Annotated in this window: 47 protein-coding genes and 1 tRNA gene; 36 read left to right on the forward strand and 12 right to left on the reverse strand. The window is 59.7% G+C overall.

The genetic code is table 11. The annotated features are described in order from the left end of the window. Window positions 1-827, reverse strand: an 827-nt coding sequence (locus GOQ25_RS15760) for a thiamine pyrophosphate-binding protein (protein ID WP_255448251.1), incomplete at its 3' end; no start/stop codon positions are given. Window positions 828-998: 171 nt separating this feature from the next. On the opposite strand from GOQ25_RS15760, the gene GOQ25_RS15765 reads away from it, so the two are divergent. From GOQ25_RS15765 to GOQ25_RS15780, 4 genes are all read left to right on the forward strand, one after another. Continuing rightward, a complete protein-coding gene (locus GOQ25_RS15765; RefSeq protein ID WP_160351434.1) occupies window positions 999-1,874 on the forward strand; it encodes a LysR substrate-binding domain-containing protein in 876 nt (291 codons plus the stop codon). Between the two features lie 3 nt (window positions 1,875-1,877). Beyond that, window positions 1,878-2,825, forward strand: coding sequence for a site-specific tyrosine recombinase XerD (gene xerD, locus GOQ25_RS15770; protein WP_160351435.1), 948 nt, complete (start codon window positions 1,878-1,880; stop codon window positions 2,823-2,825). A 20-nt stretch (window positions 2,826-2,845) separates the two neighbouring features. Beyond that, complete coding sequence (ybaK, locus tag GOQ25_RS15775; protein ID WP_160351436.1) at window positions 2,846-3,334, forward strand: Cys-tRNA(Pro) deacylase; 489 nt, start codon at window positions 2,846-2,848, stop codon at window positions 3,332-3,334. Between the two features lie 107 nt (window positions 3,335-3,441). Next, window positions 3,442-4,020, forward strand: coding sequence for a DJ-1/PfpI family protein (locus GOQ25_RS15780; RefSeq protein WP_160351437.1), 579 nt, complete (start codon window positions 3,442-3,444; stop codon window positions 4,018-4,020). A gap of 79 nt (window positions 4,021-4,099) precedes the next feature. Here GOQ25_RS15780 and pbpG read toward each other — a convergent pair whose 3' ends face one another. Further along, window positions 4,100-5,224, reverse strand: a complete 1,125-nt coding sequence (gene pbpG, locus GOQ25_RS15785) for a D-alanyl-D-alanine endopeptidase (RefSeq protein WP_160351438.1) — start codon at window positions 5,222-5,224, stop codon at window positions 4,100-4,102. A 347-nt stretch (window positions 5,225-5,571) separates the two neighbouring features. Here pbpG and GOQ25_RS15790 point away from each other — a divergent pair. After that, window positions 5,572-5,646, forward strand: a tRNA-Arg gene (locus GOQ25_RS15790). Window positions 5,647-5,919: 273 nt separating this feature from the next. Here GOQ25_RS15790 and GOQ25_RS15800 read toward each other — a convergent pair. The 3 genes from GOQ25_RS15800 to GOQ25_RS15810 form a co-directional block, all read right to left on the reverse strand. Next, complete coding sequence (locus tag GOQ25_RS15800) at window positions 5,920-8,409, reverse strand: ankyrin repeat domain-containing protein (protein WP_160351440.1); 2,490 nt, start codon at window positions 8,407-8,409, stop codon at window positions 5,920-5,922. 341 nt (window positions 8,410-8,750) lie between these two features. Next, window positions 8,751-9,980, reverse strand: coding sequence for a chromate efflux transporter (gene chrA / locus GOQ25_RS15805; RefSeq protein ID WP_160351441.1), 1,230 nt, complete (start codon window positions 9,978-9,980; stop codon window positions 8,751-8,753). A 54-nt stretch (window positions 9,981-10,034) separates the two neighbouring features. After that, window positions 10,035-10,583 (reverse strand): GNAT family N-acetyltransferase, encoded by a 549-nt coding sequence (locus GOQ25_RS15810; RefSeq protein ID WP_160351442.1) that lies wholly within the window; start codon window positions 10,581-10,583, stop codon window positions 10,035-10,037. Window positions 10,584-10,648: 65 nt separating this feature from the next. Here GOQ25_RS15810 and GOQ25_RS15815 point away from each other — a divergent pair, with 65 nt between their 5' ends. Continuing rightward, complete coding sequence (locus tag GOQ25_RS15815; protein ID WP_160351443.1) at window positions 10,649-11,638, forward strand: 2-dehydropantoate 2-reductase; 990 nt, start codon at window positions 10,649-10,651, stop codon at window positions 11,636-11,638. 24 nt (window positions 11,639-11,662) lie between these two features. Here GOQ25_RS15815 and GOQ25_RS15820 read toward each other — a convergent pair whose 3' ends face one another. Further along, window positions 11,663-12,889: an MFS transporter gene (locus GOQ25_RS15820; RefSeq protein ID WP_160351444.1), complete on the reverse strand. Its 1,227-nt coding sequence runs from the start codon at window positions 12,887-12,889 to the stop codon at window positions 11,663-11,665. Window positions 12,890-13,756: 867 nt separating this feature from the next. Between GOQ25_RS15820 and GOQ25_RS15825 the strand changes: the two genes are divergently transcribed. The 3 genes from GOQ25_RS15825 to GOQ25_RS19690 all read left to right on the forward strand — a co-directional run bounded on the left by GOQ25_RS15825 (window position 13,757) and on the right by GOQ25_RS19690 (window position 17,433). Next, window positions 13,757-15,934 carry an ankyrin repeat domain-containing protein gene (locus tag GOQ25_RS15825; RefSeq protein WP_160351445.1) on the forward strand — a complete coding sequence of 726 codons (2,178 nt, stop codon included), beginning with the start codon at window positions 13,757-13,759 and terminating at the stop codon, window positions 15,932-15,934. Between the two features lie 154 nt (window positions 15,935-16,088). After that, window positions 16,089-17,297: an MFS transporter gene (locus GOQ25_RS15830; protein ID WP_160351446.1), complete on the forward strand. Its 1,209-nt coding sequence runs from the start codon at window positions 16,089-16,091 to the stop codon at window positions 17,295-17,297. 1 nt (window position 17,298) lies between these two features. Next, window positions 17,299-17,433 carry a hypothetical protein gene (locus tag GOQ25_RS19690; protein WP_255448252.1) on the forward strand — a complete coding sequence of 45 codons (135 nt, stop codon included), beginning with the start codon at window positions 17,299-17,301 and terminating at the stop codon, window positions 17,431-17,433. Window positions 17,434-17,582: 149 nt separating this feature from the next. On the opposite strand, the gene GOQ25_RS15835 is transcribed toward GOQ25_RS19690, so the two are convergent. After that, window positions 17,583-18,977, reverse strand: coding sequence for an APC family permease (locus tag GOQ25_RS15835; RefSeq protein WP_160351447.1), 1,395 nt, complete (start codon window positions 18,975-18,977; stop codon window positions 17,583-17,585). Between the two features lie 348 nt (window positions 18,978-19,325). Here GOQ25_RS15835 and GOQ25_RS15840 point away from each other — a divergent pair, with 348 nt between their 5' ends. Next, window positions 19,326-19,670, forward strand: a complete 345-nt coding sequence (locus GOQ25_RS15840; RefSeq protein WP_160351448.1) for a hypothetical protein — start codon at window positions 19,326-19,328, stop codon at window positions 19,668-19,670. A 132-nt stretch (window positions 19,671-19,802) separates the two neighbouring features. On the opposite strand, the gene GOQ25_RS15845 is transcribed toward GOQ25_RS15840, so the two are convergent. Further along, window positions 19,803-20,939, reverse strand: coding sequence for an MFS transporter (locus GOQ25_RS15845; RefSeq protein ID WP_202109506.1), 1,137 nt, complete (start codon window positions 20,937-20,939; stop codon window positions 19,803-19,805). Between the two features lie 146 nt (window positions 20,940-21,085). On the opposite strand from GOQ25_RS15845, the gene GOQ25_RS15850 reads away from it, so the two are divergent. The 19 genes from GOQ25_RS15850 to GOQ25_RS15940 all read left to right on the forward strand — a co-directional run bounded on the left by GOQ25_RS15850 (window position 21,086) and on the right by GOQ25_RS15940 (window position 40,368). Further along, complete coding sequence (locus tag GOQ25_RS15850; RefSeq protein WP_160351450.1) at window positions 21,086-22,039, forward strand: diacylglycerol kinase family protein; 954 nt, start codon at window positions 21,086-21,088, stop codon at window positions 22,037-22,039. 15 nt (window positions 22,040-22,054) lie between these two features. Then, a complete protein-coding gene (locus GOQ25_RS15855; protein WP_160351451.1) occupies window positions 22,055-22,942 on the forward strand; it encodes a metallophosphoesterase in 888 nt (295 codons plus the stop codon). A 28-nt stretch (window positions 22,943-22,970) separates the two neighbouring features. Further along, window positions 22,971-23,783 (forward strand): phosphatase PAP2 family protein, encoded by an 813-nt coding sequence (locus GOQ25_RS15860; protein ID WP_236844616.1) that lies wholly within the window; start codon window positions 22,971-22,973, stop codon window positions 23,781-23,783. 209 nt (window positions 23,784-23,992) lie between these two features. Then, complete coding sequence (locus GOQ25_RS15865; protein WP_160351452.1) at window positions 23,993-25,108, forward strand: porin; 1,116 nt, start codon at window positions 23,993-23,995, stop codon at window positions 25,106-25,108. A 211-nt stretch (window positions 25,109-25,319) separates the two neighbouring features. Continuing rightward, window positions 25,320-25,679 carry an NADH-quinone oxidoreductase subunit A gene (locus GOQ25_RS15870; RefSeq protein ID WP_160351453.1) on the forward strand — a complete coding sequence of 120 codons (360 nt, stop codon included), beginning with the start codon at window positions 25,320-25,322 and terminating at the stop codon, window positions 25,677-25,679. A gap of 33 nt (window positions 25,680-25,712) precedes the next feature. After that, window positions 25,713-26,189: an NADH-quinone oxidoreductase subunit B family protein gene (locus GOQ25_RS15875; RefSeq protein ID WP_006217960.1), complete on the forward strand. Its 477-nt coding sequence runs from the start codon at window positions 25,713-25,715 to the stop codon at window positions 26,187-26,189. Between the two features lie 62 nt (window positions 26,190-26,251). After that, window positions 26,252-26,881, forward strand: a complete 630-nt coding sequence (locus tag GOQ25_RS15880) for an NADH-quinone oxidoreductase subunit C (RefSeq protein ID WP_160351454.1) — start codon at window positions 26,252-26,254, stop codon at window positions 26,879-26,881. A gap of 3 nt (window positions 26,882-26,884) precedes the next feature. Beyond that, on the forward strand, window positions 26,885-28,141 hold the full coding sequence (locus tag GOQ25_RS15885) for an NADH-quinone oxidoreductase subunit D (RefSeq protein ID WP_160351455.1): 1,257 nt from the start codon (window positions 26,885-26,887) through the stop codon (window positions 28,139-28,141). 40 nt (window positions 28,142-28,181) lie between these two features. Continuing rightward, window positions 28,182-28,685, forward strand: a complete 504-nt coding sequence (gene nuoE / locus GOQ25_RS15890; RefSeq protein ID WP_160351456.1) for an NADH-quinone oxidoreductase subunit NuoE — start codon at window positions 28,182-28,184, stop codon at window positions 28,683-28,685. Beyond that, window positions 28,682-30,049, forward strand: coding sequence for an NADH-quinone oxidoreductase subunit NuoF (gene nuoF / locus GOQ25_RS15895; protein WP_160351457.1), 1,368 nt, complete (start codon window positions 28,682-28,684; stop codon window positions 30,047-30,049). Before nuoE ends, nuoF begins: the two co-directional genes overlap by 4 nt. A 15-nt stretch (window positions 30,050-30,064) precedes the next feature. Then, on the forward strand, window positions 30,065-32,392 hold the full coding sequence (gene nuoG / locus GOQ25_RS15900; protein WP_160351458.1) for an NADH-quinone oxidoreductase subunit NuoG: 2,328 nt from the start codon (window positions 30,065-30,067) through the stop codon (window positions 32,390-32,392). Window positions 32,393-32,394: 2 nt separating this feature from the next. Next, window positions 32,395-33,468 (forward strand): NADH-quinone oxidoreductase subunit NuoH, encoded by a 1,074-nt coding sequence (gene nuoH / locus GOQ25_RS15905; RefSeq protein ID WP_160351459.1) that lies wholly within the window; start codon window positions 32,395-32,397, stop codon window positions 33,466-33,468. A 21-nt stretch (window positions 33,469-33,489) separates the two neighbouring features. Then, window positions 33,490-33,978, forward strand: a complete 489-nt coding sequence (gene nuoI, locus GOQ25_RS15910; protein WP_160351460.1) for an NADH-quinone oxidoreductase subunit NuoI — start codon at window positions 33,490-33,492, stop codon at window positions 33,976-33,978. Between the two features lie 17 nt (window positions 33,979-33,995). Next, window positions 33,996-34,643, forward strand: coding sequence for an NADH-quinone oxidoreductase subunit J (locus tag GOQ25_RS15915; RefSeq protein WP_160351461.1), 648 nt, complete (start codon window positions 33,996-33,998; stop codon window positions 34,641-34,643). Continuing rightward, window positions 34,640-34,948, forward strand: a complete 309-nt coding sequence (gene nuoK, locus GOQ25_RS15920) for an NADH-quinone oxidoreductase subunit NuoK (protein ID WP_160351462.1) — start codon at window positions 34,640-34,642, stop codon at window positions 34,946-34,948. Before GOQ25_RS15915 ends, nuoK begins: the two co-directional genes overlap by 4 nt. 17 nt (window positions 34,949-34,965) lie before the next feature. Beyond that, window positions 34,966-36,996 (forward strand): NADH-quinone oxidoreductase subunit L, encoded by a 2,031-nt coding sequence (nuoL, locus tag GOQ25_RS15925; protein WP_160351463.1) that lies wholly within the window; start codon window positions 34,966-34,968, stop codon window positions 36,994-36,996. Then, window positions 36,993-38,495, forward strand: coding sequence for an NADH-quinone oxidoreductase subunit M (locus tag GOQ25_RS15930; RefSeq protein WP_160351464.1), 1,503 nt, complete (start codon window positions 36,993-36,995; stop codon window positions 38,493-38,495). Before nuoL ends, GOQ25_RS15930 begins: the two co-directional genes overlap by 4 nt. A 9-nt stretch (window positions 38,496-38,504) precedes the next feature. Next, entirely contained in the window at window positions 38,505-39,989 is a 1,485-nt protein-coding gene (gene nuoN / locus GOQ25_RS15935; protein ID WP_160351465.1) for an NADH-quinone oxidoreductase subunit NuoN, read from the forward strand. Between the two features lie 58 nt (window positions 39,990-40,047). After that, complete coding sequence (locus GOQ25_RS15940) at window positions 40,048-40,368, forward strand: DUF2818 family protein (protein ID WP_160351466.1); 321 nt, start codon at window positions 40,048-40,050, stop codon at window positions 40,366-40,368. 77 nt (window positions 40,369-40,445) lie between these two features. Here the strand turns inward: GOQ25_RS15940 and GOQ25_RS15945 are convergent, their stop codons facing one another. Further along, entirely contained in the window at window positions 40,446-41,417 is a 972-nt protein-coding gene (locus GOQ25_RS15945; protein WP_160351467.1) for a LysR family transcriptional regulator, read from the reverse strand. 146 nt (window positions 41,418-41,563) lie between these two features. On the opposite strand from GOQ25_RS15945, the gene GOQ25_RS15950 reads away from it, so the two are divergent. From GOQ25_RS15950 to GOQ25_RS15965, 4 genes are read left to right on the forward strand one after another with little or no spacing between them, the layout of a single operon-like run. Next, window positions 41,564-42,562 (forward strand): tripartite tricarboxylate transporter substrate binding protein, encoded by a 999-nt coding sequence (locus GOQ25_RS15950; RefSeq protein WP_160351468.1) that lies wholly within the window; start codon window positions 41,564-41,566, stop codon window positions 42,560-42,562. Window positions 42,563-42,572: 10 nt separating this feature from the next. Next, the gene (locus GOQ25_RS15955) at window positions 42,573-43,946 is read left to right on the forward strand and encodes an acyclic terpene utilization AtuA family protein (RefSeq protein ID WP_160351469.1); all 1,374 of its coding nucleotides are present in this window, start codon (window positions 42,573-42,575) and stop codon (window positions 43,944-43,946) included. After that, window positions 43,943-44,263, forward strand: a complete 321-nt coding sequence (locus GOQ25_RS15960) for a DUF4387 domain-containing protein (RefSeq protein WP_160351470.1) — start codon at window positions 43,943-43,945, stop codon at window positions 44,261-44,263. Before GOQ25_RS15955 ends, GOQ25_RS15960 begins: the two co-directional genes overlap by 4 nt. After that, window positions 44,256-45,677: an MmgE/PrpD family protein gene (locus tag GOQ25_RS15965; protein WP_160351471.1), complete on the forward strand. Its 1,422-nt coding sequence runs from the start codon at window positions 44,256-44,258 to the stop codon at window positions 45,675-45,677. Before GOQ25_RS15960 ends, GOQ25_RS15965 begins: the two co-directional genes overlap by 8 nt. 616 nt (window positions 45,678-46,293) lie before the next feature. Here GOQ25_RS15965 and GOQ25_RS15970 read toward each other — a convergent pair. After that, window positions 46,294-46,788: a flavin reductase family protein gene (locus tag GOQ25_RS15970; protein WP_160351472.1), complete on the reverse strand. Its 495-nt coding sequence runs from the start codon at window positions 46,786-46,788 to the stop codon at window positions 46,294-46,296. 280 nt (window positions 46,789-47,068) lie between these two features. On the opposite strand from GOQ25_RS15970, the gene GOQ25_RS15975 reads away from it, so the two are divergent. Continuing rightward, on the forward strand, window positions 47,069-48,439 hold the full coding sequence (locus GOQ25_RS15975) for an LLM class flavin-dependent oxidoreductase (RefSeq protein ID WP_160351473.1): 1,371 nt from the start codon (window positions 47,069-47,071) through the stop codon (window positions 48,437-48,439). A 25-nt stretch (window positions 48,440-48,464) separates the two neighbouring features. Here GOQ25_RS15975 and serB read toward each other — a convergent pair whose 3' ends face one another. Both serB and mfd read right to left on the reverse strand, forming a co-directional pair. Continuing rightward, a complete protein-coding gene (serB, locus tag GOQ25_RS15980) occupies window positions 48,465-49,322 on the reverse strand; it encodes a phosphoserine phosphatase SerB (RefSeq protein ID WP_160351474.1) in 858 nt (285 codons plus the stop codon). 110 nt (window positions 49,323-49,432) lie between these two features. Then, complete coding sequence (gene mfd, locus GOQ25_RS15985) at window positions 49,433-52,894, reverse strand: transcription-repair coupling factor (protein WP_160351475.1); 3,462 nt, start codon at window positions 52,892-52,894, stop codon at window positions 49,433-49,435. Between the two features lie 29 nt (window positions 52,895-52,923). Between mfd and ispD the strand changes: the two genes are divergently transcribed. Both ispD and ispF read left to right on the forward strand, forming a co-directional pair. Next, window positions 52,924-53,646: a 2-C-methyl-D-erythritol 4-phosphate cytidylyltransferase gene (gene ispD / locus GOQ25_RS15990; RefSeq protein WP_160351476.1), complete on the forward strand. Its 723-nt coding sequence runs from the start codon at window positions 52,924-52,926 to the stop codon at window positions 53,644-53,646. 16 nt (window positions 53,647-53,662) lie between these two features. Continuing rightward, a complete protein-coding gene (ispF, locus tag GOQ25_RS15995; RefSeq protein WP_160351477.1) occupies window positions 53,663-54,151 on the forward strand; it encodes a 2-C-methyl-D-erythritol 2,4-cyclodiphosphate synthase in 489 nt (162 codons plus the stop codon). The last annotated feature ends 28 nt before the right edge of the window (window positions 54,152-54,179 follow it).

The raw sequence follows: 54,179 nt of genomic DNA on the forward strand, positions 1-54,179 counted from the left end.
ACCAGATCCGCATCGGCCACGCGCTTGAGCAGCGCGGGATTGATGCCCAGGCCCACGTCACCGATAAAGCAGGGGTGATCGGCCGGGAACAGCATCTGGCGGCGGAACGACACCGCGGTCGGCAGCGACAGGCGTTCGGCAAACGCGGCGAATTGTTCGACGGCCTCGGCGCTCCAGCGCGTGCCGCCCAGAATGGCGACCGGCGAGCGGGCCTCGGCGAGCAATTGTTCGAGCTGCTTGAGTTGCCCCGCGGTCGGTGCGCTGTCGATGACTTCATAGCGCGGCGCGTCCGGCACGGTCGCGGTTTCGGTCAGCATGTCTTCGGGCAGCGCGATCACAACCGGACCGGGGCGGCCCGAGGTGGCGATGTGAAAGGCGCGCGAAATCAGCTCGGGGATACGCTCGATCTGATCGATTTCCGTGACCCACTTGGCCTGCGTGCCGAAGACGGCGCGATAATCCATTTCCTGGAACGCTTCGCGCTCGCGCATGCCGCGTTCGATCTGGCCGACGAACAGAATCATCGGCGTGGAGTCTTGCTTGGCGATGTGCACACCCGCCATCGCATTGGTCGCACCCGGGCCACGGGTAACCATGCAAATGCCGGGTTCGCCTGTCAGCTTGCCGTGGGCGTCGGCCATCATGGCGGCGCCGCCTTCCTGGCGGCAGACGGTCACGTCGATCTTGGCGTCGTGCAAGCCGTCCAGCACGGCCAGATAGCTTTCTCCCGGCACGCAGAACACGTGTTTGACGCCGTGAGCGGCCAGCTGATCGACCAGAATATGTCCGCCCAGCCGGGCTTGTGCAGTAGAAGTCGAAGTAGTCATAGCAAGCTGAAAAATGGTAACGGGCTAATAAAACAGCCCGATTGTAGGCTGTTGAGCATAATGTTCCTCGCTTGCACATGGCAATTGATAAAATTGCACAACAAATTGATTTGGCGGCACGTTCTATTGCCTGACCGGCAGTCGCGCCACCGCTGCTTTTTACTCTGACTCATGCGCAATGGCATACCCAATCTGAGCGCCTTGCAGGCGTTCGAAGCCTCCGCCCGGCTAGGAAGCTTTTCCCGTGCCGCCGAGGAGCTTTCATTGACGCATAGCGCCGTATACCGCCAGGTTGCCAGCCTGGAGGCGCGCCTGGGCGTTCAGCTATTCACCCGCGTGCGGCGGCGCATTATGCTAACGGAGCATGGGGCGGAGTATGCAGGCCGTATTCGCCACCACCTGGATCAGATTGAAAAGGATACGTTTGGCCTGGTCAGCCGCACCGGCATGGGCCGCAGTATTCATATTGCCGTGGTCCCGACACTGGCGACGACTTGGTTGATTCCGCGTCTGCCCGCATTCCAGCAGCAGCATCCCGACATCACCGTGAGCCTGTCGGTGCGCACCTTGCCGTTTCAGTTCAAGGATCAGCCGTTTGATGGGGCGATCTATCACGCCAGCAGTCTGTGGCCGGGCACCCAAGGCGTGCTGTTATTCCCTGAAAAAGAATTGGTGCCGGTTTGCGCCCCACATTTGCCGCGCCGCGAGGAAGACGGTCTGACGGGTCTGACGCACCTGCACTTGAGCTCGCGCCCGGATGCCTGGCGGCTTTGGTATAGCGCGAATCATCTGAATTACGGGCCGCACGCCGCGGGGGGGCCCCGCTATGACTTGTTTACCATGATGTTGGCGGCGGCAGAAGCGGGGCTGGGTGTGGGGTTGGTGCCGTATTTTCTCGCGCAGCCCGCGCTCGAAGCCGGCAAGCTCGTGCAGCCCGTGCCCGAGGTGCTAAGCGTGGTCCAAGGCTATTACTTTGGCTATTCCCAGCGCGATGAACGCTCAGAGGCTTTGAAGCTCTTTGAGCGATGGTTACGATCGGTGGCCTAGACGATGTCGCCCACGCCTCTGAATTCGCAAGCGGACATCGACGCCTTTATCGATGCGGTGTGGCTGGAAGATGGCCTGGCGAAGAACACGCTGTCGGCGTACCGGCGCGATCTGACTGCCTTTGCGCAATGGCTGGAAGATCCCGCGCAACACGCCGGTGCTACCCAAGCAACTCAACTCGCCGAGGTAAAAGCCGAGGATATCCAAGCATGGTTCGCCGCCCGGCATGAGGACAGCCGGGCCACTACCGCCAACCGGCGTCTGGCGGCGCTGCGGCGGTTTTATGCCTGGGCACTCCGTGAAAAGCGCACGGACAAAGACCCTTGTTTGACGCTTAGTGCCGCCAAGCAGCCGCCTCGCACGCCCAAAACGCTTTCAGAAGCCCAGGTTGAAGCGTTACTCGCGGCGCCGGACTTAAACACACCTCGTGGGCTACGTGATCGCGCCATGTTGGAAACCTTGTACGCCACTGGCGTACGCGTGTCCGAACTGGTCTATATCAAAGTGCTGGAGCTCAGCCTCAACGAAGGCGTGCTGCGAGTCGTGATGGGCAAGGGCGGCAAAGACCGACTAGTGCCGCTAGGCGCGGAGGCAGCGCATTGGATTGCGCGTTACATGCAAACAGCGCGGCCTGAACTCGCTGGCGCGCGCGTGAGTGACGCGCTGTTTTTGACCGGGCGTGGGCAGCCCATGTCCCGGCAGGCGTTCTGGCAATTGATCAAAAAATACGCCATCATCGCCGGGATCAACGCGCCGCTTTCGCCGCACGTTCTGCGCCATGCCTTTGCCACCCACCTGCTCAATCATGGCGCCGATCTGCGCGTGGTGCAGCTGCTGTTGGGCCATGCCGATATTTCGACAACGCAGATCTACACGCACGTGGCGCGCGAACGGCTCAAGGCCCTGCACGCGGCCCACCATCCGCGCGCGACCACGCTTCCTCCCACCTGATTTAGATCACGATTTCTGTCATGAGCAAAGCCCGCCACGTATCCGAAACCCCGGCCACGCAGTGGCTGAAAAAGCATAAAGTCGCTTATACCGAACACACCTACGAGTACATCGATCACGGTGGCGCTGGGGAAGCCGCGCGGCAACTGGGTCTGGAACCGCACGCGGTCGTAAAAACCCTGATCATGGAAGACGAGGCCGCGCATCCGCTGGTCGTGATCATGCACGGCGACCGCGAAGTCTCCACCAAGAATCTCGCGCGCCAGGCGGGGCATAAAAAAGTGTCGCCTTGCCATCCAGAAGTTGCGCAAAAGCACTCTGGTTATCAGGTTGGCGGCACCTCGCCATTCGGCACGCGCAAACGGATGCCCGTGTGGGTGGAGGCAAGCGTGCTCGACTACCCTGTTGTCTATATCAATGGTGGCCGACGCGGGTATCTGGTGGGTATCGATCCCAAAGTATTGACCACGCTGCTCGACGCCAAGCCCGTGTCCGTCGCATTGGAGTAGACGCTCGCGGGTATGGCCACCGCATTGGGAGCGCCGCTTGCGGGCATTTTGCAATGAGCACGACTGGTATATAACTGGAGTGTGTCGAACTTTCCTGGGAGACGACGATGGGCAAACAACTGTTGATGCTGGTGGGTGATTACGCCGAAGACTACGAAACCATGGTGCCGTTCCAGGCCCTGCAGGCAGTCGGACATACCGTCCACGCGGTCTGCCCGGATAAAAAAGCGGGGGATAAAGTCGCCACGGCGATTCATGACTTTGAAGGCGACCAGACTTATAGCGAAAAGCCAGGGCACAAGTTCACCCTCACGCATGACTTTGAGCAGGTGGATGTGACGGCCTACGATGGGCTGGTCATTCCCGGTGGACGCGCGCCCGAATATCTGCGCTTGAACAAACGTGTGCTGGAAATCATTCAGCAATTCGATTCTGCGGGCAAGCCAATTGCCGCGGTATGTCATGGCGCGCAGTTGCTCGCGGCTGCCGGTGTACTGAAGGGGCGCACATGCTCGGCGTATCCGGCTTGCGCGCCCGAGGTCAAGCTGGCTGGCGGCACCTATGCCGATATCGCTATCGATCAGGCACACACCGATGGCAACTTGGTCTCCGCGCCTGCCTGGCCCGCGCATCCGGCGTGGATCGCACAGTTCTTGGAATTGTTAGGAACGAAGATCACCCATTAGCGGAAGACGGCGGAAGGCCGATGAGCTGGCGGCAAGTCGATGTGTCTAGCCGTCAGCGCACGCCGCGCGGTTCGTCGGCCTACATGCGCGCCAATTTCAGCATCGCGACATCGTTCTGCAGAATGCGGCGCAGTCGAACCGCGTCGCCAATGCGTGAATACTTGCCTTGCGAATCCAACAGCACGATCGCCAGATCACGGCCATTGATGCGCGTGAGCATCACCAGGCATTCGCCCGCTTCGTTGATAAAGCCCGTCTTCGATACCTTGATGTCCCAGTCCGGCTTGCGCACGAGCAGATTCGTGTTGCGGAAAATCTGGGTACGATTCGCCACATCGACCTCATATTCGTCGTCGGTCGAGTAACGATGAATCAAAGGCCGCTGCGCCGCCGCCCGCAGCAGGCGGGCCAGATCGTGCGGCGATGAGACGTTCTGGCTGGATAGCCCCGTGGGCTCGATGAAGTACGTGCTCGACATCCCCAGCGAGCGCGCTTTGTTGTTCATTGCGCGGACAAAAGCAGGGATGCCGCCAGGATAATTGCGCCCCAGCGCATGGGCCGCGCGGTTTTCCGAGGACATCAGCGCCAGATGCAGCATGTCGCCCCGCGTGAGCCGCGTGCCGATCTGCAGGCGCGACGTCGTGTGCTTGAGCGTATCGACGTCTTCGCTGGTGATCTCCAGCACCTCGTCCATGGGCTGGTTCGAATCGACCACCACGAGCGCGGTCATCAATTTCGAGATCGAGGCGATCGGGCGCACCACGTCTTCGTTCTTGGCGAACAGGACAGTCGACGTTTCCAGGTCCTGTACATAGGCGGTACTGGAGCGCAGCGCGCGGATCTCATCGCGGATCGACGCTTCGGCAGCGGGCAGGGCGGCTGCCGCGCTGGCCGCCGCCACCGTACGCTGACGCGCGATGATGGTGCTCTTGTGAGATTTCTTCTTGGCCGTGTTGGTGGCTGAAGCTATCTTCTTTGTCGGTTTAGCCGAGCCGCTGCTCTTGGTGGCTACGGATTTTGTTGCCTTGCCGCTGGCCGGTTTAGCGGCGGTCTTTTTGCTGGCAGTCTTGCAGTTGGCCGCGCTACTGTTGGTCTTGCATGTCGTGTTTTTGGCCGCCTGCGCGGTATCGGGCAGGGCGCTGGCGAGCGCCATCGCTAGAGGCACTAAAGACGCTGCAACGGCGCGTTTCCAGAAAAACACCATAAGACAACCGAAACAAAAAGGGTGCGCGACCGGGGCGGGTCAGGGGGGTGGTTTGAGCGGAGCCGGGGAAAATTCAGCCAAATTATAGACTTACGAGCGAAATTTAAACAGTTTTTGGAACTGTAAAGCAAGTCCTTGTTTGCAACATTTCGAATGATGGCGTGGCTCGGCGCCAGTTCATGCGGTGGCGAGGTGTCTAAGCCGGCACTCGCCTGAGAACGAAGTTCCGGCTCAGCGGGGACGGACAGCTATCACTTCGCTTGCTATTGTATCTGGCGATTCGTCCGATTCTGAGGAGTAGGACGGTTTTGTTTTGCCGAAAAGCGATACAATCCGGCGCTTGGTTCGTCTCCGTAGTTCAATGGATAGAACAAGGACCTCCTAAGTCCTAGATACAGGTTCGATTCCTGTCGGAGACGCCATAAAAACAGTCACTTAAGTGAAAATCGGGCCCAAATCGTGGTCCCGCCGTGACTCTGGATTGCAGTTTGGCGGCGGTTTTTCTGCCCCGTCGACGGCGGATGCCTAATGAAGAGGTTGGCGAGCGGGCCCACCATCCGAAAGCCTCACGTCAGGTCTCTTTCAGGTAGGCTTTGACAGCGTCGGCCGATACGCCGACAGCTTGCACGGCCTGTCGTAGCGGGCTGCTGAGACGCCCAAAGTTTTGGCTGGCGCTACGCAACGTGCTGACCATATTAGAACGGGCCGCCTTCGAAGGGAAAGCCCCCACGAACTTGATGGTCGTCATGTTGGGTGAGTAATTCTTCCCAGACCAGGGGGTAAGGATCGCTCACGACCTCGTCCAAGAAAATATCGCCACTCCCAGGAGCCGTCTTCGCCATCTCCCGCGCGAAATTCAACGCGTTCGCTGCGTCGAACTCTCCATTCGCCTCCAGGCAACGAATGGCATCAGTTACGGTGCCATCCTCAGCCCCGGCTGCCATGATCTCTTGCGCGATGAGGCGCTCACCTCTCTTGCCCAGGTCCATGAACAACCCGATATGAGCTTGTCCTAAACCGACTAGAAACCTCAGATGGTTTGACGCTGCGAATTGGACCGCAGCCGATGTGGTCTCAAGACTTTCTCGAGCCAGCTCTTCCATCAATGGCGCGCTGTCGATCCCCATCGTTAACAGACTTTGTACCCTTACCTGCTTGACGGACATAGGCAAGCTGTCGTCTCGCACCAGCAAACCCAGGGCCCGATGAGCCGCCGACCGGTGACATACAAAGACCGCCGTGCTCACCATCGAGCCCCGCTCGACGCCGAGCAGGAGGGCCCGCGAGATGTCGGCCCCTAATCGACGGAGAAGCTGCACCGCTGCATTGCTGGCGGGACTCCCAAAATCCGAAGCTCCGAGGGAGCTACACAGCGCGTCAGTAAGATCGACGCCCCAGCCCGCTAATCGGCTCGCGGCCTCAAGCTCGTTACGTCTGAGACACAACACCAATGCAGCGGGCCCATTAGCGCCGAGCTCAATGAGCCGTTTTGCGATGGACATGTCACCCCTCCTCGCAGCCTCGGCCAGCGCCCGCATACCGTCCGTTAGATTCGGGATGAATCTCTTGGCCGTATCGTAGTCTGCCGTGCGGACAAGGTCGAACAAAGCATCTTCGGCCGGGTTACACAGTTCGGAAGAGGGATATCCTATCGAGGTATCGCCCACTTTCACACGACTCTTCAGCCATTCACCGCTCGCTACACCAGAACGAATCAGAGTATCGAGGGGAAGATTAATGCAGTGCTTCAGGACCTCCGAGATCGTCGCTGACACGTCTGCTTGCTGACGTAGCAGCAACGAAACTAGCAGCACGTCAGCGCGGTCGACGGCGTTGAACAGCCGAGCGCGTTGCACGTCGTCTGCCTGATGAAGGAGAACCGCGTTCTCTTGATAGTTTTGATCCATTCTTTCGATGACATATTTTTTCCTTCTATCTAGATACGCCTCGGCGGCGATTAAGTAATCGATGGCTTTGGCCCTTTCCGAGTCATCTTTCATGCCGTTGACGGCAGCGCGATAGAGGGGTCTATTGGCATCGTTGCCCGATTCCACCCAAGCTTTGATCGCACCCAAATCGTTCTGGCGCAGACATTCTTGGAACATGAGTTGGATTCGATATGGCCAGTGGCGTGCCTTGTCCATGGTCCGGATTGCATCGTAATCGCGTGTTCGCAAGAGGCGAACCCAGTCGGCGGGCCGGGCGAAATCGAGTATTGCGTCTACGGCTGGCAGATTCCGGCTGTTGGCGAGCCGGATCAATGCGTCTGAAACGATGTTCGTTGGCGTGCCTGTGGCGCGCTCGCTGGCTGTAGTCAACATTTCGATCGCTGCGAACCGCCTGGTTTTCGTGACAGGATTCCGAACCCTTTCGGCAGCATAGGCCTGTGGGATGGTAATGAGCTTTATCAGGGTGCTGACTGTATCCGCGCCGCTGTCCACCAATTGCTGCACGGCGAACTTTCTTTCATTCAACGCGGCCTCGGCGAGCAGGTCAGCCCCGGGCGCACCCAATAAGATCAGGGTGCGCAGGCCGGCCAGTTTAGATTTGATCGTCTCCAATGCGGCGGCACCGGGAGTTACCCCTAACGACATCAAGAACTTTGCGCCGTGAATCGATTGTGTAGTGGGCGCATTGTCCGGAACGGCTGCGACGCCGGTCGCTGCCCGTGTTTCAATGATGTGCGCGATCAATGCAAGGGCCAGCACCGCGTCTGCGCCCGCCTCAATCAAACGCTTTGCGGTCGCACGATGGCCGCCATCGGCAGCGTATGCCAGGGCCTTCGACAGGCCGTCACGTGCGCCGGCCGCGATAAGCGTCTCGACCAGCGGCAGGTTGCCGTCTGATTGACGCGTAGGCGCACACACGGCGTGAAGCAACGGCGCCCGCTCATGACTGTCGCGCTGATGGACCACATTGCCGGCGCACCGCTCGATCAGGTGCCGCACGATCTTCAGACTGCCCGCTTGGACAGCCGCTAGGAAATATCGCTTACGGCACGTGTCGACAGAGACCCCCCATGTGCTGGGGGCCTGATCCACCAGCGATTTGAACGCGTCGAGATCATCGTGTTTTACGGCGGCAGACAACGCGCCGGGCAGAGCACGCCACCCTACTTGATGATTTACCGGGGTGTGGTGCGAGGCTACGAGACCGTGGGGCAAAATAGTGAAGCCATTATTCATGTACGTTTTCCTTGAGCGGGTGGGTGTGGGACGGCAATAGATGCGGAGAACCGCACCGAGCCCTTCTCAAGCGAGCCGACGGAGTACGCTGGCTGGTGGCTACCTCTGCCGAGGCAGAGCTGCGTGCTGGGATCTGACGCCAATGAGCCAAGGTTGGCGGCTTGCACCTCGCTCTGCCGGCAGCATGGTGGGGTCTATCGCAATCCGCTGCGGATCATCAGGCATATCGTAAAAATAGATTGCATTTGCTGGCGCCCTAGACCAAAAAGCAGACCAAACGAATCTACGTTGACAGAGCGAATGCGCGTGCCGGCGCAAGTAAGGCCGGCAGTCATCAATCTTCAATTGCCCATCGCCATCATCCACCCCGCCAAACCGGCGACCAGCACGACGATCGCTGGCGGCACGCGACCGATGGTCAGCAGCCCGAACGAGAACAACGCCAGCCCAAAGTCGGCCCTACTGTGGATCGTGCTTGTCCATACCGGGTCATACAGCGCCGACGCCAGGATACCCACTACGCCGGCATTGATACCCGCCATGACCGTCTGAATCCCCGCGCGGTGACGAAGCGCTTCCCAGAACGGTAGTGCGCCGACCAGGATGAGCATTCCTGGGAGGAATATGGTCCCCAACAGAGCCAAGCCGCCCAGCCAGCCATGCAGGGGGCCATGGGCGACCGCGCCCAGATAAGCCGAAAACGTGAACAGGGGACCCGGCACGGCCTGCGCTGCGCCATAGCCAGCCAGGAAATCGGCGTTGCTGACAATACCGCTGGGCACTACGGTGGATTGCAGCAGCGGTAGCACGACATGTCCGCCACCGAAGACCAACGCGCCGGACCGGTACACGCCGTCCAGCAGCGCGATCACGGAGGAGCCCGTGGCAGCCGCCCACATGGGCAGCGCTAGCAGTAATGCTGCAAACAGCAGCAACGCGACAACGCCCAGCTTGCGCGATACCGGGTACCTGTGGGTTTGCACCCCATCAAATTGCGAAATCTTTAGCATCCACGATCCCAGCAGTCCTGCCAACACGATCGCAGCGATCTGTCCCGCCGCCGAGGGTAGGGCCAGGGTTAGCAGTGCCGCCAACACAGCGATGGCAGCGCGGGGTCGATCGGGACACAAGGACTTGGCCATACCCCATACCGCTTGCGCCACGATGGCCACGGCGACCACCTTGAGACCATGCACAAATCCGGACTGGGCCAGTTCCTGGTACTGAGCAATACCGAAGGCGAGCAGGATCAGGGCGATGGCCGATGGCAAAGTGAATCCTGCCCACGCCGCCATCAATCCCAACCAGCCGGCGCGGCCCAGCCCTAGCGCCATGCCCACTTGGCTGCTGGCCGGCCCCGGCAAAAAGTGGCACAACGCGACCAGATCAGAATAACTGCGGTCATCCAGCCAGCGGCGGCGCTGCACAAACTCCGTACGAAAGTAGCCCAGATGCGCGATCGGCCCTCCGAAGGAGGTCAACCCCAGCTTCAAAAAGGCGCCAAAGACTTCAGCGGTTGAACCGCGCGGGGCTACAGCTTCGTGCTGTACGGTGTCGGACGAGCTTGTCATGTGTGTGTGGTCCTGCCAGTGAACTGCCGGATACGGGTCTTGGTCAGTGCCAATTCACCGTCCAGGGTGCTTCTTTCTATACAAAACATGCTCTCTAAGTTCATGACCTTCAGGGAGAGCAGGATGTTGAAAAGTCAACGCGTCACGGACCATCCCAAGCTTTTGCATAACCCGTTCCGATCGCTTGTTGTTCAACGAGGTAAAGGAAACAACTTCCGGCAAAGCTAAATCATCAAACGCGAAATCAAGAACCGCTTTAGCCCCTTCGGTCGCAAGACCATTTCCCCAATGATGGCGTTCGAGCCGCCAGCCTATCTCCACACATGGGGAGAAAGGTAATTCAACCGTTGGGACGTGCAGCCCCAGAAAGCCGATGAATTGTTTAGTGAGTTTGTACTCTACTGCCCATAATCCCCATCCGCGCACATCAATGAGTGCGCGATTGCGTTCGGCCATGCTAAAGCTTTCTTCTTCTGAAAGAACCCTTGGAAAATAACGCATGGTTTCTGCCTCAGCACACATGCATGCATAGGGAGGGTAATCCGAATCTCTCCACTGACGCAGCATCAGCCTGTCTGTCTCGATTTCACGCACGTGGGCCATTGATAGTCTGCTCCGGGTAACCAAAATAGAATAGCGCCATATTTAGTGCAGGAGATGGGGGCAAAATGAAGTATTGCATCTATGGTCTCGGTGCGGTCGGGGGGCTCATCGGTGGCCGGTTGGCGAGGGCTGGTCTGCCTGTGTCCGGCCTGGTTCGTGGTGACACGTTAAGCGCCGTTCGCAAGCGCGGGCTAAAGCTGATATGCGACGGACGTGAAGATGTCGTTCAGCTCGAGGTCGCGGACCAACCCGAGACCCTCGGCCCGCAAGACGTTATTTTTCTGACCGTCAAGAACACAGCGATCGCGTCGGTGACAGAAAACATTGCCGCGCTCGTGCACGAACGCACCGTGGTGGTTTCGGCCATGAACGGCGTTCCTTGGTGGTTTTATCATGGCTTGGACGTTAATCCCGCTTATCTCCAGCGCATCGAATCCATTGACCCCGGTGGCTTGGTCAGTCAGGCGATTCCCGCAGAGCGCGTGGTCGGCTGCGTCAGCAATCTCTCGGCCACCACGCCGCAACCCGGCACTGTCGCTTACGCGCCGAACCCGAAATTCACGTTCGGTGAGCCGACGGGCGGCGCACATTCCGACCGATGCGCCGCGATCATGGCCGACATGAAAGGCGCGGGGTTCGATGTTCATGCGGCGCCAAGCATCCAGCAAACCATCTGGTTCAAGCTCTGGGGCAATATGACGGTCAATCCGATCTCTGCCATCACCGGCGCCACGGGGGACCGGATCGTCGACGATCCGTTGGTGCGCGACTTCATGGCGCGCTGCATGAACGAGGCCCGCGAAGTTGGCGAGCGCCTGGGCATCTCCTTGACTGCCCAACCGGAGGAGCGGTTCGAGGCAACGCGGCGTCTGGGGGCGTTTCGCACGTCGATGTTGCAGGACGTGGGCGCGAACAAACCGCTTGAGCTCGATGCGCTAGTGGGCACCGTACGCGAGATCGCAAGCCACGTCGGGGTCGCGACGCCCAATATCGACGCGCTCTTTGGACTTGCCCGCTTGTTCGCGCGAACGCACGGCCTGTATCCGCAAAGCTGATCAACAACGCGAAGACGGCAGGGATTACGCCGGTGCCAGCCGGCGCGGGCGTGTCGCATAGGCCGTCAGTATCTGGACCACCCCAGCGGTAAGGCCTATGCCCGCGCCCACCTGCCACGCCAGCGTGTAGTTATGAAGCAGGTCATACGCCAATCCCCCGCCAATGGCGCCGGTAAAGCTGCCAAGCTGATGCAGGCAGAAGGCCACCCCCGACAGCATCGCTTGCCATCGCAGCCCAAAAGTCTCGGCGATCCAGCCGGACACCAGGGGCGCCACACCTAACCACAAGAACCCGATCACTGCCGCGAAAACCAGCGTGGTCGTGGGCGTGGGCACCGCGTAGAAGTACCAGACAAAAGCCAGCGAACGCAGCACATAGATCAGCCCCAACAGGATCAGCTTGTTCCAGCGGCCCCCGGCCCAGCCAAAAAACAGACTGCCCAGGGCGTTGAACGCGCCGATCGTGGCCAGCGCCTTCGCCGAGAGCATCGGGTCCAGACCGCATAATTCCAGATAGGTAGGCAGATGCGTCGTGAGGAATACGAGCTGCATACCGCAGACAAAATACGTGACCGCCATCACGACGAAGGGCAAATTCTTCATGGCGACCGACAGTGCCTGACTCGCACTGAGATCACCTCCAAGTGGGGGCGCGGGCCGAGGCAGACGATCGACCTTGCCTGCGTACCAAGCGGCGGGAATCATGAAGGCGGCCAAAATCACGAAGGACACTGCACCGGCGCGCCAATCCCATCCCTGTATCACGGTTTGGCCGAGGGGCGCGGCGAGCATGGCGCCCAAAGAGCCGGCTGCCGAGACGATGCCCAATGTCAGGCTTCGCGCCTTCGGTGAAACCGGTCGGGTTGCCGCGGCCATGGCAACCGCACTGCCCGTCGCGGCCAATGCGGCACCGACTGCCAGACCCGCACCCAGAATCAGGCTGAGTACGCCTTGCGCCGTGGCCAGCAGAATCATGCCCAACAGATAGAGCAGCGCACCGCCTGCCATCATTGGCCGGAATCCCAGCCTCACGATCAGGGCGCCGGCAAATGGCTGAAGAATGCCCCAAAACAGGTTTTGTACCGAGATGGCGATGGTGAATTCACTGACCGAGATGCCCAGGTCCCGAGTCAGCGGTGGCAGGAAAATGCCGAGGCTCTGGCGCAGTCCCATCGACAGGGAGAGCATGACAGACGCGCCAATCAGGATCGGCAGGGCAGGGCGCAGTGCGGAAAAAGGTTTGTCTGACATGACCAAGGTAGGGGAGGCCGTGCGGATTCAAGATGGCGATGACGGCTTCCCGTTGGCACCGGAAATCGCCATTTGCTGATACGTCGTCAAGCATACCGCTAGCTAGACATGATTGCATGTATGTCGTCGCGGTCCAGTGGTTGGTATCGGGTCGTCCTACTGTGGAAATCGCCAGACGTATGCTGCACAAAGGAGTGCCAAATCTATCCATCCCGACTTTTACTTATTGTGGGCATGGGCGGGGTTAACCAGAATAATGCTCCACCATCTCTCAGGGGACGCTATGCCTGCTTACGCTGCGCTGGATGAACTAATGGCCGCGATGAGGCATATCGCTGCGAGCGCCGAACTCGGTTTGGAAATACCCGCTATGCGTTTTCATGCACTGTTGGCGATACAGAGGCGTTGCGCCGAGGTCGATAACACGGTCCGCGGAATTTTTGGTGGGACGGGCGACGATATTTTTGGCGGGAGTATTCATTAGTAGACGCGTCCATTACGGTGGGGTTGCATCCGTTCTCTGGACTCCACTGCTGCATGCTGCTTTGCTCGCCATGCGGCGGTGATATGTGGCAAAGAGCTAACGGTTAGCCTTTCTTTTGGTCCGATTTGTATTCAATAAGGCATGATGGATTGGAGAGGGCGGGTATTGGTCATCGCTCGTCAGACGATTTACCCTCCTTACAGCATCACCTCATGCCTTTCCATCTGAATCACCTCCCTCAACTTTCTGCGTATATCTCTGCCCCGACCTCGCCTGATCCCATCGAAGCCGCGACCCAAGACGCGCGCCGAGCGGTGGTAAATGCCCTAACCAACGACGACCTTCAAGGTTTTATCGCAGCATCGACGTTCCTTGGCCAGCATATGGCCACACTACGATTCGATGGGGGCCAGAATTGCTTGCATCACGCCATCCAGAGCGGTTGTTATGCGATTGTCCTCCACCTCACGCATGGCTCTGAGCCCTGGATGCTGTCGCTGATCAATGAACCCGATGACATGGGGTATACCCCTCTAAAGATCGCGATCGAAGCTGGTCATGATCTTCCTTTTTTAGTCGACGCATTGCTGACCGCCGGCGTGCATGACGACAGAGTCGAGGCGTTAGTACAGGCGGCCGCCCGCGGTCATCTGCAAGCCACCGCCCAGCTCATCAGCGCGGGGGCGAATCCTTCCATCGCGCTGGCCCGGGCCGTTCAACACCACATGCAGGTCGCCCCTCAGGCAATGTCCGTAAAAGTCCTGCGAGCGTTCGGCGCCGACATGTCCATGGCTCTGGATGTCGCGGTCGAGCATGGGTGGTTGCAGGCGATCAGGATACTGCCGTTGCTCGGCGCTCAAAGCAGCGCTGCCCTGATAGCGGCGGCGCTGCGCAACGACAGTGCAGCTACGGAGACGTTGATCAAAGGCGGCGCAGACGTCCCGCAAGCCCTGACGCGTCTGGCCAAAGACGGCATGAACGACGCCGTCGCGTACCTGATGGCCCAGCAAAGCAAGCATTGTCGACCGTTCGGTTACGACTCGTACTCGATGCTGCAACTGGCCAACAGTGGCGAGATCGCCGCCATGCAGGTGCTCGCCCCGCACATGATCGAGGGTGCTCACTATTGTCGGGGCCTGGCGGAACGCGGAAATGTAGAAGCGCTACGTGTGCTGATAGACGCGGGCCGCGTCAATCCCAACGACTTGATTAGCATCGTGCGAGAGAGTGACCTCAAGGCCGCGAGAACTTTGATTCAGGCGGGTGTGTCCACGCAAGAGGTGCTGCGCGAACTGGGGCCATCTGGCGTACACCGCGAGATCTCCCCTGAGAGATATAAGAAGATAAGGCTTTTGCACGCCGCCGGCGCCGATACCTCCTTGCTGGCTGCCCGCGATACCGTGATAGTGTTGGACGAACTGGCCCGGCGCAGGGCCTTGTTTGCCAATTTGTCTGCCGACGAAAAGAATGCTCACCTACTGAGGGTAGCCCTCAACGGCAACGTGCCTGATGCCGCTTTGCTGCTCGAGCTGGGTGCCGATCCCTCCGTGGCGCTAAAGGAGCTGAACGCCGATTGGGATGTCGGGGCGAGATATGTCTTGATCAAGGCGGGCATGGATACCCGCAGTGTGTTGTTGGATCTCGTGCGGGCCGGCGATATGGATACCGCGCGCGCACTGGTGTTGACGCATGGCGTTTCTACGGACATTCTTATCCAGCTTGTGCGCGGCGGGGACATGCAGACGGCGCGCGCATTCATTCCTGCCTTGACCGATGGCAGCGACGAACTGATCGAAGCAGCGACCGCTAACGATCAGGAACTGGCCTCGCAGCTTCTCGCGCTGGGGGCGGATGGTCCGCGCGCACTGCTCAGGTTGCTCGCGGGGTGTCGGCACGAAGCCGCCGGCCGATTGATTGCATGGAATATCGATCTGGATGTCACGCTCATGCTGGCGTATCGCCATCGTGAGCACATCTTCGGCCATTTTGATCCGACAGTCCCGCATTTGCTCATGCTCATGGGCGCCGATCTTGCCAATGCGCTGCGGCAGGCGCAGGGCTATGGCGAAATCGGGGCGGCAAAGCGGCTGTTGAGCGATCATCCCGCGCTAGGGCGCGACGCTCTCCTGCGTTTAAGTGAAGGCACGCCTGATTTTGCCAAGCGGGCGGCGTTGCAGTTCCTGCTCGTGGCCGATGTGGACGTTAATGGCGTGATCGAGCTCCTCGCGCACGACCGGCAGCACTTGGAAAACCTGGCCCGCTTGAAGACCTTGATCGCGCTCGGCCTGCCCACCGCGGAACCTTTGATGGATCTCACCCGGGCACATCATCGCAATACCGCGATGAATGTCATCGATGCAGGGGGTGATCTCGCCTCGGCGATGAACCGGTTGATACAGAACGCCGCGCAGCATACGCAGGGCGGCGACCGCGAGGCAGCGCGGCTCGAACAAGACGCCGCCAACCAGCTCGCCATCGCCGTAGCAACGTTGGCGCCCGCATGGGCCAGAGAGTTCGATCAAGGACGAGCCGGCTCGCAGGTGGTGATCTCGCCGAAGTGATTGCGTGCTGGATGGCGGGATACCCAGGCTCGGCTCATGGGCTCAGCCCCCGCGTGGTGATAGGTTGTATATGATGTCGCCAAAAACATCATCAATCCTTGGTACGCCGGCGCGCCACGCGTCCCCGTTTCCAGATCATCCTCTGGTAATTCAGATGTCCGAATCTCAGTCCATTTCGCTGCGCACAGTGTGGCTTGGCACGTTTGTTGTTCTGCTCGCCATGGGCGTGCGGGCCACGTTTGGGTTGTTTATGCAGCCGATGGCGCTGGAGCACGGGTGGGGGCGCGATGTGTTCTCCATGGCGTTCGCGCTGCAGAACCTGGTCTGGGGCATTTCGTCCATCTTCATGGGGATGCTGGCGGATCGTTATGGGTCCGGGCGTACGATCGCCCTAGGCGCGTTCCTCTATGCCGCCGGTATGATCGGGACACGTCTGGCGACCGATGAAGCCAGCTTGTATCTGACAGCGGGCTTGCTCGTGGGTTTGGGACAGGCAGGCACAACCTTTCCTGTGATTCTGCCCGTCGTGGCGCGATCAGTGCCCATGGCTTACCGCAGTACCGCGATGGGTATCGCGAGCGCCGGCGGGTCGATGGGACAGTTTCTGATTGTGCCGGCCGGCCAGTTGCTCATCAGTGGCCTGGATTGGACGGGCGCCTTGTGGGCGTTGTCCTTATTCGCCGCAACCGGAATTCCGATGGCGTATTTTCTGCGCGGTAAACCGGGCGCCCAGGTGGGCGGGCAGTCGTTGACCGCGGCGATCCGGCAAGCGTTGCGCCACCCGTCATTTCATTTTCTGGCGGGCAGCTACTTCGTCTGTGGATTTCACACGGCGTTCATCACGCTGCACTTGCCCGCTTTCGTGGCCGACGAAGGGCTGCAGGCCAGCCAAGGCGCTACAGCTATCGCGTTGATCGGTCTGTTCAATGTGGTGGGTTCGTTCTACGCCGGCAAACTTGGCGGCAAATACAGCAAAAAGCGCTTGTTGGCGGCCATGTATGGCCTGCGCGCTTTTGGCATGTTGCTGATTCTCGTAATGCCGCTGTCGACCTGGGTGCTCTATGTATTTGCCGGCTGGATGGGCTTATTCTGGCTGGGCACAGTACCGCTGACCCAGGGGCTTATCGGCCAGATTTATGGGCTGAGATATGCGGCAACGTTGTCCGGCATCGTCTTTTTGGGCCACCAGGTCGGCAGCTTCGTGGGCGTGTGGCTGGGGGGATACCTCTACGCGAGCACCGGCAACTACGACTTAATGTGGTGGATCGGTATCGCGCTGGCCCTGATCGCGGCGTTGTTGTGTTTGCCGGTGAAAGAACAGTCGCTGGCACCGCGCGCCGCCATGGCGAACGCGGCGAGCTGAGATGAAACGCTCACGTTTCTGGCGAGTGCTGGGTGGTTTTCTGCTCGTGGCCGTGCTCGCGCTGGGCTTTCTCGGGTATTCCCAACCCGAGCTGCAACTGAATTGGGAAACCTTAGCTGCGATGTGCGGCTTCTAACACAGCCATGCGGCACGACGCCGCATGCAGATCCCCACTGTGACGCCCGCGTCCCCGCCGAAGCATCTCGCCCCGTGGGCGGTAAATGAACAAAGGCGCGCGCCTCCTCCCCGGTAGACGCGCGCCCTTGTTCGGATCGCGTGCGCTGCTTATCTTTCGTTCAATCGCTCGGGATCGAGCCGGTGCGGCTGATTGCGCTGGAACAGCACTGTCAGTCCCCACATCACCACGCCCAGTGCTAGCAACCATCCCGCCACTTGGTATTGGATGACATCGCGTCCTGTCAAGGGTGTCACCAGGAACACGCAGGCCGCCGCGCCAACGATCGACAGAACCGTGTTGGCTTTGAAGTGCGTATGTTCCACGCGGTCGCGGCGCAACACCAGTACCGCGATATTCACAAACGCGAACACGCCCAATAAGAGCAGTGCGGTGGTGCCGCCCAACGCACTGATGGCTTTGGAGTTGGTCGAAGAGACCAGCAGAATCAGGGCCAGGGCGAGGATGGTCGTAAACACGATCGCCGCCCAAGGCGTCTGGTTGCGTCGGTGCACGTAGGACAAGAACTTCGGCAGCACGTTTTGGCGCGACATGCCGTAGAGCAGGCGACTAGCCATCATCATATTAATCAGCGCCGAGTTCGCGACGGCGAACATCGAGATGACCGGCATGATCTTATCCATCGGCAAGCCGGGCGCGGCGCGCTCCACGACCAGCACCAGTGGCGTAGAACTCGCGGCCAGCTCGCCCACGGGGATCAGCGCCACGGCACAAATAGATACTAAAACGTAAATCACCGCCGTGATGCCCAGGCCGGTGAGCATGACCTTGGGGAAAATTTTGTGCGGGGCATGCACTTCCTCGGCCATGTTTACCGAGTCCTCAAAGCCCACCATGGCAAAGAATGCCAGCGCCGTTGCCGAGGTCACGGCCAGAAACACGCTTTTATTCTCGGGTGTCTCGAAGGCGACCACGCGTGAGAAATCTGCCTGGCCTTTACTCATTGCATAAAAACCCAGCAGGATCACGAGCAGCAAGCCGCTTAACTCGATGAGCGTCAGCACGACGTTGGCCTTGACGCTCTCGGATGCACCGCGGAAATTGACAATCATGACGAGTACCATGAATCCCAACGCACCCATGGTGACCAGTGTCGCGTCGTCGCCCATCCCAAATACCGCGAACATATTGGCCGAAAATGCCCGGGAGGCGGTTGCCGCCGACGTCAGCCCGGAGCACATGACCGTAAAAGCCACGATAAACGTCAGGAAATGGATGCCGAAAGCCTTATGCACATATAGCGCCGCGCCCGCAGCGCGCGGGTATTTGGTCACCAGTTCCAAATAGGAGAAGGCCGTCAGCAGCGCCACCGCGAACGCCACCAAAAACGGCGCCCACGCCGCGCCACCGACCTCCTGCGCGACTTGCCCCGTCAGGGCATAGATCCCCGTGCCAAGAATGTCGCCGACAATGAACAGCAATAACAACTTAGGGCCCATTACCCGTTTCAATTCTGTGGGTTCTGGGCTATCTTGCGTAGACATGCTCGCTCTCCTCTAGTTATTTAAGCTTGCGTAAAAGTATGTCTCGGGATGCCCACTGGCGTGATTCCTGAGATGTCACGGCAAATTACTAGACGTTTCCGCGCACACCGCCGCGGTCCCTATGAAAACCGGTGCGTCAATCTGTCGCATTGCGTTTTGTAGGCTTTTCTGATCTCAATGGGATTGCTAATCCTGCGGATGTGGTGTATTTCTATGCCTAACAGCAGTTGGTGACTAACACACTGGTGTTTTAGTGGACCGGGGCGGCAGAAGCCCGGCCACGCTGAAGTGCCAGGCCAGAGCTATGTGGGCGCCGTGCCCGCATAGGCGTAGAGCTAGGAGGCGCATATGGCAGTGGTTTACGGTGATTTCGTGCGTGAACGCGGCAGAGGCGGGCGGACCATACGGACGTACCGCGCCAAGACGCAGCGAGCAAAAGCCTATCAACGGGCAACCGCCACGGTGGTGCACCGTGCGCAGGCGGCGACGCCCGCTCGCCGAGGCGGTGCGGCGTTCTGGATGATTATGCTGTTGGCGCCGCTGGCCGGTTTGGCTGCTCCGCTGGTAGCGGTGCCGGCGCTGGGCCAAACGGGGTGGGTGCTTGCCGGCGCGGGCTTGCTGGCTTGCATGTTGCTGCTGCTGAGGCTGGCGAAACACGAGGCGGACTACGCCTACCAGGCGCAACAGCAGTAAGCAGCCCGCTGGCCGCGTCCGAGCCTGTAACTAGACAGACGGGCGCGGTTTGGATCGACTCCGTTATTCGAATGTGTGTCGCGCAAACCCCGCCGCCTCGTGCTGACGGGGTTTGTTTTTGCGACTCCCTCGTCAGCTTTGAGCCGACGGATTGGAACGCGGAAGCCAACGCCAAAACACCGCCGCCGCTCCCAGTCCAAACGCGCCCATCGTAGCCACCGCCAGCGTGAGCGTGAACGCCGCAGTCACAGCCGACAATACCACCGGTCCGACACTCGTGCCCATATCCGACACGAGGCGCCATAGTCCCAAAAATTCGGTGCGGCCTTGCTTGGGCGCGGCGTCCGCACCCAGGGTCATGACGATCCCGGAGCCTATGCCATTGCCCATCCCCAGCAGTAAGGCCATTAACACAAAGCCGACCAGGCCAGTGGTCAACGACGTTCCAATCAGAGACACGCCCATCAGCAGTGCCGATGGCACGGCGACCCAGAGCCGTCCGCGTCGGTCCATCAAACTGCCGGCGGGATAAAACACCGACATATCAATGGCGGCCACCAGTCCATAGATGATCGACGTCGTACTGGGGCTCATCCCCAGGTAGTCCGCCCACAACGGGATGACCACCTGGCGCGAAGAACGCACCGCGCTGACCATCAAAATCCCCAAGCCCAGCGTGAGCAGCACCTCATGGTGCTCGCGCGCGACGTCGATGATGCGATATTTGGTCCGGCTTGGGTTGCCGGGCTGGCGTTCCGGCGGGGCCATGTCGGGCGCGTGATAGGCAATCAGCGTGGCGCCGCCCATCGCCAGCATCGCGAACCAGTAAGCCCCCTCCAGACCCAGAAAGTGCATCAAGGCCGCACCGCCAAATGGCCCCGCGAATGCGCCAATACGCATGGTTCCCGCCAAGGTCGATAACGCGCGCGCCCGCATATAGGCCGGTACCGCATCGATCATGTAGCTTTGGCGCGCCAGCATGAAGATCGACGACGCCATGCCGATAAAGAACACCCCGACGGCGAGCGCCCACGCATTCGGGGCGCCGATGCACAACAGCAGCGCCAGCATGCTCAGCATGCCCGCGCCTATCATGGCGCGACGCTCGCCATAACGCGAGGTGATCATCGCTGCCGGGATGTTGCTGACCAACGATCCGATGCCGATCAGCGCGACGATAAGACTCGCCATCGCCACCGAGGCGCCGAGTTCGCGTGCGCTGAGCGCCACAACGGGCAACATCGCCCCGTTGCTGACGCCAAAGCACATCGAAGGGCCAAAGGCCGGGATGGCGATTTTTCGAAAACTGAATGGGGCGTCGGAGGGGGGCACGGCGTAGCGGGGAAGTCTGCTCAGCGAGGATTTTAGTCCTATGCGGCTTGCCTGCTGGTCGAACCCCAGGCTATCTTTGTGGCATGAATCCTACTCAGCTGTCCGGCCAAGAGCCGTTTTTCATTGTGCTCAATACCGGTTCCGGCCGCGATGATGCGCAAGACGTTCAGGCGACCATCCAGCGGGTGCTCGACGAGGCTGGGCGCCGTTATGAACTGATGCCCGTCGACGAGGGTGCCAAGCTGCCTGCTGTCGCCCAGCAAGCCGTCACACGCGCTCGCGAGCAGGGTGGCATCGTCGTGGCCGCGGGTGGCGATGGCACGTTAAGCGCGGTGGCGCAGGCCGTCATTGGTAGTGGATTGCCGTTCGGCATCCTGCCTCAGGGCACCTTCAACTATTTCGGTCGCACCTACGGGATTGCGCAGGACACTGAACTCGCCACGCGCTGCCTGCTGGCAGCGCAGCCCGAGCCGGTGCAGGTAGGCGTGGTCAATGGACGTACGTTTCTCATCAACGCCAGCCTGGGCCTGTATCCCCAGTTGCTTGCGGATCGCGAAGCCTACAAACAGCGCTATGGGCGCAGTCGCCTCGTGGCGGTGTGGTCCGCGCTGGTCACCCTGGCGCGCGCGCACCGGCAACTTTCCCTGGTGCTGGAATACGAGGGACAGACCCGGAAGTTACGTACGCCGACCATTGTGGTGGGCAACAACGCACTGCAGCTCGAACAGATTGGTATTCCCGAGGTGGACGATCTGAATCGGGGCAAACTCGTCGCGATGGGATCCAAGCCTATCGGGACCTGGGGGCTCTATGGCCTTGTGCTGCGTGGCTGGCTCAGCCGCCTGGGGGAGGCCGAGCATGTCTTCAGCTTTGGCTTTGAAAAGCTGACCGTCCGTGTCGGGCGGCCCGGCCGGCGCGTCAAGGTTGCCCTGGACGGCGAAATATTTTGGATAGATACGCCACTGGAATTCAATGTCGCCGAGCAGCCCCTGCATTTGCTGGTGCCGCCGCCTTCCATGCAGGCCGAGCGCGCCTGACCAGCCGGAATATCAATGACGCGGATTCTGCAAATTTCCGACCCCCATTTTGGTACCGAAGTTGAACCCGTCGTGCAGGCGCTGCTGCACCTGTCGCATGACTTGCAACCGGATCTGGTGCTGCTCAGTGGCGACCTGACGCAACGGGCGCGGCGCAGCCAATTTGCCGCTGTGCGCAGCTTTGTCCAGGCCCTGGAACGCCCTGTCCTGGCCGTACCGGGCAATCACGACATCCCATTGTTCAACGTGGTGGCGCGATTGCTCAATCCCTACGGCGGGTATCGTCGGGCGATGGGCGCGACGCTTGAGCCGGTGTTTGAAACACCGGGTCTGCTGGCGATTGGCGTGAATTCCACGCGGCCCACGCGGCATGAAAGAGGTCAGGTCGATGCGCACCAGATCACCCGTGTCGCGCAACGTCTGCGGCGGGCCCATCCGGATTGTTTACGGATCGTGGTGCTGCATCACCCCGTCAGAGCCGCCGTCGAGCATGATCGCAAGAATCTGCTGATCGGCCGAGAAAAGGCCGTTCCCGCATGGGTGGAGGCTGGGGCTGATCTGATTCTGGGCGGGCACATCCATCTGCCCTACGTCATGCCGGCTTTAGGCGAGACCAGCCTGGCCAGCGCCTCGCTGCCTGTCGGGGAGATTCTCGAGGAGGGCGGGCTGGCCCATGATGAAGCGCTCAGTGAGCGGCCGCCTGGAACACGGCAGGCCTGGGTGGTTCAGGCTGGCACGGCGTTGTCCCGCCGAGTGCGCGGGGGCATCCCGAACTCTGTCAACGTGATCGATCACGCCGTGGCGGCGGGCCGGCACAATTGCGCGATCCAGCGGTGGGACTATGACGAGGACAAGAAGGCATTCGACTGTGTTACTCGGCATGTCACGAGGTGGAGTCGATGACGATTAAGTCGCGTACGGGTGTCCCGCAATGATGGTCGAGCCCTCCTGGTGGCACGGATGGGAGCTGTGGCTCACGACTTGTCCGTGGGCGGTTGTGTTCGGCGTGCCCGTGACCGCGGGCGTGCTCGTCGGGGCGGTCAGCGGGCCGCGCGGATTGCCATTCCGGTGGGGGTGGCGCCCGTTTTGGTTGGCGGTGTGCGGTGTTGGCACCGGCGCATTTGTCATGCTGGCGCTGATGATGGTCCGGCAGGGCGGTCTTGCGAGTTTCGATCAGGCGCTGGCTTCCGGGTTTGCAAGTTCATTGCCGGACGGGTTATTGCGGTGCCTGGCGCTATTTACCTCTTTGGGTAACCGGAACTGGCTGGCGCTGCTGGCGTGCGTGCTGGTGCTGGGGCTGCTGCTGCGGCGCGAGTGGCGTCTGGCGATGACCTTCGCCGTCGCCACGGGCGGCGCGGGGATGCTCACCCTTATCGTCAAGCACGCGCTCCAGCGAGCGCGGCCCGAGCATTTGCATGGCTATGCCGTGGAGGTCGGATGGAGTTTCCCCAGTGGCCACTCGGCGGGATCCATGGCGGTGTACGGTTGTATCTGCCTCATCCTCGCGCGCCATTTGCCGGCCCCACAGCGGCGGCTTTGCCTGATTCTTGGGGCGATGCTGATTAGCGCCATAGGCGTCAGTCGCGTGTTGCTACAGGTTCATTACGCCAGCGACGTGATGGCGGGCTTTTCGCTGAGCCTGGCGTGGCTCGCGCTTTGTCTGGCGGTGGCCGGGCCGGGCGTTCTGGCGCGCGCGAATCCGGCCGCCGATACCCGGTTTGAACCCGCTAGGGAAAACGCGTAGACGGTGTGGCGCAGAACTGGCCGAGTGCAGTGGTTTGTTGCGGGATACCAACATCTGGACGGCCATTGATCTACTTTCTGAAGGCAACCATAGCCAGTGCGAGGGATTTTTGATGCAATAGCGTCAACTTCCCTTCGCGGAGTTAGGGGGGCCTAGGTAATTCGCAACGTCCTGTGCCCTTGTCACTCATATCAACGGAGATTTCTTAAATGAAAAAGACTCTGCTCGCTGCCGCTCTGCTCGCTGGCTTCGCTGGCGTGGCCCAGGCAGAAACCTCGGTGACGCTGTACGGCATCATCGATACCGGTCTCGGCTACAACAAAATCAGCGGTGGCTCCAAGCACGGCATCGAAAACGGCAGCCGCTTTGGCATGATCAATGGCGTGCAAAATGGCTCGCGTTGGGGTCTGCGTGGCACCGAAGATCTGGGTGATGGTCTGCAAGCTGTTTTCCAACTGGAAAGCGGTTTCAACTCGGGTAACGGTCGCTCCGCTCAAGGTGGTCGTCTGTTCGGCCGTCAAGCTACCGTCGGTCTGCAAAGCGAAGCCTGGGGCCGTCTGGACCTGGGTCGCCAAACCAACATCGCCTCCAAGTACTTCGGTTCGATCGACCCGTTCGGCGCTGGCTTCGGTCAAGCCAACATCGGTATGGCCCTGAGCGCTGCCAACACCGTCCGCTACGACAACATGGTCATGTACCAAACCCCGTCGTTCAGCGGCTTCCAAGTTGGCGTTGGCTACGCGTTTGACGCTGTGTCGGAAAACGACTTCAAGACCAACAACAACACCCGTGCCATCACCGCCGGTATCCGCTACGTCAACGGTCCGCTGAACGTCGCTTTCGCGTACGACCAGCTGAACCCGGGCAGCGACACCACCGACGCCAACGTCAAGCCGCGTCAGTACTCGATCGGCGCGTCGTATGACTTCGAAGTTGTCAAGCTGGGCTTGGCTTATGCTCGCACGACCGACGGCTGGTTCAGCAGCATGGGCGTGAACGGCAACGACGAAATCAGCACCGTCGGCTACGGCATGGAATTCGCCAACAACTTCAAGGCCAACTCGTACATGGTCGGCCTGAGCGCTCCGATCGGTGGTGCTTCGAAGCTGTTCGGTTCGTGGCAAATGGTTGATCCCAGCAACGACCGTCTGGCCGGCAAGGGATCGGGCGCCGACGAGAAGATGAACATCTTCTCGCTGGGCTACACCTACGACCTGTCCAAGCGTACCAACCTGTACGCTTACGGTTCGTACGCCAAGAACTACGCGTTCTACGACGATCTGAAGAGCACCGCTGTTGGTGTTGGTGTTCGTCACCGCTTCTAATCGATTGCGGGGCGCAAGCCTCGCTTGATATCGAGCGCGTGAGCGGGTTCGCGCCCGCTCGCCAAAAGCCACCTTTCGGGGTGGCTTTTTTCATGATCTTTACCCATTGCGCAAGACCCCTGGTATTACGATTTTGGTATGGGGGGTTCAGCGGACAGTCACCTTGCAAATGCTACAATCTGAAGGTTTGCGCATTTGACGGACGCCAAAGATGAACTTGGAACAGTATTTCCCCGTCCTGCTGTTTATTGTGGTTGCTACCCTGATCGGGTTTGCACTGCTGACGGCGGGTTCGCTGCTCGGGCCTCGTCGCCCTTACGCAGAAAAGCTTTCGCCGTATGAGTGCGGGTTCGAAGCCTTCGAAGACGCGCGGATGAAGTTCGATGTGCGCTATTACCTGGTCGCCATCCTGTTCATCCTGTTCGATCTCGAAATCGCGTTTTTGTTCCCGTGGGCGATCGCGCAAGGCACGGTTGGTCTCGTCGGTTTCTGGACGGTCATGGCCTTCCTGGCGATTCTGACGGTTGGCTTCATTTACGAATGGAAGAAGGGCGCGCTGGATTGGGAATAATCCCAGCCTTCCTGCACGCTTTCAGAGACAAATATGGCTATAGACGGCATCCTCAAGCAAGGTTTTATCACCACCAGTGCCGACAAGTTCCTGAACTGGGCAAAGACTGGCTCGATGTGGCCCATGACCTTTGGTCTGGCCTGTTGCGCCGTGGAGATGATGCACGCCGGTGCGGCGCGTTACGACCTTGACCAGTTCGGCATCATCTTCCGTCCCAGCCCCCGGCAGTCGGACTTGATGATTGTTGCTGGCACGCTGTGCAACAAAATGGCGCCTGCGCTGCGCAAGGTCTACGACCAGATGCCCGAGCCGCGTTGGGTGGTGTCCATGGGTTCGTGCGCCAATGGCGGTGGCTACTACCACTACTCGTATTCGGTGGTGCGCGGCTGTGATCGTATTGTGCCTGTCGACGTCTACGTGCCGGGCTGTCCGCCCACGGCCGAGGCCTTGGTCTACGGTCTGCTGCAAATGCAGAACAAGATCCGCCTGACCAACACTATTGCCCGCTGATCGCAGCCCGCCACGCAGTAAGCGAGGCGGCGCCCGTCAGCATATCGGTTTACCTAAGCGACATGACGATGACCAGGCTCGAAACCCTGAAACATAACCTGCAGGCCGCGTTGGGGGCGGATATTGCCCTGACCGAAGCACTTGGCGAGCTCACGCTCGAAGTGCCGGCCGATCAATGGATCACGGTCTGCAACAAGCTGCGTACCGATAGCGGTCTGCGCTTTGAAACCTGTATCGACCTGTGCGGCGTGGATTACCTGAAATGGGGTAATGGCACCCGCCGGGAAACCCAGGAAGCCGCCGGCTCCGCCTCGGGTTCGCGCTTTGCCGTGGTGATTCATCTGCTTTCGGTCACCCACAACTGGCGTCTGCGCGTGCGTACGTACGCGCCGAACGAAGACCTGCCCATCGTTGCTTCGCTCATCGAGTGCTGGCCGAGCGTGAATTGGTACGAGCGCGAAGCGTTTGACCTCTTTGGTATCGTGTTTGAAGGCCACCCCGACCTGCGCCGCATCCTGACGGACTACGGCTTTATCGGTCATCCTTTCCGCAAAGACTTCCCCTTGTCGGGCAACGTCGAGATGCGTTACGACGCCGAGCAGCGGCGCGTGGTGTATCAGCCGGTCACCATCGAACCGCGCGAACTTACCCCGCGTGTCGTGCGCGAAGATTCCTACGGCATGGGGCGTTAAATCATGGCAGAAATTAAGAATTACACCCTGAACTTCGGCCCGCAGCACCCGGCCGCGCACGGTGTGTTGCGTCTGGTGCTGGAGTTGGATGGCGAAGTCATTCAGCGCGCCGACCCGCATATCGGGCTGTTGCACCGTGCCACGGAAAAGCTAGCCGAGCACAAGACCTATATCCAGGCGCTGCCCTACATGGACCGTCTGGATTACGTGTCCATGATGTGCAACGAGCACGCTTATTGCATGGCGATCGAGAAGCTCCTTGGCATCGAAGCCCCGCTGCGCGCGCAGTACATCCGGGTGATGTTCGACGAGATCACTCGTATCCTGAACCACCTGATGTCGCTGGGTTCGCACGCGCTGGACGTGGGCGCGATGGCGGTGTTTCTGTACGCCTTCCGCGAACGCGAAGACTTGATGGACTGCTACGAAGCGGTGTCGGGTGCTCGCATGCACGCGGCGTACTACCGTCCGGGTGGCGTGTATCGCGATCTGCCCGACACGATGGCGCAGTTCGGTGGCGAAAACAAATACCGTAGCGAAAAAGAGCTGCGTCGCATGAACGAAGCGCGCTCGGGTTCGCTGCTGGACTTCATCGAGGACTTCACCAACCGTTTCCCCGGCTGCGTGGATGAATACGAAACCCTGCTGACCGACAACCGGATCTGGAAACAGCGTCTGGTCGGTATCGGTGTGGTTGACCCCGATCGCGCCAAGGCGCTGGGCTTTACCGGCCCGATGCTGCGTGGCTCGGGCGTGGCGTGGGATCTGCGCAAGATGCAGCCCTACGAGGTGTACGATCTGGTCGATTTCGACGTGCCGGTTGGCGTGAACGGCGACTGCTATGACCGCTATCTGGTGCGTGTGGCCGAGATGCGCGAGAGCAACCGCATCATCCGTCAGTGCGTCGAGTGGCTGCGCAACAACCCCGGCCCGGTGATGATCGAGAACCACAAGGTCGCACCGCCCAGCCGTACCGCCATGAAGTCCAACATGGAAGAGCTGATTCACCATTTCAAGCTCTTCACTGAAGGTTTCCACGTTCCGCCGGGCGAGGCGTATGCCTCCGTCGAACATCCGAAAGGCGAGTTCGGCATTTATCTGGTGTCTGACGGCGCCAATAAACCCTATCGCCTGAAGATTCGGGCGCCAGGATTTGCCCATTTGCAATCGCTCGATGAGATGTCGCGCGGTCACATGATCGCTGACGCCGTCACTATCATCGGTACGCAGGATATCGTTTTCGGCGAGATCGATCGCTGAACCCTCAGCACGACCGCCCCGCATAACCCGGATTCAAACTATGCTGCTTTCCGCACAGGCCTATCAGAAAATCGATCGGGAACTTGCCAAGTTCCCGGGCGACCAGCGCCAGTCGGCCATCATGGCTTCGCTTGCTATTGCGCAAGAAGAAAAGGGCTGGCTCCCCCCCGAGGTGCTCGAAGATGTGGCCAACTACATCGGCGTGCCGCCCATCGCGGTGCAGGAAGTCGCCACGTTCTACAACATGTTCGACACCCGGCCCGTTGGCAAGCACAAGATCTCTGTGTGCACCAACTTGCCCTGTGCCCTGCGCGACGGCGAAAAAGCCGGCGACTTCTTGAAGCGCAAGCTGGGTATCGAGTTTAGTGAGACCACCCCCGACGGCCTGTTTACCCTGGTCGAAGGCGAGTGCATGGGCGCCTGCGGCGATTCGCCCGTGCTGCTGGTCAACAACAAACATATGTGCGTGCGTATGACTGAAGAAAAGCTCGACGCATTGGTGAAAGACCTGAAATCGCTCGGCGCACAAGGAGAGTCGGCATGAACGCGCCCGATCTGTACTCACGATTCGCTCAGGGTCTGGACCCCAACCCGTTAAACGATCTGTCCAACTCCATGTGTCTGCACGGCCGTCATATCACGCCGCAGATCATGGCGGATGTGGATGGCGCGAACTGGCATTTGCAGGACTACGTCAAGCGCGGCGGCTACGAAGCCCTGCGCAAGATCCTGACCACGGGCATGAAGCCCGAGGACGTGATCGCCGAGGTCAAGGCCTCGGGTCTGCGCGGCCGTGGCGGCGCGGGCTTCCCGACCGGCTTGAAGTGGAGCTTCATGCCGCGCGCGTTCCCCGGTCAGAAGTATCTGGTCTGCAACTCGGACGAGGGTGAACCGGGTACGTTCAAAGACCGCGACATTCTGCGTTTTAACCCGCATATCGTGATCGAAGGCATGGCCATCGCGGCCTATGCCATGGGCATCAGCGTGGGTTACAACTACATCCACGGCGAAATCTTCGAGGTGTATCAACGCTTCGAAGAAGCCCTGGAAGAAGCGCGCGCCGCAGGCTTCCTGGGTGACAAGATCCTGGGTTCGGATTTCAGCTTCCAACTGCATGCGTTCCACGGTTACGGCGCCTATATCTGCGGCGAAGAAACCGCGCTGCTCGAATCGCTGGAAGGCAAAAAAGGCCAGCCGCGCTTCAAGCCGCCGTTCCCGGCGAGCTTCGGTCTGTACGGCAAGCCCACGACGATCAACAACACCGAGACCTTCGCGGCGGTGCCTTGGATCATCCGCAATGGTGGCCAGGCCTACCTTGAAGTCGGCAAACCGAATAACGGCGGCACCAAGCTGTTTTCGATTTCCGGTGATGTCGAGCGTCCCGGCAACTACGAGATCCCCCTGGGCACGCCGTTCCCGAAGCTCCTCGAGCTGGCCGGCGGCATGCGCGGTGGCAAGAAGCTCAAGGCCGTGATCCCTGGTGGATCGAGCGCCCCGGTTCTGCCCGCCGACATCATGATGGACACCACCATGGATTACGACTCGATCGCGAAAGCCGGGTCCATGTTGGGTTCGGGCGCGGTCATCGTCATGGACGAGACGCGCTGCATGGTGAAGTCGCTGCTGCGCTTGTCGTACTTCTATTACGAGGAAAGCTGCGGTCAGTGCACGCCGTGCCGCGAAGGCACGGGCTGGTTGTACCGTATGGTGCATCGTATCGAGCACGGTCAAGGTCGACCGGAAGACCTGGATATGCTGGACAACGTCGCCGGCAACATCATGGGTCGCACGATTTGCGCTCTGGGTGACGCGGCCGCTATGCCGGTCCGTGGTTTTCTCAAGCATTATCGCGACGAATTCGCGCACCACATCGAGCACAAGTCGTGTGTGGTCCCGCAATATCTGTAGGTCTCAGGAACAGCAATGGTTGAATTAACCGTCGACGGTAAACAGGTCGAAGTCCCCGAGGGCAGCATGGTGATGCATGCGGCCCAGAAGATCGGCCTGTATGTGCCCCATTTCTGCTACCACAAGAAACTGTCCATCGCGGCGAACTGCCGCATGTGCCTGGTTGAAGTGGAAAAAGCGCCCAAGGCGCTGCCCGCCTGCGCAACGCCGGCTACCAATGGCATGGTGGTTCACACCTGCTCGGAAAAAGCCAAGGCCGCGCAGAAGTCGGTCATGGAGTTTCTGCTCATCAACCACCCGCTCGATTGCCCGATCTGTGATCAGGGCGGCGAGTGCCAGCTGCAGGATCTGGCGGTGGGCTATGGCGGTTCCTCCTCGCGTTATCGCGAAGAAAAGCGCGTGGTATTCCACAAAGATCTCGGCCCGCTGGTTTCGGCCGAGGAAATGACGCGCTGCATTCACTGCACCCGCTGCGTGCGTTTCGGTCAGGAAATCGCCGGCGTGATGGAGCTGGGTATGCTCAATCGCGGCGAACACTCCGAAATCACGACCTTCGTGGGCCGTTCGATCGAGTCGGAACTGTCCGGCAACATGATCGATCTCTGTCCCGTAGGCGCCCTGACCTCCAAGCCGTTCCGTTACTCGGCGCGGACCTGGGAGTTGGCCCGTCGCCGTACGGTCAGCCCGCATGACAGCCTGGGCGCCAACTTGATCGTTCAGGTCAAGGGCGACCGCGTCATGCGCGTGGTGCCGTTCGAAGACGAATCGATCAACGAATGCTGGATCAGCGATCGCGATCGTTTCTCGTACGAAGGCCTCAATAGCGAAGACCGTTTGACCGTGCCGATGATCAAGGGCACGGATGGCAAGTGGCAGCAAGCCTCCTGGGCCGATGCGCTGCAAGCCGTGGCGCAAGGCCTGTCGCGCGTGAAAAACAGCCACGGTGCCGGTCAGATCGGCGCGCTGGCTGCCGAATACGCGACCACCGAAGAATTCGCGCTGCTGGGCCGTCTGGTTCGCGCGCTGGGCTCGGAAAACATCGACTTCCGTCTGCGTCAGACCGATCCGAATTTCGACGCCGCGCTCACGGGCGCGCCGTGGCTGGGCATGCCGATCGCCGATCTGGACAAGGTCGATCGCGTGCTGGTCGTGGGTTCGTTCCTGCGCAAGGACCACCCGCTGATGGCGCAACGTCTGCGTCAGGCCACCAAGCGTGGCACGCAAGTGATGATGATCGACAGCTCGGCGGATGATCCGCTGATGCCGGTGGCTGCCCGTATCACGGTGGCTCCCTCGCAGCTGGCAACGGCGCTGGCGCAAGTCGCGGTGGCCCTGGCTCAAGCCAAGGATCAAACCGTTCCGGCCGAGTTCGCGACTGTCATCCCTGACGAGACCGCCAAGCAAATCGCCGCGAGCCTCGTGTCCGGCACCAACGCCGCGGTGCTGATCGGTAACATGGCTATTGCTGCACCCGACGCCTCGATCTTGGCCGCCAACGCGCGTCATATCGCTGACGTGACGGGTGCCCGTTTTGGTTTCCTGACCGCCGGTGGTAACACCGTGGGTGGTTACCTGGCTGGCGCCGTGCCGGGGCAGGGTGGCAAGACCGCCGCTGCCATGCTGGCCGAGCCGCTGAAGGCCTACATCGTTCTGCACGCCGAGCCGGCTCTGGACGCTGACAACGGTCCCCAAGCCGTCGCCGCGTTGCGCGCCGCCGAGTTTGCCGTGGCATTGACGCCGTACGCGTCGTCCGCGCAAGACTGGGCGGATGTGATGTTGCCCGTGTCGCCGTTTACCGAAACGTCGGGTACGTTTGTCAACGCACAAGGTCTGGCGCAAAGCTTCAAGGGCACGGTTCCGCCGGTGGGCGAAACCCGTCCGGCCTGGAAGGTCCTGCGTGTGTTGGGCAACGTGCTGCAATTGGCCGGCTTCGACGACGAGACTTCCGAGTCGGTGCGTGACACGGCCCTGGCCGGCGGCATCGAAAGCCGTCTGTCCAACGAGATCAAGGCCGCTCGTGGTCTGGGTCGCGCGGCTGCCGGTCTGGAGCGCGTCGCCGATGTGCCCATCTACCGTACCGACGCCATCGTGCGCCGTTCCGGGCCGCTGCAAGCCACCCCGGCTTCGAAGGCTCCGACGGCACGCATCAACGGCAAGACCTTGTCGGCCCTGAACCTGACGGCGGGCGACAAAGTCCGTGTGTCGGGCGCCGGCGGCTCGGTCGAGCTGGTCGCGGTGCAGGATGATGCCGTCGCCGAGCGCGCAGTGCGTATTTCGGCGGGCTTTGAGCAAACGGCCGCCCTGGGCGGTGCGTTCGGTGAAATCAGCGTGGAGCGTGCCTGACAATGGAATGGCTCAATACTCTTGAAAGCCACGGTCAGGCCTTGCTGGGCCCGACTGGTTGGCTGGTGATCTGGACGATTATCAAGATCGTCGTGATTGCGGTGCCCATCATTCTGTGTGTGGCGTACCTGACGTACTGGGAACGCAAGATGATCGGCTGGATGCACGTGCGTCTGGGCCCGACTCGTGTGGGTTTCCGGGGCTTGCTGCAGCCGTTCGCGGACGTGTTCAAGCTGCTGACCAAAGAAGTCGTGGTGCCGACGCAGGCGAACAAAGTTCTGTTCGTCGTGGCGCCGGTCGTTACGCTGATGCCGGCCTTGGCGGCCTGGGCCGTCGTGCCCTTTGGTCCCGAAGTCGTCCTGGCCAATGTCAACGCAGGTTTGCTGTACGTGATGGCCATCACCTCGATCGGGGTGTATGGCGTGATCGTGGCGGGCTGGGCGTCGAACTCCAAGTACGCCTTCCTGGGCGCGCTGCGCGCCTCCGCGCAGATGGTGTCGTACGAGCTGGCCATCGGCTTCGTGCTGGTGACCGTGCTGCTGGTTTCGGGCAGCCTGAACATGTCGGAAATCGTCATGGGTCAGTCGCGCGGCTGGTTTGCCGAGCGTGGTCTGACGTTCCTGTCGTGGAACTGGCTGCCGCTCTTGCCGCTCTTCGTGATCTATGTGATCTCGGCCGTTGCGGAAACCAACCGTCACCCGTTCGACGTGGTCGAAGGCGAATCGGAAATCGTGGCCGGCCACATGGTCGAATACTCCGGTATGGCCTTTGCCCTGTTCTTCCTGGGTGAGTACGCCAACATGATTCTGCTGTCGGCGATGGCCTCGATCATGTTCCTGGGCGGCTGGATGCCTCCGGTGGACGTGGCGCCGCTGACCTGGGTCCCGGGCTGGCTCTGGCTGGGGCTGAAGACTTTCTGCGTGGTGTCGTTGTTCGTGTGGTTCCGCGCGTCGTTCCCGCGTTACCGCTATGACCAGATCATGCGGTTGGGCTGGAAAATTTTCATCCCGCTGACCGGTGTGTGGCTGGTGGTGGTGGCGATCTGGATGCAGACGCCCTGGAACATTTGGCGTTAAGGCGTCAAGCTGAGGCAGGATATGGAAGCGATCAAAGATTTCTTCGGCAGCCTGATGCTAGCCGAGTTGCTCAAGGGCATGCGCCTGACGGGCAAGTACTTTTTCAAACGCAAGGTCACGTTGCGCTATCCCATGGAAAAGACGCCCACGTCGGCGCGTTTCCGTGGTTTGCACGCGCTGCGTCGCTATCCCAATGGCGAAGAACGCTGTATCGCATGCAAGCTGTGCGAAGCAGTCTGTCCCGCCATGGCGATCACGATCGATTCGGACGTGCGTGAGGACGGCACCCGCCGCACCACGCGCTACGACATCGATCTGACCAAGTGCATTTTCTGCGGCTTCTGTGAGGAAAGCTGCCCCGTGGATTCGATCGTGGAAACCCACGTTCTCGATTACCACGGTGAAAAGCGCGGCGACCTGTATTTCACCAAAGACATGCTGCTCGCCGTCGGCGACCGCTACGAAGCCGAAATCGCCCGCCGCCGGGCCGAAGACGCGCCATACCGTTGACGCCTAAGGTCTGACTCATGACTTTTACTACTGTATTGTTCTACATACTGTCGGCGGTTCTCGTGATCGCGGCATTCCGCGTCATCACCGCGCGCAGCCCGGTGACCGCCGTTCTGCACCTGATCCTCGCGTTCGCCAATGCGGCGATGCTGTGGATGTTGCTCGGTGCGGAGTTCCTCGCACTCCTGCTCGTGCTGGTGTACGTCGGCGCGGTGATGGTGTTGTTCCTGTTCGTGGTGATGATGCTCGATATCCGTATCGACAGCATGCGCCGCGGGCTGAAGACCTATCTGCCGCTGGGCCTGGTGATCGGATTGGTGCTGGTGCTCGAGATGTCTTTCGTGCTGGCCACCACCTGGTCGGATGTCGGCCCGCAAGTCGCCGCCGCCGGTGACTACAACAATAGCCGCGTCCTGGGCGAAGTGATGTACACCCAATACGTGTACGCCATCGAAGTCGGTGCCGCGCTGCTGTTGGTGGGCATGATCGCCGCCATCTCGCTCACGCTGCGTCGCCGCCGCGATGCCAAGTACAACGATCCCGCCGCCGCTGTGCGCGTGCGTGCGAAAGACCGTTTCCGTCTGGTCAGCATGCCTGCCCAGAGCGATCGCGCGATGGGTCGGACCGCTACGCCTGCCGACGGCGCTCAAGGAGAAAAACAATGACGTTGACGCTGCCTCACTTTCTGGTGCTTGGGGCGATCCTGTTCGCGATCGGCATCTTTGGCATTTTCCTGAACCGCCGCAATCTGATCATTCTGTTGATGTCCATCGAGCTGGTGCTCCTGGCCGTCAATATGAACTTCGTGGCGTTTTCCAGCTGGTTTGGCGACACCGCCGGCCAGGTGTTCGTGTTCTTCATCCTGACGGTTGCCGCTGCTGAGGCCGCCATCGGGTTGGCGATTCTGGTGCTGTTGTTCCGTAACCTGAACACGATCAACGTTGACGATCTCGATCGCCTGAAGGGCTAACGGGGTATTGGAAGAAAATGTCTAGTTCACCCAATCTGTACTTGCTGATCGCGCTGGCGCCGCTGGCGGGCGCGATCCTCGCCGGGCTCTTCGGCACGGGCTTCCTGGGGCGTCCTATTGGCCGCCGCGGGGCGCACATCATCACGATTCTCGGCGTTCTGATCTCCGCGATCGGATCGGTGATCGTGCTGCGCGATGTTCTGAACGGTCATACGTTCGATGGCGCTGTCTACACCTGGAGCCTGATCGGCCAGACCAAGCTGGAAATCGGTTTCCTGATCGATCCGCTGTCGGCCATGATGATGGTGGTGGTCACCTCCGTGTCGCTGATGGTGCACATCTACACCATTGGCTACATGGCCGATGATCCTGGCTATCAGCGCTTTTTCGCCTATATCTCGCTGTTTACCTTCTCGATGTTGATGCTGGTCATGTCCAACAACATGGTTCAGCTCTTCTTCGGTTGGGAAGCCGTGGGTCTGGTGTCGTATCTGCTGATCGGTTTCTGGTACACCCGTCCGACCGCGATCTTCGCCAATATGAAGGCATTCCTCATCAACCGTGTCGGTGACTTCGGTTTCGTGCTCGGTATTGGTTTGCTGTTTGCCTACACCGGCACGATGCACTATGCCGGTGTGTTCGAGCAAGCCGACAAGCTCGCCGGTCTGACCCTGCCGGGTTCGGACTGGATGCTGCTGACCGTGGCATGTATCTGCCTGTTCATCGGTGCCATGGGTAAATCGGCCCAGGTGCCGCTGCATGCCTGGCTGCCCGATTCGATGGAAGGCCCGACCCCCATCTCGGCGCTGATTCACGCGGCGACCATGGTGACGGCCGGTATCTTCATGGTGGCGCGTTTCTCGCCGCTGTTTGAACTGTCCGATACGGCGTTGTCCTTCATCATCGTCATCGGTGCCATCGGCGCGTTGTTCCTCGGTATCCTCGGCATCATCCAGAACGACATCAAGCGCGTGGTGGCTTACTCCACGTTGTCGCAGCTGGGTTACATGACCGTCGCGCTGGGCGCCTCGGCTTACTCGGTCGCGATCTTCCACCTGATGACGCACGCCTTCTTCAAGGCACTGCTGTTCTTGGGCGCGGGTTCGGTGATCATCGGTATGCACCATGACCAGGACATCCGCAACATGGGTGGTCTGCGCAAGTACATGCCGATTACCTGGATCACGTTCCTGATCGGTACGCTGGCGCTGGTGGGCACGCCGTTCTTCTCGGGTTTCTATTCCAAGGAAAACGTCATCGAGGCCGCTGGCCAGGCTCAGGTCTGGGGCGCTTCGTTCGCCTACTATGCGACGCTGATCGGTGTCTTCGTGACCTCGTTGTATTCGTTCCGCCTGTACTTCCTGGTGTTCCACGGTAAAGAGCGCTTCGACGCATCGGGCGATCATGGCCACGGTCATGGCGCGGACGATCATGGTCACGGTGCTGACGACCATGGGCATCATGGCGGCACGCCGCACGAGTCGCCTTGGGTGGTGACCCTGCCGCTCGTGTTGCTGGCTATTCCCTCGATCTTCGTGGGTGCCTGGGTGGTCGAGCCCATGCTGTTTGGCGGATTCTTCGAAGGCGTCATCCAAGTGTTGCCGAAGCACCCGTCCATGCAAGAACTGCAAGACCATTGGCATGGTTGGGTTGCATATGGCCTGCACGCGTTCCAAACGCTGCCGTTCTGGTTGGTGGTCGCGGGCGCCGTGGTGTCCTGGTATTGCTACCTGATCAATCCCAAGGTCCCGGCCAAGATCAAGTCCAGCCTGTCCGGTGTGAACAAAGTGCTCGAGAACAAGTACTTTGTCGATTGGATCAACGAGCAAGTGATTGCTCGCGGTGCGCGTTGCCTGGGCCGTGGCCTGTGGCAAGCCGGCGACCGGGGCTTGATCGATGGTCTTTTGGTCAACGGTAGCGCGCGCGTCGTGGGCTGGGTGGCTGCGGTGAGCCGTCACCTGCAATCCGGCTACATCTATCACTACGCGTTCGCAATGATCATCGGCATCATGGCTCTGATTACTTTCTTTGTGCTGATTCCCCAATGATGGCAAGCGACATGGCATCCAACACTTTTCCCTGGCTAACGCTTGCGATCTTTGTACCGATCGTATTCGGCCTGCTGGTGCTGGCCGTGGGCCGCGATGAGCGGCCCGGGCTGACCCGGGGCTTGTCCCTGATTGGCGCGATCGCGGGCTTTCTGGTCACGATTCCTCTCTACACCGGGTTTGATTCCTCGACCGCTGCGATGCAGTTCGTCGAGAAAGCCCCCTGGATCGAAGCGTTCAACGTCAACTACCACCTCGGTATTGACGGCATCTCGATGTGGTTCGTTCTGCTGACCGCCTTCATCACCATCATCGTGGTGCTGGCGGGATGGGAAGTCATCACGAGCCGCGTGTCGCAATACATGGCCGCCTTCCTGATTCTGTCGGGCTTGATGGTCGGTGTGTTCGTGGCGCTCGACGGCATGCTGTTCTACGTGTTCTTCGAAGCAACTCTGATCCCGATGTACATCATCGTCGGTGTCTGGGGTGGCCCGAATCGCGTGTATGCGGCATTCAAGTTCTTCCTCTACACCCTGATGGGCTCGCTGCTCACGCTGGTCGCGTTCATCTATCTGTGGAATGCATCGGGCGGTTCGTTCGACATCCTGACCTGGCACCAGGTCAAGCTGGGCTATACGCCGCAGATCCTGATCTTCATCGCGCTCTTGGCGGCGTTCGCCGTGAAGGTGCCGATGTGGCCGGTCCACACGTGGTTGCCGGACGCCCACGTGGAAGCGCCGACCGGCGGTTCCATCGTGCTGGCCGCGATCATGCTGAAGCTGGGCGCCTATGGCTTCCTGCGCTTCTCGCTGCCGATCACACCCGACGCCTCGCATAGCCTGGCCGGTCTGATGATCGCTCTGTCGCTGATCGCCGTGATCTACATTGGTCTGGTGGCGATCGTTCAGGACGATATGAAGAAACTGGTGGCGTACTCGTCCGTGGCGCACATGGGCTTTGTCACCCTGGGCTTCTTCATCTTCAACACCGCCGGTGTCGAAGGCGCGATCGTTCAGATGATCTCGCACGGTTTCGTGTCGGGCGCGATGTTTATGTGTATCGGCGTGCTGTATGACCGCATGCACTCGCGCAAGATCGCTGACTACGGTGGCGTGATCAATGTCATGCCGCGTTTCGTGACGTTCTTTGTGCTGTTCTCGATGGCCAACAGCGGCCTGCCGGCCACCAGCGGTTTCGTGGGCGAGTTCATGGTCATCATGGGCGCGGTCGAGCACAATTTCTGGATCGGTCTGCTGGCTGCAACGGCGCTGATTCTGGGTGCGTCGTATTCGCTGTGGATGGTCAAGCGCGTGGCCTTTGGCGATATCGCCAACGATCATGTGCGTGAACTCACCGACATCAATCGCCGCGAATTCCTGATTCTTGGCGTGATGGCGATTGCAGTGTTGTACATGGGTATCTATCCCAAGCCCTTTACCGACGTCATGCACGTCTCGGTCGAGGCCCTGCTGCAACATGTGGCCATCTCGAAACTGTAAGACTGAATCATGATGCAATCTCACATTGATTTCGCTCTGGCTACGCCTGAGATTCTGTTGCTGATCTTCGGCCTGGCGATTTTGCTGGTCGATGCGTTCAGCGCGAGCCCGGATCGCAAGCCTACGTTCATCCTGACGCTATTGGCGTTGGGCGTGTTGACCGTTGTGTCCGCCGTGCAGTGGAATGACGGCTCGGTGGGCCGTACGTTCGACGGCATGTACGTAGCCGACAATCTGGCCCATTTGCTCAAGATCGCGTCCTACATCGCCGTGGCCGCCACCTTGGTGTATGGCCGCGTTTATGCGCAAGCCCGCGACATGCTGCGCAGCGGCGAGCTTTATGTGCTCACGCTCATGGCGCTGCTGGGCCAGATGGTGATGATCTCGGCCGGTAACCTGATCAGCGTCTACCTGGGTCTGGAGCTGATGTCTCTGGCGCTCTATGCCCTGATCGCTCTGCGCCGCGACGACGTCGTCGCCACCGAATCGGCCATGAAGTACTTCGTGCTGGGTGCGTTGGCTTCGGGTTTCCTGCTGTATGGCATGTCGATGATGTACGGCGCCACCGGCCATCTGGATATCGCTGAAATTTCCAAGGTCATCTCGGCGGGTAACCAAGCCAACATGGCGCTGGTCTTCGGCGTGGTGTTCCTGGTGGCTGGCCTGGCGTTCAAACTGGGCGCCGTGCCGTTCCACATGTGGGTGCCCGACGTCTACCAAGGTTCGCCCACGGCCGTGACGCTGATCCTGGGCGCCGCGCCCAAGCTGGCTGCCTTTGCCATCACGCTGCGTCTGTTGGTCGAGGGGCTGCATGGTCTGGCCGCCGACTGGCAGCCGATGCTGATGATCCTGGCCGTGCTGTCCCTGGCCATCGGCAACCTGACCGCCATCGTGCAGACGAACTTCAAGCGCATGCTGGCGTACTCGACCATCTCGCATGTGGGCTTTGTGCTGCTGGGCCTGATGTCGGGCGTGGTCGCTGGCAAGCCCGACGCGTCGGCGCAAGCCTACGGCGCCGCGCTCTTCTACATGCTGGTCTATGTGCTGACCACGCTGGCGACGTTCGGCATGGTGTTGCTGCTGTCGCGCAAGGGCTTTGAGTGCGAACAAATCGATGACCTCAAGGGTCTGAACCGCCGCAGCCCGTGGCACGCCGCCTTGCTGCTGCTGTTGATGTTCTCGCTGACGGGCATCCCGCCGATGGTGGGCTTCTACGCCAAGCTGGCTGTGCTGCAGGTGCTCATCGAAGCCGGTCACGTGTGGCTCGCCGTGGTTGCAGTGCTGTTCTCGTTGATTGGCGCCTTCTACTACCTGCGTGTGGTCAAGGTCGTCTACTTCGACGAGCCGGCGGCCGATGCACCCAAGATCGAAGCCGGTAGTGGCCACTGCGCGCTGTTGTCGCTCAATAGCGGTCTGATCCTGTTGCTGGGTATCCTGCCCGGTGGCCTGATGGCGCTGTGCGTGCACGCCATCCAAACCTCGCTGGGCCTGTAAGGCTCACGTCGGGGATGCACAAGGCAGTCACCGCGCCGAACGTCCCGAGGGCCTGGCCATGAGCCAGACCCTCGCCGTCTGGTTGTGGATTGCCTTGGCGCTCATCAGTGCGAATCTTCCGTTTCTGACCGAGCGCCTTTTTCTCATACTGCCCTGGAGACAGGGCAGTGTCGCAAAGCCGTTCTGGCTGCGCTTGCTGGAACTCCTGTTGTACTACGCTGTGGTGATGTTCCTGGGATTTGCTTTTGAAGCGGCCCTGGGCAATCCGTTTGCACAGCGTTGGGAGTTCTACGCCATCACATTCAGTCTCTATCTGGTGTTGGGATATCCGGGCTTTGTGTTCCGGTATTTGTTCAAGCGCCATCCCGTGGCACCTTAGGCGCAACACCCACCCCGTACCTTGCGTGGATATGCCGCGTAGGCGGCCTGCACGTTTCGAGGCGGGATCCGAACGGCTTACAGAGCGTTCGGCTCGTCAGCCTTCGCGACAATCTCGGTATAAGACTCTTGCAGGAATGCGGCAAAGCTTTGTGCTGCGCTACTCAGCGGCGTTTGGCGCGAGCGCAGGATGCCGTAGTTACGGGTGAGCGAAATATCCGCCACATGCAGGGTGCTTCTACGCGTTTTCGCGTTGATCTGGGCCATGGACTCCGGCAGGAATGCCAGACCATTGCCGGCGTCAACCATGCCGAGCAGCGTGGTTAAATTCGCCACAGTGCGGATGGAAGACAGGCGTAGCTCACGCTTGAGCGCTTCCGTCATGAGCTGATCGCGGATCGGCTTGTAGCGCTCCAGCGTCATCAAGGGATATGACACGAGCAGGTCCAAGGACAGGTGCTCGGTGTTGGCCAGTTCATGGGTCGAGGGCAATACCAATACCATCGACTCCTGGGCCAGCTGGTGAAAGTCGTAGCGAGTCTCTCCGCTGTCAATCGAGGTAATGGCGAGGTCTGCTTCGCCAGCATCGACGCTTGCCAGGACGTCCTCATATTGGCGGTCCAGCACTTCCAGCTGAATGTTCGGGTGCCGGTCGGCGAACGCCCGGATCAACGGGGGCAGCACCACGGCGGCAATGCCTGGCGTGGCGGCGACCACGACCCGATTGCGTAATGAAAGCGCCTCTGCATGAAAGTCGCGTATCAGAAGGCGCATGCCACGCAGCACTTTCTCGGCTTCCTCGCGCAGGCGAACGCCGTGGGGCGAGAGTTGGACGCTTCTGGTGGTACGTATGAGTAACGGCACCCGCAACATCGCTTCTAAACGTTGAATGCGGCTAGTGACCGACGGTTGCGAGATACATAGCCTGCGGGCGGCTAACGTGAAATTTTCAAGATCCGCTACCGCTATGAAAGTCTCGAGGTCGACGAGGTCGAACCGAATTGTCGGATGGCTCTCCGGCCTTTCCGTTCCGTCGGTGTTGGCTGCCATTAATCCTCCTGTTTATTTATTTTATACGCCTATAACACTATCGCACTTGGCGATTTGTTTCCCCTAGGGTCTCCATTGATACTTGCACACCGTGGACGCCGCTCTTTGGATGTGCGTCTCGATACTAGAATACTTCGGAGACTCAAATGCAAATACGTCGAATCGTTCGAAACGCAGTTGGCACGGCCTTGTTTTCTGCGCTCACGACCATAGGTTTTATATCTACATCGCAAGCTGCGGCAAGTAAGTACCCGGACAAGCCCATCAGAATGGTGATCGGTTTTCCGGTGGGGCAGTCGAGCGATATCGTCGCGCGTTTGTATGCTGAAAAGCTTTCCGATGTGCTTAAGCAAACGGTCTTTGTCGAAAATCGCCCGGGTGCTACCGGCATGCTGGCCCACAACTACGTCAAATCGGCAGCGCCGGATGGCTACACCATCATGATGACTTCGGGCGCTCCCCTGGCGATTGGGCCTGCCCTATATAAAGACGTTTCATATGATCCGGTCAAGGATTTCGCGCCCGTCATTCTAACGAATACCACTCCCATGTTTTTAGCGGCGTCTAAACATGTGCCGGTGACGAACCTGCAGGAGATGAAGGAATATATCAATAACAACGCCGGCAATGTCAACTACGGTTCCGGCGGCAACGGCGTGACAACGCATATTGTGACGGAGATGTTCAAGGGCGATACGGGTCTCAATATGACGCATATTCCGTACAAAGGCGCGCCGGCCATGATTACCGATCTGATCGCGGGACGCGTCCATTTCGCGTTCGAAACTTCGACTGGCATTTTGCCGCAAGCAAAGAACGGAAGAGTCACCCTATTGGGGGTGACGACGGCAAAGCGTTCATCTGCGGCGCCCGATGTACCGACGTTGCAAGAGCAAGGCGTAGCGGGATTCAATGCATCAACGTGGGCGGGCATCGTGGCTCCTGCCGGCACGCCTCCTGAAATTGTAGCCAAGTTGAATGCCGCGTTGAACGAGGTGTTGAAAAACCCCGATGTGCTCGCCTTCATCGAATCGGTCGGGGGCGAGCCTGCAGGCGGGTCCCCAGAAGACTTCGGCACCTTCATCAAACAAGAAGTGGATATGTGGGGCAAGGCGGTGAAAGCTGCGAACGTGCAGGTGGATTAAAGGCTTGCTGATGAAACAAGAAATCAAAATACTCATCCCTAATGGAATGCTAGGCTACGGTGTTCCTCTGGCGGATTTTGAGCGCGGCATTGCGGCTGGCCCGGATGCCATTATCGTGGACTCCGGTTCGACCGATCCGGGCCCCTATCTGCTGGGTATGGGGAAACTCTTAGTTAGCCGTGAAGCGTATGTTCGTGACCTGACGCCGATTCTCGACGCGGGTGCGCGGCATAAGATTCCGGTGCTGATCGGTTCCGCGGGTGGGCCGGGCACTAACGCGACTGTCGATGAAATGGTTGGCATCGTCGACGACATCGCGAAGGCCCAAGGACATATTCTCAAGATTGCCGTGATTTACGCGGATATCGACCGTGCGGTTATCCGGCAGCGACTAGAACAAGGGCGTATCAGGCCTTGCGGCTCTGCCCACGCGCTGCAACGGGCCGACATTGACAGTGCAATTAATGTTGTCGCCCAAATGGGTGCTGAGCCCTTTTATAAGGTGCTAACACAATATCCCGATATTGATGTCGTCATCGCAGGGCGAGCCTACGACCCAGCGCCATTTGCAGGGCTATGTATGCTGCATGGAATCGACCCCGGCCTTTATTGGCACATGGGAAAAATTGCAGAATGCGGAGCCAATTGCGCCGAGCCGAAGGGGAAGGTCCTTTTGGCAACGATTCGCAAAGACAGCTTCGATCTTGAACCTATGAGCCAGGACGAAAAGTGTTCGATCGCCTCAGTCGCGGCCCATACGCTGTACGAAAAGTCGCGTCCTGATTTGCTCGCGGGCCCGGGCGGTGTATTGGATTTAGGCCGGGCGCGTTACGAACAAGTCACCGAGAGGACGGTTCGTGTCACGGGTAGCCGGTTTCTACCTTCTGAGCAATATAGCGTGAAGCTCGAGGGGGCTTCTCAGTTGGGCTACCGTACGATATTTATTGGCGGTGTTCGGGATCCCATTCTGGTCGCGCAGATCGATTCATTCCTGGAACGCGTTAAGGCAAATGCTTTTGAAACTTATCCCGAACTCCGGCAGGGCAAGGCCTTTCTGCATTTCCACGTCTATGGCAAGAACGGTGTGATGGGCGCTCAAGAGCCCGTCAAGGAAAGCGGTAGCCATGAAATTGGGTTAATGGGTGAGGTAACTGCACCGACCCAGGAGCTGGCCAACGCCATATGCAGCAGCGTCAGGATCGACGTGCTGCATACACCTTACCCGGGGCAAGTGGCGACTGCGGGGAACTTTGCGATCCCTCTGAATCCGCCAGAGAACCCCATTGGACCTGTCTATCGCTTTTCCGTCTACCACTTGATGGAAGTGGACACGCCGGAAGAATTGTTCCCTATTCATTGCACCACGGTGGGAGCGACGAAATGAGCTGGCTGAGAGACTATGCAAAGGTCATTCGTAGCAAGAATTCCGGTCCGTTTGAGATTACCTTTGATGTGATCTTCAAGAGTGAAGCGGACTATCAGCTTGTACAACGCTCGGGAATATTGACGCAGGAAAGTATCTGTTCCCTGTTTGAGGTCTCCCCGGCCGACATCGTCACGCTGATGTTCTTCGAGCCAGCCCTAGCATTTAAGCTTACGCTTAAGCGCAGCTGGGAGCAGGGTAGTGTCAACGAAAGGGATACCTTTGGCGCTCAACAACATGCACCACTCCTGGGTGTTTGGATCGACACCAATGACTAAAGAAACAGATGTTATTGCTCACGCCTTAACGCGATTCTGCAACCAGTTGGACCTAGATGCAGTGCCGCAAGCGGTACGTGACCGGTCGTGTGATCTGATGCTGGACGCTATTGGATGTGCACTGGCCGCCCGGCAGGAAGCGTTTGCTAAACGATATTCGCACGTGGTCTTCTCGCCGGTCTTCAGCGCGGGTAGCGAGCGCGGCGTGATTGGTTTTAGCCAGCGAGCAGCGCTACGCGACGCGGCACTGCTCAACGGGATCCTAGCGCATGGTTTGGATTTTGACGATACGCATATGGCGGGCATTGCACACCTAAGTGTCAGTGTGATGCCAACCGTGCTGGCGCTTGGCGCGCAGTTAAACGCGGATGGGAGAGCCGTGCTTCGCGCTTATATTACCGGCGTGGAATGTGGTGCCCGGCTGGCCAGTGTTGTTAAAGGGAGATTTACCACGAAGGGATTTCACCCCAGCGCTGTCGTCGGGACATTTGCGAGCACTATGGCGGCAAGCAGCTTGATGCGACTGGATCAGGAACAGACGTTGTGCGCCCAGGGGTTCGCTCTTTCGATGGCGGCCGGTACGCTGCAGTTCCTAGAGGACGGCGCTTGGACGAAGCGCATGCACCCCGGATGGGCGGCTCAGTCCGCCATCACAGCTGCGTTGATGGGTTCAGACAGAATCCCCGCGCCGCAGGCACCTTATCTGGGACGATATGGTTTGTACAGCACGCATTTGGACGCAGCTGACCTTCCTGATATTGATATCGATATCGCGTTACGCGGCTTGCCCATTGGTGCGGACAGCGCAAATTGGGAGCTAATGAATGTCGCTGTAAAGCCCTATCCTATGTGCCACTTTGTGCATGCCAGCGTTGAAGCTGCGATCAAGCTACATCGTGAAGGCGTCAATCCCGACGACATCGAGCGGGTCACTGTCTCTGTGCCAGCAGGTACTGTTCAGTCAGTGTGCGAACCGCTGGACACAAAAAGGCGTCCAAGCACTGACTACGAGGCCAAGTTCAGCACCCCGTACGCGGTTGCATCGGGCCTGATTCGAGGAAGGCTAGGACTACAGGACTTGGAGCCGGAAGCCTTTACCAGCGATAACGTGCGACGCCTGATGGCCAAGACCGACTATGTGGTCGACACCGATAGCACCTTTCCAAAACACTATTCAGGTCAGGTGTCATTGCGTATGAGGGATGGGCAAGTGCGCCATCAATCCGTACCGGTGAACCCGGGTCATGCAGAGCGGCCACTTGACCGTGCACAGGTACTCGAAAAGTTCATGGCGAATGGAACACGTTATTTTTCGAAGTCGCATGCCGAGTTGATATGCGACCGCGTTACTCATCTCGAGCGCCTGCCTGCAATTCGGGAACTCGAAACCCTCCTGGCACAAGATCCTGATTGACTAGTGTTACCTGGCAGCCCGACAAAGGGTTCGGGCTGCCTCTCAATCTAGCACTGGAGGATTATTTTCTGACTGTCTTTTCCGCTGCATCGCCTCATTTGCTAGCAGGCCGGGCTGCGACTCGTCACTACTAGGTCTCGTAATCGGCGCGCAAGCCCTGTTGCTAAGTTTATGGTGTTTGGTTTCCAGGGTGGCACTAAACAGCATAAATTCTCACGCTGTATGTCACAACCTTTTCGGCGTTTTCTCAGTATGTGCGACGATAATATAGGGAGAGAGCGCTGAGGTAGCACATCGGATACCGGGTTATTCATGGGCAATCCGATGTATGCCTTGATGGCATGCACCATCGCGTTGGGCCAGTGGCCGCAATCGCGCGGGCTGGCAGCGTTAACGTCGACTCTGCACCCTCAACCATACTTAGAGTTGAGCATTTCGATAGCGGGAACTGGCGCGCCAGACTGTTCAAGATAGCGATCGGTCATCAGGCACACACCGTAGACCCCGTGTACGGATTGCGTAGCACGCTGCCCTCCACGCTACGGGCCGCGCCCGCTACACCGTGACTTGCGGTACGGTGGCAAACTGAAGGGGCAATATCGTCTCCTTGCGCTTGTCAGCTCAGGACAGTGGTGGGCTCAAAATGCCAAAACTCGCGCTGGAAGTAGATCAGCGGTTTGGTCGCACCGAGGTGGATCGCCAGTACCTCTCCGATCAGAATGGTGTGATCGCCCTCAACATGTGGATTACGTGCCTTGCATATTATTGATGCCACTGCTTCCGGGAGGTATGGGCACCCTTCTTCGTCGTGTACGAACGAGCTACCACTAAATTTGTCAGTATTCTTACGCGCAAAATCCATCGCGATCTGCTTTTGTTCGTGCGAGAGCACATTTATTGCAAAACGCTGGCTTTTTATGAAAGCTTCGTACGACTCGGCATAGTTGGAAAGACAAACCAAAATCAATGGCGGGTCCATGGAGAGCGAAGTGAAAGAGCTTGCGGTAAAGCCCCAGCGGCGATTTTGGTCATCAGATGTCGAAACAATCGTGACACCGCTGGGCAAGCGGCTCATGGCTTCTTTGAAAGCCACGTTATCAATCGGGCTCATGGGCATCCTCATGGTGTTCTGTCGCAGACGGAGTCGCGTCGTATCGAGTAATTCTATGTTTCCGGTTGGGGCTACAACAATTCGGATATCGCAATTGATTAATAGCTGCTAAGAATGAAATTCATAGAAGGAAGGGGCCATTCGAGTCTTCTTATTAGGCATGACTATGAGTTGATACTTGAATGCAAATAGTGTCGCCGTTGCTTCCTCGACATAATTTCCTCGTGGCATACGCATGCCGACTAAATAACCTTATCTACATGATGGTGCAGGAGAGACGATGGCAGCAAACGCGAAAGATCAAATGACGTTGATCGGTTTCATGCAGGCCCAGAACTGCTCGACTTACCCGGGATCTTGGCGTCACCAGGCGGCGATGCAGGATTTTCTGACGCCTGAGTACTATCAGCGTACCGCTCGCACACTCGAGGACGGCAAGTTTCACCTGGCTTTTTTCGACGACCGTCTGGCTATGCCAGATATCTATGGCAACGACCATAGTGATACGGTCGAACACGGCATTCGCACCGTCAAAATGGACGTAATGCCTATTCTCACTGCCATGGCTCTGGCGACTAAGCACCTTGGTCTTGGCGCGACCTACTCGACGACGTACTATGAGCCCTACCACGTGGCGCGTGCCTTTGCTACGCTGGACTTAATGACGAAAGGACGCTCAGCTTGGAACGTGGTGACCTCACTGAATGATTCTGAGGCTGCCAACTTCGGGCGCTCCAGTCATTTGGAGCATGACCTGCGCTACGACCGCGCGGACGAGTTCGTGGAAATCGTCATGGGGCATTGGGATACCTGGGAAGAAGGCGCCCTGATCATGGACAAGGAATCCGGCCGGTTCGCCGATGCTTCCAAAGTAAAGCGATTGGACTACAAAGGTAAATTCCTTCAGTCCCGTGGGCCGTTCACCGTGCCTCGCTCGCAACAAGGCCATCCCGTCATTATTCAAGCTGGACAAAGCGGGCGGGGCCGCCAATTCGCCAGCCGGTGGGGGGAGCTGCTGTTCGTGGTGTATCCGAATCTGGCGTCCGCCAAAAAACAATATGCCGAGATGAAGCAATCCGTGGCGGACGCCGGACGCAATCCTGACCACGTCAAAATAGGTACAGCGGTGTACACCGTCGTTGCCGAATCCGAAGAGTTGGCCCAACAGAAACGAGAGTACATCGATTCTTTGGCCAAGCCAGTGGATTCGCTCACGTTGCTATGTGAGGTGTTGAACACCGACTTTTCGAATCGGGATTACGACGCCCCGTTCACCGATGCAGAGATGGCTGCGATTTCGGGTTGGACCGGTTTCCGCGACAAAGTGGTGACTTTGAGCGGCAAGACGAATCCCTCGGTAAGAGATTTCGTTGAGGTATCTAAGCGCGCTCGGTTAAATGAATATCCAGTGTTTGCAGGTACGCCCAAAACCGTAGCCGACAGCATGGAGCAATGGTTCGTGGAAAAGGGCTGTGATGGATTTGTGATTTCGCCTACCCATATCCCCGGCGGCTACGAAGATTTTGTTCGACTGGTCGTGCCCGAATTGCAGCGCCGCGGCGTGTTCCGAAAAGAATACCAAGGCGCTACGCTACGCGAAAACCTCGGACTCCCGATTCCGAAGTCGGGTGACTGGAAGAGGAGGGCGTAGCGCCTCAGCGTGGTGCTCCAGACAGCTACGCTTCGAACCAGTTCAGCACGCCGTCCAAGCCCGCCACATTCAGCGCGTAGGGCGTTTGCTGACGGACGATGGGTTTTGCGCGATAGGCCACCGCATAGCGCGCATAGCCCAGCATCTTGAGATCATTCGCGCCATCGCCGAGCGCGATAATCTGGTCCGCCGTGGCGCCGTGGGCCTGCGCGAATGCCTGCAGGTGCGTCAGCTTGGCTTGTGCGTCGAGGATGTCGCCCAGCACCTTGCCCGTGAGTACACCGTCTTTGATTTCCAGGGTGTTGGCGTGTGCGCTATCCAGATTCAATCGCTGGCGCAGCCGTTCCGTGAAAAAGGTGAATCCGCCAGACACGAGCAACACTTTGATGCCCGCCGCCTGCGCGGTGGAAATCAGCTGTTCCGCGCCGGGGTTCAGGCGCAGCTTTTCCGTATAAACCTTTTCGAGGGCGGATGCGGGCGTGCCTTCTAGCAAGGCGACGCGACGACGCAGGCTCTCGGAGAAGTCCTTGATTTCACCGCGCATGGCGGCTTCGGTGATTTCCGCGACCTTCGGTTTGACGCCGGCCACGCCCGCGATCTCATCAATGCACTCGATGTTGATCAGTGTGGAGTCCATGTCCATTGCCAGGACCTTGCATTGCGACAAGCGCGCGCCGGCCGGAACAAAAGCCGTGTCCACGCCGTGCTGCTCGCCCCACTGGGTCACCTGTGCGCGCGTCTCGTTGTCTTGCGCGACATCCAACAGGCGTGCCGCGGTGGCGCTCAGGTGAACCACACCCTGCGCCTGCGCCAGCGCCGCGACTTGTTCGATTTGGGCGGCGGCCAGGGCAGGGGACTGAATGACGAGATGGATGGTGGACATGGTGTTAATCAGTACGGTGGCTTCGCCGTGAAGGCGACGCCAAAAATAGGGGATAGTGCAACCGCGACCGCCTACGTTGTGTGTTCCATCGGCGAGTCGCTATCGCAGCCTTAAGTCAATGAACGCAGCACAGCGCGTATCGCGTCGGCGCGGGTGGAAACCTTCACGACGGTGAACTCGATGCGCAGCTTGTCTTGGCCCGCAAGTTTAATGTGCCGTTGCTTTTGCACCAACTCGATGATGCGCGCCGGATCCACCGTCGTCTTCGGTCCAAACTGAATCAACGCCTGGCTCTCGCTGGCGTCGATCTTGATGACGCCCAGTGGTTGCGCGGCGAGTCTCAATCGATGCGTGGTCAGCAGCGCCTGAGCCGCTTCAGGCAGCTTGCCAAAGCGGTCGATGAGTTCCTCCTGAATTTGAATCAGATCGTCCTCATCCTTGGCATGCGACAAGCGTTTATAGATCGCCAACCGCGCATGTACGTCGGGGCAGTAATCCGAGGGCAGCAGCGCCGGCGTGTGCAGGTTCACCTCGCAGGCGAGGTTAAACGGTGCATCCAGATCGGGTTCTTCGCCCGCCTTGAGCGCGCGCACGGCTTCATTGAGCATCTCGTTGTACATCGAGAAGCCAATTTCCTGAATATTTCCCGACTGCGATTCGCCCAAGACCTCGCCCGTGCCGCGGATCTCCAGATCGTGCATGGCCAGATAAAAGCCCGATCCGAGTTCTTCCATCGCCTGAATCGCTTCCAGGCGTTTCTTCGCATTCGACGTGATGGCGTCTTCACCGGGCGTGAGCAGATACGCATAAGCCTGGTGGTGCGAGCGACCGACGCGACCGCGCAGCTGGTGAAGCTGGGCCAGACCAAAGCGGTCCGCCCGGTGAATCACAATAGTATTGGCGCTGGGCACGTCGATACCGGTCTCGATGATGGTGGTGCACAACAGCACATTAAAGCGCTGCTGATAAAAGCCTTTCATCACCTGTTCCAGTTCGCGCTCGGGCATCTGTCCGTGCGCCACCGCGATGCGAGCCTCGGGGACGAGTTCTTCGAGCCGCGCACGGCGGTTATGGATGGTCTCGACCTCGTTATGCAGGAAATACGCCTGCCCACCGCGCTTCAGTTCGCGCAGGATGGCCTCGCGAATTGTGCTGCCGTCTTCGCGTCGCACAAATGTCTTGATGGCCAGCCGTTTCTGCGGTGCCGTTGCGATGACAGAAAAATCGCGGATGCCTTCGAGCGACATGCCCAACGTACGCGGGATCGGCGTGGCCGTCAGCGTCAGCACATCGACCTCGGCGCGCAGGGCCTTCAAGGCCTCTTTCTGGCGTACTCCAAAGCGATGCTCTTCGTCGATGATGACCAGACCAAGGCGTTTAAATCGCACGTCCTTGGACAGGATCTTGTGTGTGCCGATCACGATGTCGACTCGCCCGTCATTGATGCCGGTAATGGCTTCGGCGACTTCCTTCGAGGAGCGGAAACGCGAAAGCTCGACCACGCGCACCGGCCAGTCGGCGAACCGGTCGGCAAAGGTTTGCGCATGTTGTTCGGCCAGCAGCGTGGTGGGGCATAGCAGGGCGACTTGCTTGCCATTGGCCACAGCCAGAAACGCCGCGCGCAAGGCGACTTCCGTTTTTCCGAAGCCCACATCGCCGCAGACCAACCGATCCATCGGCCGGCCCGAGGTCATGTCGCTGATGACGGCTTGAATCGCGGCGGCCTGATCGGCGGTTTCTTCGAATCCGAAGCCCTCTGCGAATGCCTCGTAGTCGTTGATCGGCAAGTTAAAGGTATATCCCTCGCGCGCCGCGCGTTGGGCATACAGCTCCAGCAGTTCCGCAGCCGTATCGCGCACCTGACGCGCTGCCTTGCGACGCGCTTTATCCCATTGGCCGGTGCCGAGTTGATGCAAGGGGGCAGCTTCCGGGTCCGCGCCGCTATAACGCGCGATGACATGCAACTGAGACACGGGCACATAGAGCGTGCTGCCATTGGCATATTCGAGATGCAGAAACTCCATCTCGCCATCGCCCATGTCCATGCTGATCAGGCCGCGATAACGCCCGATGCCATGCTGGGCGTGCACCACCGGATCGCCCTCGCGCAGCTCGGACAGATCGCGCACCATGGCCTCGACGTCGCTCGCACCTTCTTGTGCGCGCCGGCCGCGTCGAGGCGCCCCGGCGTTACCGGGATACAGGTCGTTTTCGGTGAGGAACAGCACCTCGGCCGAAGGCAGCCCAAAGCCCGCCGTCAGTGGCGCCGCCAGCAATGCGAACGAAGACTGCGAGGCAAGAAAATCTTGGACAGAGTCGGGCTGCGCTTCCGGTGGCAGATCGAACTCGTTGAGCATCTGCACCAGCGTCTCGCGCCGCCCGGCCGAATCGGCGCACAGCAACACGCGCGATTCGCCGCGCTTCAATAGCGCACGCAAGCGAGCGACAGGATCCTCGGCGCGCCGGCTGACACTGACATCGGGCGCGCGAGTGAAGTCGGGATGAGACGCGGCCTCGGTCAAGGCCAGACGCGGAAATGCTTTGAACCGCGCGTGCAGCGCCTCGCTATCGAGAAACAGCGTGGCCGGCGGCAGCACGGGGCGTTCGCGATCGCTCTTTAAAAAGTTGTAGCGGCTGCTCGTATCGTGGCTGAAGCGTTGAACGGCATCGTCGATATCGCCCAGCGTGACCGTGATGGCCTCCTGCGGCAGATAATCGAATAGCGTTGCAGTCTCATCAAAGAACAGCGGCAGGTAATACTCGATCCCCGCGAACGCGATGCCGTTACCGACGTCCTTGTACGGCAGGGCGCGCGAAGGGTCGCCTTCGAAGACCTCGCGAAAACGCGCACGGAACCGATTACGCGCTTCTTCATCCATCGGGAATTCGCGTCCGGGCAACAGCTGGACTTCCCGCACCGGATACAGGCTGCGCTGCGTGTCGACGTCAAAGGCGCGGATGGACTCGATCTCGTCATCGAACAGATCCAGGCGATAGGGCACCGCCGAACCCATGGGGAACAAATCGATCAGGCCGCCGCGCAAGCAGAATTCACCAGGCGCCGTGACCTGCGTCACATGCGAATAATTGGCCAACGTCAGCTGCGCGCGTAGCGCGGCTTCGTCCAGACGGTCTTTCTGCTTGAACGAGAAGGTGTAAGCGGCCAAAAACGAGGGCGGGGCCACTCGGTATAACGCCGTGGTCACGGGCACGAGCAGAACATCGACCGTGCGTTGCATGAGCGCGTGCAGCGTTTCCAGCCGCTCCGAGACCAGATCCTGGTGCGGCGAAAACGCGTCGTAGGGCAGGGTTTCCCAATCGGGCAGTTGCCTGACGCGTAGTCCTGGTGCGAATAAAGGAATCTCGTCGGCGAGGCGCTGCGCTTCTAACGGCGCGGCCGTCAAGACGACGAGGGGACGCCCACTATGGCGAGCAAGATCTCCCAGCAACCAGGCATCGGCCGATCCCGGAGGACGCGGTTGCGCATAGCGCGCGCCGGGTTTGAGGGCGGACAGCGTGGCAGCCGTGGCGGGAATACGCGGGGCCGCGTCGAGGAATGAGGAATCAGGCATCAGGCTGATGATTATAAAATCTCCCGGCCATGACTGAATCTCTAATTGCAATCGTCCCCGCCGCAGGGGTGGGCCAGCGTGCCACGCGCGCGGGGGACCCGGCTGTGCCCAAGCAATATCGCCTGTTGGCGGGTGAGCCGATGCTGCGCCACGCCGTCCGGGCGTTATTGGCTGACCCTCGCATTGCTCGCGTGTTCGTCGCGGTTTCCGAGGGGGATCCTTGGGCCGAGGCGGCGTTGGCGGGTTTGCCGCGCACCGAGTGTCGGTCTTGTGGTGGGCCGACTCGGGCGGACACCGTCATGGCGGCGCTTGGGGCCTGCGGTGCGCGCGATAGCGCTTGGGTGTTGGTTCACGATGCGGCGCGACCGGGGTTGCCGGCTGAGGCGCTGGGGCGGTTAATCGACGCCTGCTTGCCTGACGCCGTGGGAGGGCTATTGGCGCAGCCGGTGGCGGACACGGTGAAATCCAGCCGCAGCGCCGAGCAGGGTAGCGCGACCAGGGAGACGTCGGTTGCGCGGGTGCGTGCGACGGTGGACCGCGACGGCTTATGGCTGGCGCAGACGCCACAGATGTTTCGGGCAGGGCAGTTGCGTCAGGCGCTGGCCTACGCGCAGGCGAACGGGGTCAGCGTGACGGATGAGGCGTCTGCGATCGAGGCGAGCGGTCATTCGCCGTTACTGGTGCCGGGGTCGGTCCGTAATTTCAAGGTGACCTGGCCGGACGATTTTGAATTAATGGAAAAATGGCTGTAAGGGCCGGGAGAGTTTGATGAGTTTCCCTTTTCGCGTGGGTCAGGGGTTTGATGTCCATGCTCTGGTGACGGGCCGGCCATTGATTATTGGCGGCGTGACGATTCCTCATACGCACGGGTTGCAAGGGCATTCCGACGCGGACGTGCTGCTGCATGCGGTGACGGATGCCTTATTGGGCGCGGCGGGGTTGGGGGATATCGGGCGGCATTTTCCGGATACCGACCCGGCGTATCGGGGGGCGGATAGTCGCGTGCTTTTACGCGATGCGGTGGCGAAGGTTCGTGCGGCCGGCTGGGTGCCTGTGAATATCGACGCTACCGTGCATGCTCAGGCGCCTAAGATCGGGCCGCATGCGGTGGCGATGGTGGCGAATATTGCTGCGGATGTTGGCATTGATGCGGGGGATGTGAACGTCAAGGCCAAGACGAATGAGCATTTGGGGTATCTGGGGCGTAAGGAAGGGATTGCGGCTACGGTTGTGGCTTTGCTTGCTCGTCAGGGGTGATGGGTCTGGAAATGGGCGGGGGTTGGGG

Source organism: Bordetella sp. 15P40C-2, from assembly GCF_009763235.1.
Lineage (GTDB): Bacteria > Pseudomonadota > Gammaproteobacteria > Burkholderiales > Burkholderiaceae_B > Bordetella_A.

Excerpts from the sequence above, each read along its gene's own strand:
- serB (WP_160351474.1), bottom strand. The coding sequence starts at position 49,322 with ATGTCCACCATCCATCTCGTCATTCAGTCCCCTGCCCTGGCCGCCGCC.
- GOQ25_RS15860 (WP_236844616.1), top strand. The coding sequence starts at position 22,971 with ATGATGGTCGAGCCCTCCTGGTGGCACGGATGGGAGCTGTGGCTCACG.
- GOQ25_RS15830 (WP_160351446.1), top strand. The coding sequence starts at position 16,089 with ATGTCCGAATCTCAGTCCATTTCGCTGCGCACAGTGTGGCTTGGCACG.
- ispD (WP_160351476.1), top strand. The coding sequence starts at position 52,924 with ATGACTGAATCTCTAATTGCAATCGTCCCCGCCGCAGGGGTGGGCCAG.
- GOQ25_RS15965 (WP_160351471.1), top strand. The coding sequence starts at position 44,256 with ATGACTAAAGAAACAGATGTTATTGCTCACGCCTTAACGCGATTCTGC.
- GOQ25_RS15960 (WP_160351470.1), top strand. The coding sequence starts at position 43,943 with ATGAGCTGGCTGAGAGACTATGCAAAGGTCATTCGTAGCAAGAATTCC.
- GOQ25_RS19690 (WP_255448252.1), top strand. The coding sequence starts at position 17,299 with ATGAAACGCTCACGTTTCTGGCGAGTGCTGGGTGGTTTTCTGCTCGTG.
- GOQ25_RS15800 (WP_160351440.1), bottom strand. The coding sequence starts at position 8,409 with ATGAATAATGGCTTCACTATTTTGCCCCACGGTCTCGTAGCCTCGCAC.
- GOQ25_RS15765 (WP_160351434.1), top strand. The coding sequence starts at position 999 with ATGCGCAATGGCATACCCAATCTGAGCGCCTTGCAGGCGTTCGAAGCC.
- GOQ25_RS15865 (WP_160351452.1), top strand. The coding sequence starts at position 23,993 with ATGAAAAAGACTCTGCTCGCTGCCGCTCTGCTCGCTGGCTTCGCTGGC.
- GOQ25_RS15840 (WP_160351448.1), top strand. The coding sequence starts at position 19,326 with ATGGCAGTGGTTTACGGTGATTTCGTGCGTGAACGCGGCAGAGGCGGG.
- GOQ25_RS15855 (WP_160351451.1), top strand. The coding sequence starts at position 22,055 with ATGACGCGGATTCTGCAAATTTCCGACCCCCATTTTGGTACCGAAGTT.
- GOQ25_RS15975 (WP_160351473.1), top strand. The coding sequence starts at position 47,069 with ATGGCAGCAAACGCGAAAGATCAAATGACGTTGATCGGTTTCATGCAG.
- nuoL (WP_160351463.1), top strand. The coding sequence starts at position 34,966 with ATGTCTAGTTCACCCAATCTGTACTTGCTGATCGCGCTGGCGCCGCTG.
- GOQ25_RS15850 (WP_160351450.1), top strand. The coding sequence starts at position 21,086 with ATGAATCCTACTCAGCTGTCCGGCCAAGAGCCGTTTTTCATTGTGCTC.
- GOQ25_RS15845 (WP_202109506.1), bottom strand. The coding sequence starts at position 20,939 with ATGTGCTTTGGCGTCAGCAACGGGGCGATGTTGCCCGTTGTGGCGCTC.
- chrA (WP_160351441.1), bottom strand. The coding sequence starts at position 9,980 with ATGACAAGCTCGTCCGACACCGTACAGCACGAAGCTGTAGCCCCGCGC.
- GOQ25_RS15970 (WP_160351472.1), bottom strand. The coding sequence starts at position 46,788 with ATGAGCCCGATTGATAACGTGGCTTTCAAAGAAGCCATGAGCCGCTTG.
- nuoH (WP_160351459.1), top strand. The coding sequence starts at position 32,395 with ATGGAATGGCTCAATACTCTTGAAAGCCACGGTCAGGCCTTGCTGGGC.
- xerD (WP_160351435.1), top strand. The coding sequence starts at position 1,878 with ATGTCGCCCACGCCTCTGAATTCGCAAGCGGACATCGACGCCTTTATC.
- GOQ25_RS15870 (WP_160351453.1), top strand. The coding sequence starts at position 25,320 with ATGAACTTGGAACAGTATTTCCCCGTCCTGCTGTTTATTGTGGTTGCT.
- GOQ25_RS15825 (WP_160351445.1), top strand. The coding sequence starts at position 13,757 with ATGGCCACACTACGATTCGATGGGGGCCAGAATTGCTTGCATCACGCC.
- nuoE (WP_160351456.1), top strand. The coding sequence starts at position 28,182 with ATGCTGCTTTCCGCACAGGCCTATCAGAAAATCGATCGGGAACTTGCC.
- ybaK (WP_160351436.1), top strand. The coding sequence starts at position 2,846 with ATGAGCAAAGCCCGCCACGTATCCGAAACCCCGGCCACGCAGTGGCTG.
- nuoK (WP_160351462.1), top strand. The coding sequence starts at position 34,640 with ATGACGTTGACGCTGCCTCACTTTCTGGTGCTTGGGGCGATCCTGTTC.
- nuoF (WP_160351457.1), top strand. The coding sequence starts at position 28,682 with ATGAACGCGCCCGATCTGTACTCACGATTCGCTCAGGGTCTGGACCCC.
- GOQ25_RS15940 (WP_160351466.1), top strand. The coding sequence starts at position 40,048 with ATGAGCCAGACCCTCGCCGTCTGGTTGTGGATTGCCTTGGCGCTCATC.
- mfd (WP_160351475.1), bottom strand. The coding sequence starts at position 52,894 with ATGCCTGATTCCTCATTCCTCGACGCGGCCCCGCGTATTCCCGCCACG.
- GOQ25_RS15815 (WP_160351443.1), top strand. The coding sequence starts at position 10,649 with ATGAAGTATTGCATCTATGGTCTCGGTGCGGTCGGGGGGCTCATCGGT.
- GOQ25_RS15880 (WP_160351454.1), top strand. The coding sequence starts at position 26,252 with ATGACGATGACCAGGCTCGAAACCCTGAAACATAACCTGCAGGCCGCG.
- GOQ25_RS15875 (WP_006217960.1), top strand. The coding sequence starts at position 25,713 with ATGGCTATAGACGGCATCCTCAAGCAAGGTTTTATCACCACCAGTGCC.
- nuoN (WP_160351465.1), top strand. The coding sequence starts at position 38,505 with ATGATGCAATCTCACATTGATTTCGCTCTGGCTACGCCTGAGATTCTG.
- GOQ25_RS15885 (WP_160351455.1), top strand. The coding sequence starts at position 26,885 with ATGGCAGAAATTAAGAATTACACCCTGAACTTCGGCCCGCAGCACCCG.
- GOQ25_RS15915 (WP_160351461.1), top strand. The coding sequence starts at position 33,996 with ATGACTTTTACTACTGTATTGTTCTACATACTGTCGGCGGTTCTCGTG.
- GOQ25_RS15950 (WP_160351468.1), top strand. The coding sequence starts at position 41,564 with ATGCAAATACGTCGAATCGTTCGAAACGCAGTTGGCACGGCCTTGTTT.
- nuoI (WP_160351460.1), top strand. The coding sequence starts at position 33,490 with ATGGAAGCGATCAAAGATTTCTTCGGCAGCCTGATGCTAGCCGAGTTG.
- GOQ25_RS15810 (WP_160351442.1), bottom strand. The coding sequence starts at position 10,583 with ATGGCCCACGTGCGTGAAATCGAGACAGACAGGCTGATGCTGCGTCAG.
- nuoG (WP_160351458.1), top strand. The coding sequence starts at position 30,065 with ATGGTTGAATTAACCGTCGACGGTAAACAGGTCGAAGTCCCCGAGGGC.
- GOQ25_RS15820 (WP_160351444.1), bottom strand. The coding sequence starts at position 12,889 with ATGTCAGACAAACCTTTTTCCGCACTGCGCCCTGCCCTGCCGATCCTG.
- pbpG (WP_160351438.1), bottom strand. The coding sequence starts at position 5,224 with ATGGTGTTTTTCTGGAAACGCGCCGTTGCAGCGTCTTTAGTGCCTCTA.
- GOQ25_RS15835 (WP_160351447.1), bottom strand. The coding sequence starts at position 18,977 with ATGTCTACGCAAGATAGCCCAGAACCCACAGAATTGAAACGGGTAATG.
- GOQ25_RS15780 (WP_160351437.1), top strand. The coding sequence starts at position 3,442 with ATGGGCAAACAACTGTTGATGCTGGTGGGTGATTACGCCGAAGACTAC.
- GOQ25_RS15955 (WP_160351469.1), top strand. The coding sequence starts at position 42,573 with ATGAAACAAGAAATCAAAATACTCATCCCTAATGGAATGCTAGGCTAC.
- ispF (WP_160351477.1), top strand. The coding sequence starts at position 53,663 with ATGAGTTTCCCTTTTCGCGTGGGTCAGGGGTTTGATGTCCATGCTCTG.
- GOQ25_RS15930 (WP_160351464.1), top strand. The coding sequence starts at position 36,993 with ATGATGGCAAGCGACATGGCATCCAACACTTTTCCCTGGCTAACGCTT.
- GOQ25_RS15945 (WP_160351467.1), bottom strand. The coding sequence starts at position 41,417 with ATGGCAGCCAACACCGACGGAACGGAAAGGCCGGAGAGCCATCCGACA.